The following is a 57671-nucleotide window of genomic DNA, read 5'->3' on the forward strand; positions in this document are numbered from 1 at the left end:
AACCTTTAGTTAATTAAATAATCTTCATTCTGATTACGTTTTGTAGTTTAAATGAAGATTATTTTTGATAATAAATTAAGGCTTGCACTGTATGCTGTCCTATAATATTGATTAGAAAACTGGCTAAGTTTTATTAAATCGTTTTAATTGCTTTTTTTATTGCAGGGCGGTATTATTTTATATGTGTCGATATCGTGACTTAGTGTGCGCTCGAGAGGAGGAAATCGTTTTTGGCAAAGGCAATTCCAGAAGATCTTATTGATCAAATTCGAACCTCTGTGAACATTGTTGATGTGATTGGTCAATATGTTCAATTAAAAAAACAAGGAAAGAACTTTTTTGGACTTTGTCCATTTCATGAAGAAAAGACAGCGTCATTTTCGGTTTCGGAATCGAAACAAATTTTTCACTGCTTTAGTTGTGGTCGAGGAGGAAATGTGTTTAAGTTCTTAATGGAACTTAATCACATTGAGTTTCCAGCGGCCGTTAAACAAATTGCAGATTTTGCGAGCATCAAAATTCCAACTGAGTACACGGCGACAACTAATAATGCCGCTCAAAATAGTGAGCAAAACCAGCTGATTAGTTTATATGATCAAACTGCAAAGCTGTATACACATGTCTTATTGAATACTGAAATGGGGCAACCAGCATTAGATTATTTGCATGGGCGAGGTTTAACTGATGAAGTCATCACTAAATTTCAACTGGGTTTTGCGCCTGGTGAGCAACTATTAAAAGAATTCTTTGATGAAAAAAAGATTGATTATCAGTTATTGCGTCAATCTGGTTTATTTATTGAAGATCAACAAGGAAATTTACGTGATCGTTTCAGGGGAAGAGTGATGTATGCCATCAAAAATCCTCAAGGTCACGTCATTGCTTTTTCTGGGAGAATTTTAAACAAAGCGGATTCTCAGGCTAAGTACATTAACAGCCCAGAAACTAAAATTTTTAGTAAAGGTAATGTCCTTTATAATTTTGATATTGCTAGATCGGCTATTCGTCAAGAAAAGCGAGCAATTTTATTTGAAGGTTTTATGGATGTTATTGCGGCTTATCAATCAGGAGTAACGAATGGCATTGCTTCCATGGGAACAAGCTTTACCAATGACCAAATTTATTTGCTTCAGCGAACAACGCCACAACTTGACATTTGTTATGATGGCGATGATCCTGGACAAGCGGCGATTAATCGTGCTCTTGATGCTTTTGGCCAAAATAGCAGACTAAAACTGAGTGTCATTGAAATTCCCGATAAACTGGACCCAGATGAGTACGTTCGTCAACATGGATTTGAGCAGTTTAAAGAAATTGTCCATTCGGCTCGTTTAACACCAACCGCTTTCAAGCTGGTCTATTTAAAACGAGATTTTAATTTAAATAATGAAGCTGATCAATTAACTTACATTGAGCGAGCGCTAAAGGAAATCAGTCAATTAGGTTCTACAGTAGAACAAGATTTATATCTCAACCAATTAGCTAAAGATTTCGGGGTTCAGGCGCAAGATCTGACGCATCAATTGCGACAAATGCGATCACAGCAAAGTGTCAATAATCATCAGCAGCAAGTTACTCAAACTCCGGCACCACCCATCAGTCGAGAATATCATCGACAACAAGTAAAGCTAGGAAAAGTTGAGATTGCGGAAGAACGATTACTGAACTATTTACTTTATGATCATAACGTTTGGCTGAAGCTTTCTGGATTGCCAGATTTTCATTTTGTGCATGAAAAATATCAAACTATCTATATGTTGGCAACCGGCTACTTCGAGAATCATGATTCTTACGATTCGGCTGCTTTCATGGACTTTGTGCACGACAATGAGCTTCAAAATGTGATTGCAGAATTAGATTTACAAGATTTGGATGTTGAAAACATTGATCAAGCTGTTAACGACTATGTTAAAGTAATCATGGCAGAGGCACCACTTAGTCAACAAATCACCTCCAAGAAAAAATCACTCGATGAAGCAAAGAAAATGGGTAACACGGAACTACAACAAAAACTAGCAATTGAGCTAATTGATTTATATCGCCAGCGCCAAGATGCTTAACACGTTCATGGGAGGACTTAACTATGGCAAAAAAAGTTACAAGCAAAACAACAACTGAAAAAAAGGCAACCACCACTAAAAAGACTGCACCAAAGAAAGCAGTTACAAAGAAAACGACAAGAAAAACAGCAGCTAAGAAATCAGTATCTGCCAAAAGTCCGGATAATGTATTTAATACTAAGGCCTACAAAAAAGAAGTTAATGCGCTGATTAAGGCAAATAAAGCTGGTAAGCAGCTTAAGTATGACGAACTCTCTGATAAAATTGCAATTCCTTTTAAATTAGATGCACGTCAAATTGATGATCTCATTCAAAAGGTTGAAGATGCTGGTATTAGCGTTGTAGACGAGAATGGTGATCCCAGTACACGTGCCTTAAAAGCTCAAAAAATTACAAAAAAAGAATTAGATGATACTAAAGCTCCAGCTGGCGTTAAGATCAATGATCCAGTTCGGATGTACCTCAAAGAAATCGGTCGCGTACCTTTGTTGACGGCTAAGCAAGAAGTTGAACTTGCTTTAAGAATCGAAAAAGGTGAAGAGAGTGCTAAACAGGAACTAGCAGAAGCAAACTTACGACTTGTTGTGTCAATCGCAAAACGCTATGTCGGTCGTGGTATGCAGTTTTTGGACTTAATCCAAGAAGGTAACATGGGCCTGATGAAGGCGGTCGAAAAGTTTGATTATCGTAAGGGATTCAAGTTTTCCACTTACGCGACTTGGTGGATTCGTCAGGCAATTACGCGTGCCATTGCTGACCAGGCACGAACAATTCGAATTCCAGTTCACATGGTTGAAACCATTAATAAGTTAATTCGAATTCAACGACAGTTACTTCAAGATCTTGGTCGGGAACCCACACCTGAAGAAATTGGTGCTGAAATGGATATGCCTACTGAAAAGGTTCGCGAAATTCTAAAGATTGCTCAAGAACCAGTTTCATTGGAAACACCAATTGGTGAAGAAGATGATTCTCATTTAGGCGACTTCATCGAAGATCAGGATGCAACTAGTCCTGCCGATCATGCGGCTTATGAATTGTTAAAAGAACAACTAGAAGGCGTTTTGGATACTTTGACTGATCGAGAAGAAAATGTCTTGCGACTGCGCTTTGGGTTAGACGATGGTCGGACGCGAACACTTGAAGAAGTTGGTAAAGTGTTTGGTGTTACGCGTGAACGTATTCGTCAGATTGAAGCAAAGGCTTTAAGAAAATTACGTCATCCTTCAAGATCAAAACAGTTGAAAGATTTCTTGGAATAATATTTATTTGGCTTATTAATTTTAGAATCCAAAGTAAAAGTACGCTTTTTACTTTGGATTTTTTTTTTAGGACAATTATTTAGGCGTGATATAATAATTAAAAAAAGAAAAAGGGTACTTTTTATGAATGCAGATAAACTTTCAAATCGTCTTCAAACCGTTGCCAATTTTATCGAGTCCGGCTCTCGAATTGCAGATATTGGTTCTGATCATGCCTATTTGCCAGTATTTTTAGCTAAAAATAAGCAAATTGAGTTTGCAATTGCGGGTGAAGTTGTCAAAGGGCCGCATGAAAATGCGACCAATGAAATTAACGAACAAGGTGTGCAAGGGGTAGTTAATTCTAGGCTTGGTGATGGATTAGAAGTCGTTTCTCCTGAAGACCACATTGACACCATTGTTATCGCTGGAATGGGTGGCACTTTAATTGCTCAAATTCTAGAAGCTGGCAAAGAAAAGCTTCAAGGGGTGACAACTTTAGTTTTGCAACCAAATGTAGGGGAGAATCGAGTTCGTAATTGGCTAATGATTCATCAGTACGAAATTACAAAAGAGCAAATTTTAAAAGAAGATCATCATATTTATGAAGTTATTGTCGCAAAAAAAACAACGGAACGTATTACTTATTCGGCAGAACAGCTTTTGTTTGGACCAAAACTGTTGCAAATTTTACCCAATCAAATTTTCCGAGAAAAATGGGAAGCGGAACTTGCTAGAGAACGGACAGCCGTACAACAAATGGAACATGCAAAAAAAGTTCCGCAAGATCGCATCGACAAGCTAAATCACAAAACGGAAATGATTAAGAAGGTACTGAAACTTGAAAATTAGAGATTTTATTGCACAACTCGAAAAATTTGCACCCAAAGAACTTGCTGAATCTGGTGATCCAATTGGCTTGCAAATTGGTAATCTAGATAATGAATTCACAAAAGTTCTTGTCACGTTAGATGTCCGTCCGGAAGTGGTTGAAGAGGCTATTGCCAAACATTGTGACTTGATTATTGCCCACCATCCGGTCATGTTTCGACCGGCACATAATTTGGACCTGGCTAATCCACAAAATAAGATGTATGCCAATATCATCAAACATAATATTACAGTTTATGCGGCGCATTCAAATTTAGACGCTGCAGAAAATGGGATGAATGACTGGTTAGCTGAGAAATTGAACTTAAACAACGTCAACCGTTTGCTTAATGGTTATACAGATAATCAAGGCAACCGATTTGGTATGGGCAGAGTCGGCGATTTATCTAAAAAAATGTCGGTATTAGAATTTGCAACAAAGATTAAACAAGTTTTTGACTTACAAGGTTTACGAATTGTATCCCAAAATCCGGGCCAGATGATTTCACGAGTTGCCGTTCTTGGCGGTGATGGTGGCAAATTTTATCCACAAGCTTTGAGCAAAAAAGCTGAAGTCTTTGTAACTGGTGACATATACTACCATACGGGTCATGATATGTTGGCCACAGGGTTAAATGCTATTGATCCAGGCCATAACATTGAAAAAATTTGCATTCCCCAGTTAGCAAGCTTATTTCGTTCGTGGAACAGTGTAAAAACTAATGGTATTGAAATTGTTGAATCCAGAGTAAATACAAACCCGTTTATTTTTATTTAAACAATTAGAATGGAGGAATTAAATTTGAATCCAGATAATCTGACCAATGCAGTTCAAGAAGCACTTGCAGAGGCACAAAAAGTCGCCGTTAATCGAAAACACCAAACAATTGGGATTCCGGAACTTTTTAAGTTTTTGGCTCAGCCAGATCAAATGGCAGGGACCTTATTTGGTGAACTTGGGTTAGCCAATCAAGATTTGCAAGCTGAAATTGACCGAGAATTAGATGCCACGTCTGTAGTCGAAGGAGAAAATGTTCAGTATGGACAAACATTGAGTAGTAGCCTATTTAAACTCTTTCAAGAAGCTGAACGTTTAAGCAAAAAATTGGGTGATGAATACATTTCCTCTGAAATCGTTGTGCAGGCCTTACTACAAATAGATGATCCACTGTCCATTTTTCTTAAGAAAAACGGCGTTAAACCTAAAGAGTTAGCAAAAGAAATTAAAAAAATGAGAGGAGGAGATCACGTGACATCCAAAGATCAAGAAACACAGTACAAGGCGTTAGAAAAATATGGGGTCGATATGGTAAAACTTGTTCATGCCGGACATCAAGACCCCATCATTGGTCGGGATGAAGAAATTATGGATGTTATCCGTATCTTATCACGTAAAACTAAGAATAATCCGGTTCTAATTGGTGAGCCGGGAGTTGGAAAAACGGCCATTGTTGAAGGATTAGCGCAACGAATTGCACGGAAAGATGTGCCAGACAATTTAAAGGATAAAATTATTTTTTCGTTAGATATGGGGTCTTTGATTGCGGGGGCTAAATATCGTGGTGAGTTTGAAGAACGTTTGAAGGCTGTTTTAAAGGCCGTTAAGAAATCGGATGGTAAAATCATCCTATTTATTGATGAAATTCATAATATTGTTGGCGCTGGTAAAACAGAAGGTAGTATGGATGCCGGAAATTTATTAAAACCCATGTTAGCTCGTGGTGAATTGCATCTCATCGGGGCAACTACACTTGATGAATACCGTGAATATATGGAAAAAGATAAAGCGCTAGAACGACGCTTCCAACGTGTTTTAGTGAAAGAGCCTTCTATCGAAGACACAATCAGTATCCTCCGTGGATTGAAAGAAAGCTTTGAAATTCATCATGGCGTTAAAATTCATGATAATGCAATTGTGGCTGCTGCAAATCTGTCAAATCGTTACATTACTGACCGTTATTTGCCAGATAAAGCTATTGATCTAATTGATGAGGCATCGGCAACCATTCGGGTAGAGATGAATTCAAGCCCAACCGAACTTGATCAAACTAATCGTCAATTAATGCGGATGGAAGTTGAAGAAACGGCGCTTAAAAATGAAACTGATGAGGCTTCTAAAAAACGTTTAGGGGAATTAAATTCAGAATTAGCTAACACACGAGAAAAGAAAAACAGTCTTCAAAAACAGTGGGAATCAGAAAAAAAAGCTATTCAGACCGTTAGTAATAAACGAACCGAATTGGACGAAGCCAAACATAAACTTGAAGAAGCCGAAAATAGTTATGATTTGGAACAGGCTGCCAAACTTCAACACGGGGTTATCCCAAAATTACAAGCTGAACTTACTAGTTTACAAAACAAAGAACAAAAAGATTCTGACCATTGGTTGGTTGAACAATCTGTCACAGAAAATGAAATTGCCACTGTTGTTAGCAAAATGACCGGGATTCCAGTCAACAAATTGGTAAAAGGGGAACGTGAAAAACTACTGCATTTGGCAGATAGTTTACATGAACGCGTCATTGGTCAAAATGAAGCAGTTGATGCTGTTGCGGATGCCGTTTTACGTTCACGGGCTGGACTTCAAGATCCTAACCGACCGTTGGGATCCTTTATGTTTTTAGGGCCCACAGGAGTAGGAAAAACGGAACTCGCAAAAGCACTTGCAGAAAACCTTTTTGATTCCGAACAGCATATGGTTCGAATTGATATGTCAGAATATATGGAAAAAGAATCAGTCTCTCGTTTAGTGGGTGCTGCTCCTGGATATGTTGGTTATGAAGAGGGCGGCCAACTAACGGAAGCGGTTCGCCGTAATCCGTATACCATTGTTTTGTTTGATGAAATTGAGAAAGCTCATCCAGACGTGTTTAATATTTTGCTTCAAGTTTTGGATGATGGTCGTTTAACTGATGGGCAAGGGAGAACCGTTGATTTTAAGAATACGATTTTAATTTTGACATCAAACTTAGGTTCCGACATTCTCTTGCATGGAGTTGATGAAAACGGAGATATTTCTGAATCTGCTAAACAAGCCGTTCAGCAACTCACCCAAACTAAATTTAAGCCAGAGTTTTTAAACCGAATTGATGATATTATTATGTTTGCCCCACTAAATATAAAGGATATTGAAAAAATTGTTGGTAAGCTGATTAACCAACTATCAACAAGATTAGCAGATCAGGCTATTCAGTTGGAAATTTCTACGGCTGCTGAGGAATGGATTGCTAAACAGGGTTACGATCCGGCTTACGGGGCGCGGCCGTTACGGCGCTACATTTCAACAGAGGTAGAAACACCACTGGCCAAAGAGATTATTTCACAACGAATTAAACCTCACACCAAGGTTGAAATTGATTTGGATTCTGATCATTTAGTTTTCAAAAATAATACATTAGAAGAAAAATAAGGACAAAAAAACGAAGATGATAGGTCATCTTCGTTTTTCTTTAAAAAGATTTATTTAACTGAATCACTTTTAGATAATAAGCTAATACCATTGGAAGTAATCAAAGCTGCAACGGCAGCAATAATACCAATAGTCAAAGGTTTATACGTCATGACTTCAAGGGCACCCCCGACAGCTCCAATAACTTCACCAAAAATAAATGACCAGAAAATAACGACAATTTGTTTCATTACAGGACACCTCGCAATCAGAAATAGTTTAGCACAATTTCAACAAAAATCAACCGATTTAAAGCGTTGCTAGTTCATTATTGATGATATTTTTGTATAATGAAAGTAATGAAACTTATTGGGAAGAGAGGTGACATTATGGCTTTTGTGCCGTTACAAGTCACAAGCAGTTATAGTTTATTACAAAGTACAACACGAATTAGTGAATTAGCAAAAGCGGCTAAGCAAAGGGGATTTTCTTCACTTGCTCTTACGGATACGAATATTATGTATGGGCTGGTTGATTTCTATAATGCATGCCGAAAAGAAGGCATTAAGCCTATTCTTGGATTAAAACTGGAGTTATTTGGCGCACTCGACGCAACCAATCGTTTTCCGGTGATTCTTTTAGCTAAGGACCAAATTGGTTATCAGCACCTCATGAAAATTAGTACTCTTAAGAATACACAAACTAGTGAATCAGATCTTTTTTACAAACAAATTACGGACCTACTATCACATCTTTACATCATTTTTCCTGCCAACAGCTCTGAACTAGTGACATTAGTTGAACGTGGTGATACGCAGGCTGCACAAAATTTGCTGGAACAAATTCAAACTTTTGCTGATGAGCAAAGTGTTTTAATCGGGGTAAATGTTCAGCAGTCTGCAGTGCTTCAAAATACGCTTCAACAAATGGCAAAGTTGACGCAAACTGCCACTGTCGCACTTCCAGAAGTTAACTATCTTAATTCCACGGATCACTTTGCTACCCAAGTCTTGCGTGACATTGATAAGGGCGAAGTTATTCGAAATCCGGAACAATTTGAAAACTATCAAGGAAATAACTGGTTACACCCAGAAAAAGATTATGAGGTAATTTATCAAGAAAATCAATTAACGGCAGCCATGGAATTAACGGCTACAATTGCCGAAAATTGTAATGTGACCTTGAAATTTAAGAAACCAGAACTTCCTGAATTTACAGTTCCTGAGGGGCTAGATTCAAAAACTTATTTGCAACAATTAACACAAAGAGGATTAACAGAGCGCCTTCAAGGAAAAAAACTAGATTCAGATGCTTATCAACAGCGGTTAAGCCACGAGCTGAACGTGATCGATCAAATGGGGTTTGATGATTATTTCTTAATCGTGTGGGATGTCATGAATTTTGCGCATCATAATGATATTACAACAGGACCAGGACGAGGATCTGCAGCTGGTTCTTTAGTGGCCTACTGCTTGCAAATCACCGATGTTGACCCCTTAGAGTATGATCTTTTGTTTGAAAGGTTTTTGAATCCTGAACGCGCACAGATGCCGGATATTGATCTGGATATTCCAGATAATAAACGGGACGAGGTACTAGCATATGTACATGATAAATACGGCCACACTCATGTTTCGCAGATCATCACTTTCGGGACTTTGGCTGCTAAACAGGCCTTAAGGGATGTGGGGCGTGTATTTGGAATGGCTCCTTATGAAATTAACTCACTAAGCAAACTGGTTCCCAGCGTTTTGAAAATTACTTTAGACGATGCGGTTAAACAGTCGCAAAAGCTACAAAATTGGATAGCCGACAGTTCTAAAAATAAGTTATTATTTGAAATTGCCCATCAAATTGAGGGATTACCGCGGCACTATTCAACGCATGCAGCCGGCGTGGTTTTAAGTGCCCAAAACCTGAGTGATGTGGTGCCTTTGCAATCAGGGAGTGATGAACTTTTACTAACCCAATATCCTAAAGATACTGTTGAAGCCCTTGGTTTGTTAAAAATGGATTTTCTAGGTCTTCGGAATCTCAGCATTATGGCAAACGCAATTCGCATCATTACCAAGACAAAAAATCCACAGTTTAAAATTTCAGATGTCCCCCTGGATGACAAAAAAACATTACAACTTTTTCAAACTGCTGATACGACTGGTGTTTTTCAATTTGAATCAGCGGGGATCCGAAATGTTTTACGTCAGTTGCATCCAGAAACATTTGATCTAGTGGCGGCAGTGGATGCCTTGTATCGGCCTGGACCAATGGAAAATATTGAAACCTTTATTAAGCGTAAAAAAGGGCAAGAACCAGTACGATATCCAGATCCAACACTTGAACCAATTTTAAAAAGTACATTTGGTATTCTGGTTTATCAAGAACAAGTTATGCGAGTTGCCTCAGTTATGGGTGGTTTTTCCCTTGGAGAAGCCGATTTATTAAGACGAGCGATGAGTAAGAAAAAACGTTCAGTTATTGATGAAATGAAGGCAAAATTTGTTTCTGGAGCATTAAAAAAAGGTTATTCCAAGCAAACAGCTAAACAAGTTTATGATTATATCGAACGGTTTGCAAATTATGGATTCAATAAATCACATGCTGTGGCATATTCGAAAATGGCTTTTGAATTAGCTTACTTAAAAGCACATTATCCTGCAGCATTCTTTGCAGCCTTGATGAATTCAGTTATTAACAATCCCGGCAAAATTAAGCTTTATCTATCAGAAGCCAAACAACATGACATTCAGGTTTTGGCGCCCAATATTAATATTAGTCAATCGACATTTATTTTAAAAAATGATCACATTGTTTTCGGACTTTCTTGTATTAAAGGTGTCCGTCGTGATTTCGTTTCTGATATCTTGACGGAACGAAAGAAAAATGGCAATTTTCTCGATTTGCAAGCATTTTTACAACGCATACCCGTTAAATGGCTGAAACAAGATCTAATGGAAGCTCTTATTTATGCCGGAACTTTTGATTCATTTGGTTACAATCGGGCAGAACTCTTGAATGTTTTACCGGATCTTTTAAATGGTGTTTCCTTGAGTGGCAGTAGCATGAGCTTATTTGAAAAACTGACTCCAAAGATTTCCAAAATGCCAGATTTAGCTTTAGATATTAAGTTAGAAAAGGAAAACGAATTTTTGGGGGCCTATTTGTCGGGGCATCCTGTTGAACAATTTGATCAATTACGCAAACGATTCAAAATAACAGATGTTTTAAGCTTAAATGTAAATCAATCAGCAATTTGTTTGCTTTATATCAATAAAACACGGGTTATTCGCACCAAACGTGGCGAACAAATGGCCTTTGTAACCGGTAGTGATCTTACTGGTGAAATTGATATAACCGTTTTTCCTGACCAATATAAGATTACTGCGGATCTTTTAGAAAAAGGACATGTAATTTTGGTGCAAGGCAAAGTAGACGAACGCAATGGGCTTCAAATTATTGCCAATCGCATTCAATTGGCCAATCGCATTGAGAAAAACGAAGATTCGCTTAAACAACGGTGGGTATTAAGAATTCAAGAAGAAACACCGCTGATTCGGAAACGCTTGGAACAAATTTTAAGGGATAATCCCGGTTCAATTCCTGTCCTATTGTTCTATCCGAAAACGGATAGAAAAATTTTGTTAGAAAAACAACTTTGGGTAAGCAATTCTGATGAAACAAATTCAGCGCTTACAAACCTGTTAGGTAAAGGAAATGCTGTTTTGCAATCTATGAAAAGTACTGGTATCTAGGGATTTGTAAGTGATGTTTTTCGATAAGAATACAGACATTCAAATGTAAAAGTGTTAAAATTATACTTGAAGTTTGTGAAACTCAATAATTTTTTACTTGAGGTGAAGAAATGAAACGCATTGGTATTTTAACCAGTGGTGGCGATGCACCAGCTATGAACGCTGCAATTCGTGCAGTTGCACGGAAAGCAGTCAGCGCTGGCCTCGAAGCTTACGGAATCAACTATGGTTTTGCCGGCTTGGTTGCTGGAGATATTCATAAGTTTGCTGCTGCTGATTTGGACGACTCAATTGATGAAGGTGGAACATTATTATATTCTGCTCGTTATCCTGAGTTTGCCCAAGTAGAAGGACAGTTAAAAGGTATTGAACAGCTTAAGAAGTTCGGTATCGATGCTTTAGTCGTTATTGGCGGTGATGGTTCTTATCACGGTGCCTTACGACTTACTGAACATGGATATAACACAATTGGTCTTCCGGGAACAATTGATAATGATATTCCATACACTGATTTTACAATTGGTTTTGATACTGCTTTAAACACAGCAGTTGACGCAATTGATAAGATTCGTGATACTGCAAAGAGTCATCAACGAGTTTTTGCAGTTCAGGTAATGGGCCGTGAAGCAGCCGATATCGCACTTTGGGCTGGTGTTGCTACCGGCGCAGATGCAATTGTGGCTCCTGGTCATGATTACGATGTCAAAGAAATTGCTGAAAAGCTTAAGCGTAACCGAGTTGATGGTAAGGATTACGGAATTATTGTTATCGCTGAAGGCGATGCTAATTCTGATGCTGCACCAGAATTCTTAGAAAAGCTTAAACAATATGGTGATTTCGATGCACGTGCCGTTGTTTTGGGTCACGTTCAACGTGGTGGCCGACCAACAGCTCGTGATCGTGTATTGGCTAGCAAAATGGGTGCTTATGCTGTTGAATTGTTGTTACAAGGCAAGGGTGGTTTAGCAGTTGGAATCTTAGATAATAAGGTTCAGGCTCATGACATCACTGATTTGTTCAACGCAAAGCATCAACCTGATTCATCGTTATATGATTTGAATCAAGATTTATCATTTAAGTAAAGATAAGATTTTAAATTCTGGTAAAAACGACATTAAAGTCTTTTTATAAACTAATCAAGGGAGAGATATAGTTATGAAGAAAACCAAGATTGTTTCAACACTTGGTCCTGCAAGTACATCAGTAGATACAATTGTTAAATTAATTGAAGCTGGTGCAAATATTTTCCGTTTCAACTTTTCACATGGTGATCATGCAGAACATTTAGACCGCTATAACAAAGTTATGGAAGCAGAAAAGATTACTGGAAAAACTGTTGGTATCTTATTAGATACAAAGGGTGCAGAAATCCGTACTACAGTTCAAAAAGATGGTAATCAAGAATATCACACTGGTGATAAAGCACGTATCTCAATGGATGACTCATTAGATACAACTAAGGATAAGATTGCTGTTACTTATGCTGGTTTGTATGATGATGTACATGTTGGTGGCCATGTGTTGTTTGATGATGGTTTACTTGACTTTAAGATCGACGAAAAAGATGAAGAAAACAAAGAATTAGTTGTTCATGCTATGAATAATGGTGTTCTTGGCTCTCGTAAGGGAACAAATGCACCTGGTGTTTCAATTAATCTTCCTGGTATTACTGAAAAAGACTCAAGCGATATTCGTTTTGGTTGTGACAACATGAACATTAACTTTATTGCTGCAAGTTTTGTTCGTAAACCTCAAGACGTTTTAGATATTCGTCAACTTTTGGAAGAAAAGAACATGACTGATGTTCAAATCTTCCCTAAGATTGAATCACAAGAAGGTATCGACAACGCTGACGAGATCTTAAAGGTTGCTGATGGAATTATGGTTGCTCGTGGCGACATGGGTGTTGAAATTCCTGCAGAAAATGTACCTTTGGTTCAAAAATCATTAATCAAGAAATGTAATGCACTTGGTATGCCTGTTATTACAGCTACCCAAATGTTGGATTCAATGATTGAAAACCCACGTCCTACACGTGCCGAAGCATCTGATGTTGCTAACGCTGTTTGGGATGGAACTGATGCAACAATGCTTTCAGGTGAAAGTGCTAACGGTGCTTACCCTGTTGAAGCTGTTGCAACTATGGCTAAAATTGATGAAAAAGCTGAAAATGCTATGGCCGAAGATGGTAACTTACAAATCAACAAGTTTGACCAAAGTGATGTTACTGAAACAATTGGTGCCGCTGTTGCACGTGCTGCAAAGAACTTAGGCGTTAAAACAATTGTTGCTGCAACTGAATCTGGTTACACTGCAAAAATGATTTCTAAATACCGTCCAAATGCTGATATTTTAGCTATCACATTTGACGAACGTACTCGTCGTGGTTTAACAGTTGAATGGGGCGTTCACCCAATCGTTACTGAAAAACCATCAACAACAGATGATATGTTTGACTTAGCTGCTAACAAAGCTGTTGATTTAGGCTTTGCTAAAGAAGGCGACTTAATCCTTATCACTGCTGGTGTTCCAGTTGGTGAACGTGGAACAACTAACATGATGAAACTCCAATTAATTGGTTCTAAGTTAGCATCTGGTCAAGGTGTTGGCGATGAAACAGTTATTGGCAAAGCAGTTATTGCATCTTCTGCAAAAGAAGCAAACGATAAAGCAGTTGAAGGCGGAATTCTTGTTACAAAGACAACCGATAAAGACTACTTGCCTGCTATTGAGAAATCTAGCGCTTTAGTTGTTGAAAATGGCGGTTTGACTTCACATGCCGCAGTTGTTGGAATTTCAATGGGAATCCCAGTTATTGTTGGCGTTCAGAATGCAACTTCAATCCTTTCAGATGATGAATTGATTACAGTTGATTCACGTCGTGGTGTTATCTATCACGGTGCTTCAAACGCTATCTAAAGTTAGTTATAAAGTAGTTTATACTACTGGAAAGACCGCTGTTTTTGGACAGCGGTCTTTTTAATACATAGTTGAAGTGAAAGGGTGAAGAATTACATGGGAAGCTGGCTATTTTTAATTGGTATTTTAGCTATTGCCATTTGGGGAAAGAATCAGTCGCTAATTGTCGCGGCAGCCGTAGTTTTGATAATAATGGCAATTCCTAATTCGCAAAGAATATTACAATTGGTTGAAAAACAAGGAATTAACTGGGGTGTTACTATTATTTCTATTGCTATTTTGATTCCCATTGCAACCGGTCGAATTGGTTTTCAAGATCTGATAAATGCTTTTAAATCTCCGGTCGGGTGGATTGCAGTATTTTGTGGTATATTAGTATCAATTCTTTCGGCACGAGGTGTTAGTTTTCTTGCGGTCTCACCAGAGGTGACAGTTGCTTTGGTTTTTGGGACTATTCTTGGTGTTGTCTTTTTAAAGGGCATCGCGGCGGGACCCATTATTGCTTCAGGAATTGCATTCTGCATCCTTCAAATACTTAACGTAAAAATTTAATTTTAAGGAGTTATCATGAACAATTTATTAGGACGAGTCATTGATGTAAAGATGACTGATGAAAACGAAAAATATTACTTTCTTCAAAATGAAGGCGTTGTTTTTCAACTAGATAAAACGGAATCAATCAAACCATTGCATATTGGCGGGCATTTTCAAGGCTTTGCTTATGAAAATGAAGATCATAAACTACAAATCACTTCAAATGTACCCAAAATCCAAGTCGGCAGAATGGGATTTGGAACGGTCGTTCAAAGTCGCCGTGATTTGGGTGTATTTGTGGACATTGGGTTGCCCAACAAGGATATGGTGGTTTCACTTGATGAATTGCCGACCATTAAAAGTCTATGGCCACAACAAGGTGATCATCTGATGATTAGTCTTCGGATTGATCGAAAAAATCGAATGTGGGGAACCTTGGCAGATGAAACAACTTTCCAAGAAATTTCGCAAAAGGCCCCCAAAACATTGAAAAATAAAAATTTGAAAGCAACTGTTTATCGTCTGAAATTAGTGGGCACACTGGTTATCACCAGTGACTACTACTTAGGTTTTATTCATCCTAATGAGCGGGATCAAGAACCACGGTTAGGAGAAGAAGTCTCTGCACGCGTAATTGGTATTCACCCCGACGGGACTTTAAACCTTTCTTTAAAACCGCGTAGCTATGAAGCAATTGGTGATGATGCTGCAATGCTTTTAGCAATGCTCCAACATGATGAAACCCATGCCTTACCTTTTACTGATAAAAGTAGTCCAGCTGAAATCAAAACTGAATTTGGAATCAGTAAGGGACAATTCAAACGAGCCGTTGGCCATTTACTAAAGGCAGGGGCTGTGACACAAGAAGATGGTCAATTAAAATTAAAAGAAGAAGTGCAGTGAGATATTAATGGACAATGAACTTCAAGATTATTTACATGCCCTCCTGGTGGAACAGGGATTAACTAAAAATACCATTATTTCCTACCGTCAGGAATTGACAGAATTTTTTGATTTTTTGAAAATTCAAAAAATTTCAGAATTTAATCAAATTGATCGGTACACTATTTTGAACTACTTAAAATTTTGTGATGATCAAAATAAATCAAGAAATTCAGTGATTCATACTGTGACAAGTTTACGCCAATTCTTTAATTATTTAATGGCTCAAAATAAAATCACAATGGATCCAATGTTAAAAATTGACACACCAAAATCAGCTCATCATTTACCTCAAGTATTGAGTGCTGCCGAAGTTGAATCACTTTTAAAAGTCCCAGACACTCATAAGAAGTTGGGTGTACGTGATCGAACACTGTTAGAAGTTATGTATGCCACCGGTTTACGGGTGAGTGAGGCTGCGAACCTCAAACTAGATGATTTACGTTTAGAAATGGGTCTAATTTCAACAATTGGGAAAGGAAATAAGCAACGAATTATTCCCATTGGCGATGTCGCTATTCAATGGCTAGAAAGTTATTTAACAGATGCACGAATTCAGTTATTACATGGCCGAGAAAGCCCCTATGTTTTTTTGAACAATCACGGTAGACAATTGACCAGACAGGGAATATGGAAAAATCTAAAAGTCATAGTCAAAAAAGCAGGTATCGAAAAAGATGTTACCCCTCATACACTACGCCACTCTTTTGCGACTACTTTACTAGAAAATGGTGCAGATTTAAGAACTGTTCAAGAATTGCTTGGTCACGCTGATATTTCGACTACCCAAATTTATACTCATGTAACAAAAAAACATTTGACCGATGTATACAACAAATACCATCCACGAGCATGAGCAAAATTGTGGGTATCTTTAAAATATGGTAAAGTTATTAGTAACACTTATGTTTTTAATTGAACAGACCCCTAGGAGGCTGAGTTCAACTTGTTAGTAAAATATAGAGAATCTTTCCAAAAAATAGTTATGGGATTGTTGTCGTTCATTCCAGGGCTTAAAGATATTGATCGCATTAACCACGAACTAGAGTGGTATGCCACTAATGATGATCGTAATTTATATCTGCAAAAGAATGAAAGTGGCGATTTTATCGGATTAGTAGGCGTTGAAAAACAAGATCACTATCTGATGATTCATCATTTGGCATTCATTCCTCAACAGCAAACGGAGGCCAACGAAAGTGATATTTTTGATTCGTTAGCTAACTATTATCCAGACCTGCAAATGATGGGAACGATTGAAACAACGCCTGCATTAGCAAGGTGGGAAAAAGCAAAAAATGAAAAACAAGAACACTGATCATTTAGAGACTTTACCAAACGTAAAGATTAATGATTTTGAAGGCCCACTTGATTTGTTATTGCATTTGATTAAACAGGCAAAAATGGATATTTATGATATCCAAATTTCTGAAATCACTTCACAATATTTGGCCTATCTGCATCGTAATCAACAGTTGCAGTTGGACATTGCAGGTGAATACTTAATCATGGCGGCAACTTTGATGAAAATCAAAAGTAAACTACTTTTACCGACTGAGTTCAATTCAGAAGATGATTCTGAGGAAAATTCTGATCCTCGTTTGGATTTAGTAACTCAGTTAGTGGAGTATCAAAAATATCAGCAAGCAGCAAAAGAACTTCAGGATCAAGAAAGAAAACGTGATCAATATTATACAAGGGAAGAATCAGCAGTTCCCCAAGGTATGAAATTAGCTCATTTGGCACCTGGCCTCACGTTAAAAGTGCTGCAACAAGCATTTCAAAAGGTTTTAATCAGACAAGAAAATGCGCAACCTATTCATCGAACTGTTGCAGAGGATTCAATTTCCATTGTTGAAAGGACACATTATATTAAAAGGTCGTTACAAGGCCATCCAGATGGAATTATATTTGACTCTCTTTTTGAAACCAGTGTGAGTGTGTCAGGTGTTGTAGTGACGTTCATGGCGATGCTAGAAATGGTCAAAAAACGGCAATTAACTTTCCAACAAGATGATCAATTGGGAACCATTAAATTATTTAATTTGGGTGAAGTAGAAGATGGTAAGTAATTTACAAAAAGTAGAAGCCCTTTTATTTGTCAGTGGTGAAGATGGGCTAAGCGTTGCTGATCTTTCAGAAATGACTGGTTTTATGAAGCCAGCTGTAACAGCAATGTTAGATAAATTAGCCAAAAAGTACCAAAAAGATCCAGACTCTGCTTTAACTGTTTTGAATTTTGGCAAAGTTTATCGACTAGCAACTAAGGCTGAAATGTCCTCAGTAATTAAAAATTATTTTGATGCACCGCAGCTAACAAAATTATCACCAGCCTCTCTTGAGGTGCTTGCGATAATTGCTTATAAACAGCCCATTACGAGACTTGAAATTGATGATATTCGTGGCGTTCAAAGTGGATCGATGCTCCAGAAGTTGACGATTCGTAATTTAATTAATGAGGCTGGTAGACTAGATGAACCTGGCAGACCCATTCTTTATCAAACAACAGATTATTTTCTGGATTATTTTGGATTAGATAATCTGCAGAATTTACCAAAGTTACCAGACATTCAGCCAGATAATCTGGATGATAACGGTGATCTGTATTTAAAACAGTTTAACGAAAAATTACATGAAAATGAGGCAAAATAGATGGCAAGTGAAAGATTACAAAAAGTAATGGCAGAAGCGGGGGTCGCCTCTCGACGGAAGTCAGAGACCTTGATTACGACAGGTCATGTGAAGGTTAACGGTCAGACAACTAAAGTATTAGGAACTAAAGTTGACGATGACGATCACATTGAAGTTGATGGGGTTCCTTTGCAACGTGAAAAACTTGTTTATCTTCTTTTTTACAAGCCACGTGGTGTGATTTCCAGCGTTAAAGATGAGAAAAATCGTAAAACGGTTATGAGTTATTTTCCAGATGTCCGACAAAGAATTTATCCAGTAGGTCGTTTGGATTATGATACTTCAGGTATTTTATTGATGACCAATGATGGCAATTTAGCAAACAAACTAACTCATCCAAAATATAAGTTTGAAAAAACATATGTTGCCAAAGTCGAAGGTATTCCAACTAATGATCAATTAGAGAAGCTTAGACACGGTGTGCGCATCGATAAAAAGGTGACAGCTCCTGCAAAAACCAAAATCATGAGTTCAGATTTGGACAAAAAAACGGCCATTGTTGAAATCACGATTCATGAAGGGCGTAATCATCAGGTGAAAAAAATGTTCGAAAAAATTGGTCATCCTGTTACCAAGTTAAAACGTGAGAAGTATGGCTTCTTAACATTAGATGGATTGCAATCGGGCGAATGGCGTTCTTTAAAACCTGACGAAGTTAATCGATTAACACGACGGTAGGTAATCATGAAAAAGGATTTAACATTTTCAGATTTTTTATTACAGTTTTTGAGTACTGAAGAATGGCGGCGGCCCAAGGTACTCTTGAATAATCTAATTGGGAGAAGAACCGTGTCCAACCTTTTTTGGGGAGCACAATATGGTCTTCTGCCTTTTTTTAATTTGTTTTCCAAGTTATCTGCTGACGATTTTGAGTTGGCACTTAAAAGGCTACACAAAAGAGGTCTAATTGAAAGTCAGCAGGATGGTAAAGTTTTACTCACAAAGACTGGAAAACAAGAACAAAAATCGGTTATAGATTATATTTCTCAATTTCACTTCCGTGGAATTGGCTTACATACAAATCTCAATAATATTCAGCAATGTTTAAATTTAGTTATTCAAATCACATCTGAATTTTCTTATCAAAATAACCGTTATTATCCGTTACAATATTCTGGACAGACCATGGCTCGAGCTAAACAGTGGTTTGTTAAAAACAAATCAATAGAACTGCCTAGAAAGTTGCACGCCGAATTGACAGATTTTTTGTTGACAATTCCTGCTGATGAAGCGAATGCTTTTACCAATAGCATGATTGGTCATGACGATTTCGGCTTAACGGATCAGCAAATTGAAACAGCGTTAAACGTAACGCCATTTAACTGGAAATTACGGAGTCTTTCGCTCGTTGCTGCATTTGTGAAGTGGGCTTCTGCAGACTCAGATACCCATTTTTTATGCCAACAAATAGTGTCCCCATGGCTCACAACATCTGCACTTTCAACTAGTAGTGCATTGTCTTATCAACTTTATTTAAAAAACACTAATCTTCAAGCAGTTGCAAATTGTCGGCGGGTGAAGCTAAATACAATCAAGGAGCATTTACTAGAAGCTGCCATTCTAACACCGAGTTTTCCCTTTCAGTTGATTCTTCCAAATAAGTTTTCTTCAGATTTAGAAACTTATTTGGGTGCGCGTACTATCAATCAGTGGCAATTTGACGAAGTTTCAAAATTAGACTCGCAGTTTTCTTTTTTTGAATTTCGTTTACTTCAGATTGAAAGAGGGCACATTCAATATGCAAATTGATGATAAACAGTTATACAAAATATTACAGAGCAAATTTGGTTTTTCCGAGTTTAAACCGGGCCAACTTGATATAATACATCGGCTTTGCTTGAAAGAAAATGTTTTAGCTGTCCTTCCAACAGGAACCGGAAAATCTTTAGTTTATCAACTTTTGGGGTATCTATTGAGACAACCCATTCTTGTCATTTCTCCACTAATTTCATTAATTGACGATCAGGTTGCCCGGCTCAACCGTCTTGGTGAAAAACATGTTATTGGCTTAACCTCCAAGTTGGATCATAATCAACGCCAGTTTGCACTCAATCATCTTCAAGATTATCGATTTATTTATCTTTCTCCCGAAATGGCAAACCAACCGGAAGTTTTGAACGCTTTACGACGATTGACTTTTGGGTTGTTTGTTATTGATGAGGCCCACTGTCTTTCCCAATGGGGGCCGGATTTTCGCCCGGATTATTTAAAACTAAAGGATCTTCGTAAACAACTAGGGACGCCTACGACTTTAATGTTAACCGCAACAGCTACTGAAGCAGTACGCCAAGATATTATCCAAAAAATGGCGCTTGCAAGTGATCAAGTTGAACAGGTTGTTTATTCAGTTGATCGTCCGAACATCTATTTGGAAGTTGAACATTGTCAAACATCAGCTGAGAAAAAAGAAAAATTAATAAAATTATTACAAACACTTGGTGGATCTGGTATCGTTTACTTTTCAAGTAAGAAAATTGCCAATCAAATGACGGAACTAATCGGCCAGCAAAGTGGTCGATCAGTTGCTGCTTATCACGCAGATATTGACTTACAAGATCGTTATCGTATCCAGCAACAATTTATGCAAGGTAAATTAGACGTGATTTGTGCCACTAGTGCATTTGGAATGGGGATTGATAAAAATAATATTCGCTTCGTGATTCATTATCACATGCCCGGAAATTTAGAAGATTATCTTCAAGAAATTGGTCGGGCAGGTCGAGATCAGCAGGAAAGTATTGCAATTTTACTGTACACTGCTGGCGATGAATATATTCCCAGTACGCTCAACATGGCCAGTTTCCCGAGTGCAACAAATGTCCAAACGTTCTTTATGAAACCAGAAAGTCGCGCATCATTTGAACCTGACCAAAAACAATTATTGGATTATTATCGTAATCAGAATAAATCAGCACAAGAGGTCAGCAAAATTTTTGAGAATCGTCAGTTAGCTAAACAAACTAATTTGATGAAAATGTTGGCTTTTGTAAACGAAAATGGTTGTTTACGTCAAAATTTATTGGCACATTTTGATGAGGAAGAGCCTAAGCATGATGAACAATGTTGTGGGATCGATTGTGCATTAGATGCAATTTCAACACTTCATTTAGATACTAAGGATATCCCTGGGGGAAAAATAGCCTATGGATCATCTTTAATTCCGTGGCAAACACGTTTGAACCAATTATTTTCACAGAAAAATTAAACACGAAAATTAGTCGATATGTTACAATTGTTCTGGTAGTTTTTTCTAGGAGGAATGAAAATGAGTCAAAATAAAAATACCAATTCTGATGATAAGCAAACGGAAAAACAACGATCTAGCACTGATAATCCTATGGGTTCGCCTTCAAGAAGGGCAAATCGTAAATCATACCGCTACACTAAATTAATTGTCACGGTAGTCGGAATTTTGGTGGTTTTATTATTCATTTCACCAATTGTGTTTTATAAGTATAATCAAAACAATTTTAATCGACCACAAACAAATGCTCAAATTGCTTCGTCAAAAAGAAAGGCTAGCGCTTCCAGTAAAGCAATTGCTGATAAGGCTGCTGCAAAATCTTCTAAGAAGTTAGCTAGTTCTGAAAGCAAAAGCAAATCTAAAGCAGAAAAGGCATCGAGTGAGAAAGCTAAAAGCAGCTCTTTAGCTGTGTCAAGTTCCAAAGCTGCGGCTATCTCTGCTTCAAAAGCATCTAGCAGTTCCAGTTCGTCTAGTTCAAGTTCTAGTAGTAGTTCTAGCTCTAGCTCTAGCTCTAGTTCATCAAGTAGCACAACCAAAAAATATGTGACTGTTCCTGCTGGAGAAGGACTATATAGAATTGCTGTAAATAATGGTATTTCACAACAAAAATTAATGGAGCTTAATGGTTTAACAAGTAGCTCTGAGTTAAAGCCTGGACAACGTTTACGGGTTAAATAATTAAATTAGGGGTTGTTTATTCATGGAAAATCAGAAGATACAGGTTGCAATTGACGGACCAGCATCTGCTGGAAAAAGCACAGTTGCCAAATTAGTAGCAAAAAAATTTGGCTATATTTATTGTGACACGGGTGCGATGTATCGGGCTGTCACATTAAAAGCCATTCAAAGCCAAATCGAATTGACAGATGAGTCTGCAGTTGTGGCCATGTTAAAGCAGACACAGATCTCTTTTCAACCAGGTGATCCAGTTCAGCATGTGTTCATTGACGGTAATGAAATAACAGAGGCTATTCGCCAGCCAAAAATTACGAATTCTGTTTCAACAATTGCTAGTTTAGGTGGTGTTCGGGCAGAGCTAGTTAATCGTCAAAGAGATATCGCTAAACAAAGCAGCATTGTAATGGACGGCCGTGACATTGGTACAGCTGTTTTACCAAACGCACCAGTCAAAATATTTCTGATTGCCAGTGTCTCTGAGCGTGCTGAACGGCGTTACAAAGAAAATATGGGTAAGGGAATTGAGACGCCTTTAGAGCAATTAAAAAAGGAAATTGAAATTCGGGATCATAAAGATTCAACCCGAAAAGTGTCGCCGCTAACCAAGGCAAGTGATGCAATCGAAGTTGATACAACCTCAATGAGCGTTGAACAAGTTGTTGATGAGATTACAAAAATCATTAATGAAAAAATAAAATAAGATTTCTGATTTATTTAACTAGCTTTTATCAGCAAATTCAGCTATGATAGAATAGTATAGTGTTGTTAAGGAGGAAATTCGTAATGAGCGAAAACGAATCAGGTCAAAATAATGATTTATTAAACGCACTTAATAGTGTGGAAGAAGTAAAAATCGGTGATGTCGTAAAAGGTGAAGTTTTGGACATTGACGATGACAAACAAGTTATTGTGGGTATTGAAGGTACCGGTGTTGAAGGCGTAATTCCATTACGTGAGCTCTCAACTGCTCACATTGATGATATCAACGACGCCGTTAAAGTTGGTGACAAGTTGGATCTTGTTGTTGTTTCAAAAATTGGGAATGACAAAGAGGGCGGCAGTTACTTACTTTCTCATCGTCGTATTGAAGCCCGCAAAGTTTGGGACGAAATTCAGAAAAAGGCTGACGGTGGTGTTGAAATTGAAGCACCTGTTACCCAAGTTGTTAAGGGCGGTTTAGTTGTTGATGCTGGTGTTCGTGGATTTATTCCAGCTTCGATGATTGAAGATCGTTATGTTGAAGATCTTAATGTATACAAAGATCAAACATTGAAGTTAAAGATTATTGAAGTTAATCCAGCTGACAACCGTTTGATCTTGTCTCATAAGGCAATTGTTCAAGAAGAGAATGCTGCTAAACGTGAAGAATTAATGTCACATCTTCAAGCTGGCGACATTGTTGAAGGAACTGTAGCTCGTTTAACAAACTTTGGTGCTTTCGTAGACCTTGGTGGTGTTGATGGATTAGTCCATGTTTCTGAAATTGCTTATGAGCATGTTAATAAACCTTCAGATAAATTAAAAGTTGGTCAAAAAATCAATGTGAAGGTTCTTGCAATTGATGAAGACCGTGGCCGTATTTCATTGTCATTGAAACAGACATTGCCTGGACCTTGGGATGATATCGAAGAAAAGGCAGCTGCTGGTTCTGTTTTGAATGGTACTGTTAAACGTTTGACTGATTTCGGTGCTTTTGTTGAAGTATTCCCTGGTGTTGAAGGATTAGTTCACATTTCACAAATCTCTCACAAACACATTGATAGTCCTAGTGATGTCTTAAAGACTGGTGACAAGATCAAGGTTAAGGTTTTGGAAGTTCATCCAGATGCTCATCGATTGGCACTCTCAATCAAAGCTTTGGAAGAAGCACCTAAGTCAGAACCTAAACAACGTAATTCTCGCAGCAGCCGTCCTGCAGCTAATAACTACAAGAACGATGCACCTGAGGAAAGTACTGGATTTACATTAGGCGATTTAATTGGTAATGAACTTAAAGGTAGCCAGGATAATGACGAAAAGTAATTTAAAATAACAATTACTGGGGCTGTGATTATTTCACAGCCTTTTTTATAAACTAGAAAGTGAGGTTCTACTATGGCAAATCCTATTGTTGCCATTGTTGGCCGTCCCAATGTGGGAAAATCAACAATTTTTAACCGGGTAGTGGGAGATCGTATTTCGATCGTTGAAGACACTCCTGGTGTAACTCGTGACCGTATTTACGCACATAGTGAATGGGTCGGACATGAATTCAGTGTGATTGATACTGGTGGTATCGATATTAGCGATGAACCATTTGTGAATCAAATTCAAGACCAAGCAGAGATTGCAATCGATGAGGCTGATGTCATCGTTTTTCTTGTAAGCGTTAAAGAGGGCATTACTGATGCTGACGAAAAAGTAGCTCGTATTTTATATAAAGCCGATAAACCTGTTATTCTAGCTGTTAATAAAGTGGATAATGCGGAGTTACGTCAAGAAATTTATGACTTCTATAGTCTAGGATTTGGTGATCCCTATCCAATTTCTGGGAGTCATGGTCTTGGTTTAGGTGACTTATTGGATGCTATCGTTAAAGAATTTCCTGATTCAGATACTGATGAAAAAGATGACTCCATCCGTTTTAGTTTAATTGGCCGTCCTAATGTGGGGAAATCGTCTATTGTCAATGCATTGTTAGGGGAAGACCGGGTCATCGTATCTGATATTGCAGGCACGACTCGTGACGCAATTGATACGAAGTTTACAACGCCTGAAGGAAACGACTTTACCATGGTTGACACCGCTGGTATGCGAAAAAAGGGTAAAGTTTACGAAAATACTGAAAGATATAGTGTCATGCGTGCAATGAAAGCTATTGATAACAGTAATGTGGTGTTAGTAGTTCTAAATGCTGAAGAAGGAATTCGCGAACAAGACAAACGAATTGCCGGTTATGCGCATGAGGCCGGTCGGGGAATCATCATCGTTGTTAACAAATGGGATACTTTAAAAAAGGATAATCATACGCTTCATGAATTTGAAGCTGGAATTCGTGATCAATTTGCTTACTTAAGCTACGCACCAATTATCTTCGTTTCTGCCGTTACTAAACAACGACTAGGTCAGTTACCAGAATTAATTAAACGAGTTGATGAGAACCATCGGCGCCGTGTGCAATCATCAACACTTAATGATGTGCTTATGGATGCGATTGCTATTAATCCAACACCAAGTGATAATGGCAAACGGCTTCGTGTCTATTACGGCACACAGGTAAGTACAGAGCCGCCGACCTTTGTCATCTTTGTGAATGACCCAGATATGATGCACTTTTCATACGAAAGATTTTTGGAAAATCGGATTCGGGAAGTGTTTGATTTTTCTGGAACACCAATTCACTTAATTGAGCGTCATCGTAAGTAATTGTCAATGATGTGCTTGTTTTTTAAAGAAAACGCTTATTTTTTTGATAATTAAGATGAAAAGCCTTGTCATAACAGTCTTCCTGTGATATCTTTGAAATTGAAATAATACCGTTCAGGGTTATTGTTTCGTCAATCTTGGACCACTCAAGATTGATAAAGTTGATGATTAAGTCATCAACTCAATTTTTCCTAGGAGGTGAATCACATGGCAAACAAAGCTCAATTAGTAGATGATGTTGCATCAAAAACTGGTTTAACTAAAAAGGATGCTGCCGCAGCTGTAGATGCTGTATTTGGCTCAGTTCAATCCACTTTAGCAAAAGGTGAGAAGGTTCAATTGATCGGTTTCGGTAACTTTGAAGTACGTCAACGTGCTGCACGTAAGGGACGTAACCCTCAAACTGGTAAGGAAATTCAAATTCCGGCTAGCAAGGTACCTGCATTTAAACCAGGAAAAGCATTGAAGGATGCAGTTAAATAGTCTTTCAAATTTTCCATTTGAGATCCAGCATAACAACTGTTATGCTGGATTTTTAAATTCAAAACACTTAGTATAGAGATACTATTTTTTGATGAAAGGTGGACAACATGAGTTATTCAGAACAAGCGTTACAAAAAATTGAAGACGGTGACATTAAGGAAGCCAACCGGTTATATGCTTGGGCCCTTCGAAAAGATGATGATGACACTCTGAACAGTTTTGCTGAAGAACTTTATGGGCTTGGCTTTGATAACAAGGCCAAACGAATATATGAAAAACTCTTAGAAAAATATCCTGATGAAGACTCTTTGCAAGTTAATCTGGCGGACATTGAAATTGGCCAAGGTCACACAGATGAAGCTTTACAACATTTGGCCACCGTCAAGCCTGACTCTGATGCTTATCTTCAATCCTTGCTCGTAGCAGCCGATCTCTATCAAACTGAGGAATTATACGAAGTAAGTGAACAAAAGCTGTTAGAGGCCGAAAGAATTGCACCTGATGAACAAGTAGTGTTATTTGCACTAGGTGAATTTTATAATATGATGCAAAATTATAAAAAAGCGGCCGATTATTATTTAACTTTAATTAAGCGGGGCATTTTAACCCTTTCTTCTGTCGATTTGGTGGCACGCTTAGCGACTGCCTATGCCGGGATGGGAAAATTCGAAACTAGTATGGCTTACTTTGAACAAATTAAAACTGTAAATAAAACACCCGATATTTTATTCCAGCAAGGATTTGTTTACTTGCAACTAAAGGATTACACAAATGCAATCGATTTATTAACCCAACTGCGGGAAACGAATCCAGACTACGTGTCCTTATATTCAATTTTAGCAACGGCTCAAGAAAAAAATGGTGATATTGAAGCGGCTTATAAAACAGCGCAAGAGGGAATTGGTTTTGATGAATTTAACGAAGATTTATTCTCACAAGCGGCGGAACTGGCTAATCAACTCCAAAAATACGATGATGTTGAAAGTTATTTAAAAAAGGCCTTGAAAATTAATCCCGAACAAATGCGGACAGTTGTGCAATTAAGTAACCTGTATATTTCTCAGCAGCGCTATCAGGATAACTATGATTTATTGCAACCATACATTGAAGAAAATGATTTGGATCCACAAATATACTGGAATATTGCTGTTTCTGATGAAAAACTCGAACACATTCCTGAAGCTAAAGAAGCCTATCAAAATGCATTTCCGTTTTTCACAAATAATGCAGATTTCTTACATGCGGCCGTTTATTTCTTTAGACAAATTGGGAACACTGATTGGGCGATAAAAAGTTTGAAAGCCTATTTGAACCTAGTTCCTGACGATTCAGAATTTAGTCTGATGTTAGAAGATTACGAAACTAACGGATTTTGAGATTCTTAATCATTTTGTGATAAGATAGAATTCGTGTTTAAATTTTATAAAAGTCAAGATCGAGGAAAAGTAATGAGTGCTGAACAATACAAAATTAAAAGTTATTCGCCAAAATTTGCAAAAAAAACAGTTACGGTTATGCGAAAAGTCAATCAAAGAATTTTCGGGAGTCTTGATAACGCCAGTTTTGATGACCAGGTTGAGCATTTTAAAAATGTGCTAGCCAAAAAATACGATATGCGAATTGTGACAAGTTTTAACGAGCGCACTATCTATGGTGTTGTCATATTTGATCAAAATCAGATTCTAGATCTTCTAATTGATCCTACCCAAAAGGGACTTGGTATTTCTGACACATTAATAACTATTGTGAAAAAGCTAAGCAAAGGTTCTTTGCAATGTGATACGAAAAGTCGCCAATTATCAACAATTTTAATGCAAAATGGTTTTAAGAACGTGTCAACTAATCATTTTGTTTGGAATCAAAACAATTGAGAACAGGAGAATTTTAAATGAGTAATCAAATTTATCTTGCCGCACCATTTTTTAGTCCTAAGCAAAAGGAACATGTTCGGACCGTGCAAAATTTATTGGCTAAGAATCCTACCTTAGATGCCAAGAATATTTTCATTCCAATGGAACACCAAATGGAAAGTGAAGAATTTGGTTCTTTTCGTTGGCAAACGGGAGTTTTTAATAGTGATATGCGCCAGGTTCATCGCGCAACTGCTGTGGTTGCCATTTTAGATTACAAACTGGATACAGATGGCATTAACCAACCGGATAGCGGGACAATTTTTGAAATTGGCGCTGCGTTTGATGCTAATATTCCTGTTATTATGGTTCAGTTTGCGCATGATCAAGAATTAAATCTTATGCTTTCTAGAAGTTACACAGCTTTCTTTAATGGCGAAAATGAGATTAAGCAACTTGAAACCTATAATTTTAATGATTTACCCACAATTTTTAGTGATGTTAAAGTATTTTAGAACAATCAAAAATGTCACATGTTTATCATTCAAACGATGATAAACATGTGACATTTTATTTTTTAACAAAATTAGTTAACTTTTTGGCCAGTTGGCGAATCATAAGTAAAGCCCTCACCAATAACTTCATGAACATCAATAACTGAAATAAAAGCGTGTGGATCAATTTTATCAACAATTCGTTTGGCTTCACTCAATTCATTTGGTGAGAGGACACAAAAAACCATCTTTTTCTCATCTTTTGAATAAGCACCCTGAACATGAACAAAACTTGCACCCCGCTGCAGTTCAATCATTAATTGATCAGCGATCAGTTGGTAACTTTCGCTAATGACCAAAATTCCCCGCGCTGCATATGAACCAACTTGCGTGAAGGTCACAATTCGAGAGAATACAAATGCTGCCAACAGAGTATACATCATTTGACGGATATCAATGTAGCAAAGTGAAATCGTTAAAACCACCGCATCTAATGCAAATAAGGTTTGTCCCATTGGAATTCCACGTTTTTGCTCGATAATACGAGCAATTACGTCTGTTCCTCCAGTTGTACCACCAAACCGATAGACAAGTCCACTCCCAAAGCCACCAGCAAGCCCGGCAAGAATTCCAGCAATAAACATGTCATGGCTAATATCAATGTTTATGGGGACCCTTTGCCAAATCCACAACCACATAGATAACATTAAAGTCCCGAAAATTGTGTAGTACAGAGCACGTTTGCCTAAAAAACGATAACCAATAACGAGAAGCGGAATATTAATTAAAATCGTTGTATACGCCGGATCAATATGAAAAAGGGCACGAAAAATCAAAGTGATTCCAGTAGCGCCACCTTCAGCTAAATGGTTGGGAATGTTAACCGCTGCTAAACCTAAACCATATAGACAGCATCCTAACATAATCATGAATAAATCCTTAAATCGAATGGGTTCTTTTTTTATCATGTTTTTCACCTACTTCACTTCAATATCATAACATATTCGTCAGACGAACCGGCCGTATCCATTTTAAAAAAACCTGGTTTCTGTTAAGATTAAATCTGATAACATTATCTCGAAATATTTAAACTTAGGTTGGCGAACTTTGTATGCAAATAAAAAAATTACCGATTGAATTTCTTACTGCACGTCCCATTTTGCAAACAATTGAAAATGCTGGATATGAAGCCTACTTTGTGGGTGGCAGTGTGCGCGACACAATTTTGAACGATGAAATTCATGATGTGGATATCGCGACTAGTGCTTATCCATCAGAAGTTAAAGCATTGTTTCCCCGGACAGTTGATACAGGAATTAAGCATGGAACAGTCATGATTTTAAGTGGATCCAATCAGTATGAGGTAACCACTTTTCGAACCGAAAGTGGTTATCAGGATTTTCGAAGACCTGATAAAGTTACTTTTGTGCGCTCTTTAACAGAGGATCTGAAACGACGGGATTTCACTGTCAATGCTTTAGCACTTAAGGAAGACGGAACGGTCGTGGACCTTTTTAATGGTTTGCAAGATCTTCAAGACCACATTCTTCGAGCAGTAGGCAAACCGGAAGAACGATTTCATGAAGATGCTTTACGCATGATGCGCGCGATTCGTTTTGCTAGCAAACTGGATTTTGCCATTGAAGCTACAACAGAAACTGCGATTAAACATCATGCAGAATTGTTAGAAAAAATTGCGGTGGAACGGATTCTGGTTGAGTTTGAAAAAATGATGATGGGCCAAAATCCGGTGAAGGGCATTCACTATTTCATTGACACCGGCTTATATGCGTATTGTCCACAATTGCAGGGTCAATCAAAGGCACTATCTGAATTATTGAACTTACACCCCGATGTGCGACTAATCAACGAAACTCAAGTTTGGTTACTTCTGTGTCGGTCCTTAAAACTATCGGCGGTCAAAAGTCACAGTTTTTTAAAGGCTTGGAAAACCTCTAACGAATTAATTGCGGCAGTCAATAATGGCTTAAAATTATTTGAAGCTATTGATCAAGGAACAGTTTCAGAAAAAATTCTTTTTCAAACTGGTAAAACGGTTTTAACGGATGCTATGGCAGTATTAAATGCCATTTCAGCTCCCGTCAATACGAGCGAACTTTTGGCTCGGTATGAGGCCTTACCTATTAAGGATAGCCATGAATTACGGCTCAATGGAGGGGATCTCCTTCAGAGAAGAATTACCACGCCTGGCCCCAAATTAGGAAAGATTCTGGCCAAATTATTAAATGACGTGTTAACAGGCAAGGTTAAAAACAGCAAATCAGAATTACTTTTAGAAGCAAAGCGAATTGCTTCTAAAAACTAGAAAGATGACAAATTATGCAAACTTTAAAAGCAGAAGATTTAACTGAAACGTATGGCACAAAAACTCTTTTTAATAAAATAAATTTTTTGATTAACGAACAAGACCGGATCGGTTTAATCGGAACGAATGGAACAGGAAAAACTAGTCTTTTAAACGTCCTTGCCAATATTGATCCACAAGACTCTGGTCAAATTGAAACACCCAAAAATTATACAATCGGTTATTTACGCCAAACACCCGCGTTAGATGAAAGCCTGACAATTATCGATGCTGTTTTTGCGGGTTCACAGACCGTTTTTAAAACGATTCGTTTTTATGAACAAGCTTTGGCTAAATATTCCCAAGATCCCGAAGATGCTGAAAACCAACGGCAATTTGAATCTGCCGAACAGCGCATGAACCAAGAGGATGCGTGGACTGCTGAAAGTGACGTTAAAACTATTCTAACCCAGCTTCACATCATGGATCTTAATCAAAAAATTGGTACATTATCTGGAGGTCAACAAAAAAGAGTTGATTTGGCTCAAACCTTAATTCAAGCACCTGACCTCCTCATGCTGGACGAACCAACGAATCATTTGGATTTCGATTCTATCGCCTGGCTAGAACAATACCTGACATCTTATAAGGGTGCACTATTAATTGTGACGCATGATCGTTATTTTCTGGATCGAGTTGCTAATCAAATTTGGGAGCTTTCTTTTGGAAATCTCCGTCAGTATCCGGGCAACTATCAAGCTTACGTTGCTAAAAAAGCTGAACAAGAAGAACAAGAAGCTGTTCAATCACAAAAAGAAAGACGGCTTTATAAACAGGAATTGGCTTGGATGCGACGGGGACCGCAAGCTCGCGGTACTAAGCAACAAGCGCGAATTAACCGGTTTGAAACCCTTAGCAGTTCCGTAAATGCACCCGAGCAATCAGCGGATAATATTGCCGTTCAACTGGGACAACAACGTTTGGGTAAAAAGGTAATCGAGTTTAAACATGCGTCTCTAAATTTAGGTTCTCACATCATATTAAAGGATTTTTCTGAACTCATTCAAGCAGATGAGCGCGTCGGAATTACTGGTAATAACGGAACTGGAAAGTCCACATTATTAAATGTTATTGCGCAGTTACAACCGATAGACGATGGCATTATTGATATTGGCGAAACAGTTAAACTAGGATACTACACGCAAAAGATTGAACCAATCCCAGAAGATAAACGTATCATTAGCTATCTTAGTGATGTTGGTTCAGGTGTTTTGAATGCGAACGGTGAACATATTAGTGTTACCAACTTATTAGAACAGTTTCTGTTTCCAAGATCTACGCATGGGACTTTGATTAGAAAGTTATCGGGTGGTGAAAAACGGCGCTTATACTTATTGAAAATTTTAATGCAGCAGCCAAATGTCTTATTGTTAGACGAACCTACAAATGATTTAGATATTGGTACGTTAACCGTATTGGAAGATTACTTAACGCATTTTCGAGGCACTGTCATTACAGTTTCTCATGATCGTTACTTTTTGAATAAGGTAGCCGAACATTTATTAATATTTGAAGGTCAAGGAAAAATCAATCGCTTTACCGGACGCTTTACTGATTATCTACAACAACAGGATCAACCAGAAACACCGACTGTTACTGACGGAAAAAAGGTTGAATCAAAGGCCGAGCCAACTGATCACCAGAAAAAAATAAAATTAACCTATGCCGAACAGTTAGAGTGGCAAACAATTGAGTCTGACATTGATGGTTTGGAAAATAAGAAGGCGGACCTTCAAAACCAGATGAATGATAATTCTGACGACTATGGAAAACTAGCCGATCTTCAAAAAAAGATTGATGAATTAGATGTAAAAATTGATAAAAAGATGAATCGCTGGGAATATTTAAGTCAATATGTAGATGATTGATCACAAGGAGGTTTCAAAATGTTAGAACAAGCTTATTTAGACTTAGCAGCCTATGTTTTGAAAAATGGTAATTACAAAAATGACCGGACCGGAACTGGCACCTACAGTACATTTGGCTATCAAATGCGCTTTAATTTAGCAGAAGGATTTCCTTTGTTAACCACAAAAAAAGTACCTTTTGGATTGATTAAAAGCGAATTAATGTGGTTTTTACGTGGCGATACTAATATTCGGTATCTCCTCCAGCATCACAATCATATTTGGGATGAATGGGCCTTTAAAAAGTGGGTACAAAGTGACGTTTATACTGGTCCAGATATGACAGATTTTGGTCGCCGGTCATTGAAGGATGCAGATTTTGCAAAAACTTATCAGGAACAGAAAAAGATTTTTGACAATAAAATCTTAACGGATGATGCTTTTTCAGCTCGATTTGGTGATCTGGGTAACGTTTACGGAAGTCAGTGGCGTGCTTGGAAAACTTCTACCGGTGACAGTATCGACCAAATTAGTGACGTCATTCAAACGATTAAAACTAATCCAGATTCACGACGCATGATCGTTTCGGCTTGGAATCCTGAAGATATTCCTTCAATGGCATTGCCACCTTGCCATACTATGTTTCAGTTTTATGTTTCTGAAGGCAAGTTAAGTTGTCAACTTTATCAACGAAGCGGTGATATCTTTCTTGGTGTGCCGTTTAACATTGCGAGTTATGCCTTATTAACCTGTTTGATTGCCAAAGAAACGGGCTTACAGCCAGGGGAGTTTATTCATACTTTAGGTGATGCTCATATTTACAGTAACCATGTTGAACAAGTCAAAACTCAACTTTCTAGAACACCAAGGCCAGCCCCAAAACTGATTATTGATAGTCAGGCAAAAAGTATCTTTGACTACAATGTGAAGGATATTCGCCTAGAAGGCTATGATCCTTATCCTGCAATTAAGGCGCCTGTCGCTGTATAAACAAGGGAGTTGATTAAATGTTAGCATTTATTTGGGCCGAGTCTCAAAATGGCGTTATTGGCAAACAAAATAAACTTCCTTGGCGCATCCCGGATGATACTCAGTATTTTAAGAAAATAACGACAGGGCATACAGTAATCATGGGGCGCAAAACGTTTGAGTCTTTTGGAGCAAAACCACTACCGCATCGTTTAAATGTTGTATTAACACGCAAAACCACTCTAGAAGAGACGGAAGAACTAAAAGTGTCTCATTCAATTACTGATTTATTAAAAACCTATAATTCTAATGATGAGTTGGTTTTTGTGATCGGTGGAAAAGAGATTTATCAGCAACTATATCCATACGTTCAAATGCTCTACCGCACCCGGATTGAACAGGACTTTGAAGGTGATACACAGATGATTCCAATTGATTATTCTCAGTGGCAACTTATGCAATCTATTCCTGGCCAGGGTCCCCAAACGATGCCAATTCCGCATGTTTTTGAAATTTATAAGCGAATTGAACCTAATGGTACCAACGAATAATGAAAATATGAGAATTCTCTGTTATAATCAATTCATAACTATATCTGTGTAGAAAGAGTGAACTTTAATGTCAAAAATCAAAATTGTGACCGATTCATCATGTGGTGTAACTGATCAAGAGGTTGCCGATTACAACATCACAATTGTACCCTTGACCGTTATGATTGATGATACAATCTATGTTGAACGCGAAACGATTACAAACGAAGAATTCTTAAACAAAATGCAAACTTCAAAAGCACTACCTAAAACTAGCCAACCACCAATTGGTAAGTTTGTGGAAGTCTTTGATAAGTTGGGCGAAGATGGTAGCCAAATTATTTGTTTCAATATGTTAGAAGCTATCAGCGGTACGGTCCATGCAGCTGAACAAGCGGCACAACTTTCTAAAGCAGATGTCACGGTAGTGGATAGTCAAACAACCGATCGAGCACTTGCTTTTCAAGTAATCGAGGCTGCTAAGCTAGCTCAACAAGGAAAAAGTCGCGATGAAATTTTAAAAGCTGCTGAGGATATTCGAGATCATACTAAATTATTTATGGGTGTCATGACACTTGATAATTTGGTTAAGGGTGGTCGAATTAACCGAATGACCGGGATGATTAGTGGTCTGTTAAACATAAAGATTGTGTTACAGGTAACTGGTGGTGAACTCAAAGTTGTGGCTAAAGGCCGTGGTATGAAAACAATCAGTCATTTCTTCGATGATGTTTATGAAAAAATGGCGAAATCACCAAACATTAAATCAATTGGTATTTCTCATGTTGGCGCTTTAAAAACAATTGCACCAATCAAAGCAAAAATTCATGAAATGTTTCCTGATATCAATATTTTGGTTCGGGAAACCGTTCCAATTATTGCAACTCATGGTGGTCCAGGCGCCTTTGCTTTAATGTATTATACTGGTGATTAGGTGTTATCAAAATTAGCGGGACAACTGGTAGAAATTTAAAAAACTACCATTTGTCCCGTGTTTATATAAGTCAAGAATTTTAGGAATCAGGGAGTAAATTTAATGAAAAAATTCATCGACTGGGTAATTATGCTTATCGTTTTTGCGGTGATCGTGGCGATGGTTGTGCTTGGATTAAATTATTATTTTCCAAAAAATTCTACAAATAACCAATCTTCAACCCCTACTAGAACAGTCCACAAAGTCACAAAAGTTCAAAAAAAACATGTTAACATAACCGCAGTTGGTGACTCGCTCACTTATGGTGTTGGAGATACCAAAAATGAGGGTGGGTATACCAAACGTTTGAAAAAAGATCTTAAGTCAACCTATCATTTGAAAGCCTCTGTTTCAAACTATGGGATTTCGGGTGAACGGAGCGATCAAATTTTAAAACGGGTTAAGCAAAACACAAAATTGCAGAAATCACTTAAAAATTCAGATGCAATTACGGTAACTGTCGGCGGAAATGATCTGTTTCAAGCTCTACAAAAATACTCAACTGCCTCCGAAGGCAAGTTCACGCTTTCGTTGGAGCGCCTTAATATCAAATATGCAACGCAAGTCCAGGATCTGTTAAAACAAATTAGGCGTTATAATCATTCTGCACCAATTTATGTTTTTGGAATTTATAATCCGTTTTTTGTTTATTTTCCTAACATCACACAGATTAATCGCGCAGTGACTAATTTTGATGAAACCACTAAAGCTGCGGTTTCACAATCAAATTCTGCATACTTTATTTCGGTAAACAAATTGTTATCGCAAGGACAGTATCAAAGCACCAAGGCACTTTCAGAATTGAAACAAAGTTCAACTGCAAAATCAATTAACGAAATGCAAATTAGTAAAATTGAAAAAAATCTTGAAAATACAAAAGAAAAGAATATTTACCTTTCCAGTAGCGATCATTTCCATCCTAATCCTAAAGGTTACGACCAAATGACCAGACTATTATTAAGAAGTATGAAAACTCATGAGCAATGGCTCTATAAGGACTGAAAAAAATGCAAAAACCTAATCAACTTACAAAAAAACGTCCCAATTTATGGAAATGGGCATTTATTATTTTATTGGCTTGCCTAGTTGCCTTTGGAATCTTTTTTAGGACGAGAATTGCCAATACTCCTGTCCCAGAAACCAAAAATACAGCAACTCAGACAGCAGCAGCTTCATTTGATGTTAATCTCAACAAAAAACAATTGAATGCGTTGATGGCGGCGTATTTAAAGCCATACCAAACGAATAAAAGTTTCACCTATCAATTGAAAGTCAATAAACAAGTCCTTTTAATTGGCAAAGTAAAAGTATTAGGGAGCGACGTAAACTATGCTTTATCATTAACACCTCAAGTTACCAATGCAGGAAACATAGTTTTAACAGCTAAACACTTGTCAGTTGGTGCTTTAAGTATCTCCCCAAAAATGGTTCTTGCGTATATTGGTTCAAATTATAAACTCCCAAAGTGGATTACGATGAGCGGGACAAAGATCACTTTAAATTTACAGAAGATTAAGACAACCAATGGTGTTTATTTTAAAGCTAAAAAATTAGACATTCAGAACAATAAATTTGTATTTTCAGTAAATATCCCTAAACAATCAAATTAGAGGCTTAATTATGAGTAAAACATTTTATCAATTTTTAATGACTCAGAGGAATCCAGAAAGTTACGAACCAATCGCCGAGTTTGCTAATAATGCATTTTTTGATCAATCATTTCCAAAACAATCAACAAACTTTAACGAAATTTCAAAATATTTAGAGCTAAATGGGAATTATTTACCTTCCATGACCGTTTTTGATGATGCCTGGCAAAAATATTTAGACCTAAATAATCATTAATAGACGGGAAGCTTTCAAATGAATAAAAAACAATCCAAAACAGTGAAACGATCTACTCTAGTTTGGTCCATTTTAGTTGCCTTAGTCGTTGGTGGCGCCCTCGCTTATGGGGTTGCATACTTTCAGACTAGAACCTTAGTTTCTCAGGCGCAAACAACCACTGCGTCAATGCAAAAAATTCAAGCAGTTTATGAAACTATAGAAGGTAATTATTATAAATCTGTGAGTGCAAAGAAGGTCACAAATGGTGCTATAAAAGGGATGATTTCGTCACTTGATGATCCATTCTCCGAGTATATGGATAAAACGGAAGCATCCAGTCTAAACGATCAGATTTCGTCAAGTTTTTCAGGAATTGGCGCAGAAGTGCAGAAGTCAGATCAGTATATAAAAATTATTTCACCAATCAAAGGAACGCCAGCTAAAAAGGTCGGTTTACAACCAGGCGATTTAATTACAGCGGTTAATGGTAAATCACTTGCCGGAAAATCAGTCACGGATGCCGTGAAACTGATGCGTGGCAAGATTGGGACTAAAGTTACACTGACAATTAAACGGGCTGGGAAGAGTTTTAAACAAACGCTGACAAGGGCAAAAATTCCAGTAAGTACGGTCAATTCAAAGGTTATTAATAAAAAAATTGGGTACATTCAGATCACCTCCGTGTCAGAGCGCACTGCGGCCGAGCTAAAGAAGGCGTTGAAGCGACTAGATAAGAAGGGTGTCACTTCATATGTATTGGACGTGAGGGACAATCCCGGCGGTTTAATGGACCAAGCTTTAAAGATGTCATCCATGTTTCTAAAAAATGGCAAAATTATCATGCGCGTACAGACCAAAAATGGTCAGCAACAAGTTTATAAAGCTGGGAAGAAATATGATGGTGGCTACAAGGTGACTAAACCAGTCGCTGTCCTAATGAATGGCGGAAGTGCTAGTGCCGCGGAAATATTTGCCGGCGCACTTCACCAATCAGCAGATGCACCTCTAATTGGGACACAATCGTATGGAAAGGGAACCGTTCAAACAGTTAGCGACTTCAAAGACAAGAGTGAAATGAAGATTACAATTGCCAAATGGTTAACACCAAATGGGGATTGGATTAATAAAAAGGGATTAACGCCAACTTATAAGGCAGATTATCCAAAATACGCTTACCTTCAGTTGATCAATACAAAGAAAACTTATAAAAACGGAGACGTTTCTAGTGAAATCAAGACATTACAAAAAGAATTAAAAGCGCTTGGTTACTTTAATGGTAAAGTTAATGGATACTTTGGTTCATCAACGGAAAATGCTGTTCAGGCATATCAAAAGAAGGAAAACTTAAAAGTAACTGGAACAGCCAATGAAAAAACTGTTTTAAGTATTGAAACCAAAGTTCAAAGTAAAGTTGCTAAGAATGATAATGCCTTAAAAAAGGCTGAAAGTATTTTAGACAAGTAAAGAAATAACGGAGAATATAATGGCAAACATACAATGGTTTCCAGGCCATATGGCCAAAGCAATTCGAGAAATTCAGGAAAAATTACATCTGGTTGATATTATTTTTGAATTGGTTGATGCCCGACTTCCTGAATCTTCAAGAAATCCAAAGGTTAAAGAAATTATTCAACAAAAACCTCATTTATTGATTTTGACTAAAAGTGATTTGGCTGATCCTCTAGTGACTAAGCAATGGTTAGACTACTATCATGAACAAGGACAGCAGGCAATTGCAGTGGATTCACGGGTGCGAACAATTGAAAGAAATATTCAAAAACCCGCGCAAGAGATCTTAGCACGACAATTAAAGAATCAAACCGATCGTGGTTTACAACAACAGACAATTCGGGCTGTTTGCGTGGGCATTCCTAACGTAGGAAAGTCAACCTTACTCAACCATTTGGTGAATAAAAAAATTGCTAAAACTGCCGATCGCCCTGGAGTAACCAAGAATCAACAGTGGCTTAAATCAAAAAATGGATTGGCACTTTTAGATACACCAGGAATTTTATGGCCTAAGTTTGAGGATCAAAGTGTAGGCAAGCGCTTGGCATTCACAGGAGCAATTAAGGAAAGTCTTTATGCCAGCGATGATGTCGCTTTATTTGGCCTTGAAGTTTTTAAAACTTATTATGCCAAAATGTTGAAAGATCGTTATAAACTCACTGATCAAGATTTGGAGCTAGCTACTCCTGATTTGTTACTTAAAATCACAAAGTTTCTTGGAATGGGCGAAGATTATGACCGGGCAAGTAACCGCATCATGCTAGATGCGCGTAAAGGAAAATTAGGCCGTTTTACTTTAGAACGGGTTGAGGACCTCACAAATGGAAAAACAACTAACAATTAAAGGCATTAAAAGTCAATTGGCTGCAATCAGTCAAGAAAATGATCCCCTGCTTATTCTTTACAAAGATGATCGTCGAGTTGGTGTTCAAAAATTATTAAAACAGACTTACAAGAAAATTCAACAACATCAACTTTTAGTTGCCAAATTTCAACAACGGTTAGCCCTTGAAAAAGTGGCTTGGAGTCACGGATTGAATTTTGTTGCTGGTATAGACGAAGTTGGCCGGGGATGCCTTGCTGGACCGGTTATTACTGCCGCCGTGATTTTGCCACACAATTTTTCAGTAATTGAAGTAAATGATTCCAAACAATTATCTCGACATACTAGGGAACGGCTTTACCCACAAATTATTGAACAAGCACTCGCCGTCTCGATTGGCGTTTCTTCACCAAGTGTCATTGACCAAATTAATATTTTACAAGCTACTCGGCAAGCAATGAAAAAAGCTGTGTTGGGCTTATCCATCTCCCCGGATAAACTTTTAGTAGATGCAGTTGATGTTCCGGTTGATATTCCTAAACAACGAATGTTTAAAGGAGATGCCAAAAGTGCTACCATTGCGGCAGCAAGTATTGTAGCTAAAGTCTATCGAGATCATTTGATGGCTATTTATGACCACCTTTATCCAGGATATGATTTTGCCGATAATATGGGTTATGGGACTGCCAAACATCTTCAGGGACTGCAAGCTTTCGGGACGACACCTATTCACCGATTAACTTTTGCACCAGTGAATCAATTCATAAAAAACTAATTTATTTGCGTATCTTTTTCTGTGAGGTGAAAAATATGCAAATTAAGCATTTTTTATTAAAGTTACATTTATGTAAAGGGATTGGCTGTCATGGGGAAACAAAGTTTTGGAATTGGTGGCATTTATATCATAAAAATGACCAAAATTGTGAATTATCGGCTACCGATAGCACAGCACTAGGATTTGTTAGTAAGCAAAACCACATGCAATTTATGAACGATTTTAATTCAAATCGTTTGCAAGATTCTATAAATCGGCATCTTACTGAAACCAAGATATTGGCAATTTGCGACGATAATTATCCCATTCAATTAAAAGAATCTTATATGGCTCCAGTGATTCTCTTCTACCAGGGAACATTGGAGCTTTTGCGCTTCCCATTATTAGGTGTCGTGGGGGCTCGATTGGCTGATCATTATGGTGTGGAAAGTTTAAACATCCTTTTGCCAGATGTCATCAAACAAAATATTGCCGTTATCAGCGGTTTGGCTGATGGTATTGATGCTTTGTCACACAAAGAAGCTCTTCGCCAGCACGGTTACACAATTGGTGTTATTGGGACGGGTTTAAATCGTTATTACCCCAGGAAAAATATAAAACTTCAAAAATATATGGCCAATAATCAATTAATTTTATCTGAGTATCCACTAGACTCTGGTCCGCAAAGACACCACTTTGTGGAACGCAATCGAATTATCGCTGGCCTTTGCGAAACATTATGCGTTATTCAAGCCAAACAGCGAAGTGGTAGCTTGATTACGGCTAACCTGGCCTTGCAGAACAATCGAAATGTACTCGCGGTTCCAGGCAAAATTGATGATGTTCTTTCGGTAGGTTGTAATGAATTAATCGTTGCTGGAGCAAAACCTGTTCTAAATTCTGGGCATATAATAGAAGAGTTTAATTTGACAGATTACAGAATATGAAATACGATTACTAGGAATTAGCAACGTTTAGAGTTTCAAACTACATCAGGTTAAAGGAGTTTGGTTATGGCTACAAAAACCAAAAAGAAACTCGTCATTGTGGAATCTCCTTCAAAAGCAAAGACGATTGAAAAATATTTAGGTCGAACCTACAAAGTTATCGCAAGTTTAGGCCATATTCGTGATTTACCAAAAAGCAAAATGGGTGTCGATGTTGAAAATGACTTTGAGCCCCATTACATTTCAATTCGCGGAAAAGGCGACGTGATCAAAAATTTGCGTTCAGAAGCAAAAAAAGCAAAAAAAGTTTATTTGGCTTCTGATCCTGACCGTGAAGGAGAGGCAATTGCTTGGCATCTATCCTATTTATTAGGATTGGATACTAAAGATAAGAACCGGGTGGTCTTTAATGAAATTACAAAAGACGCCGTAAAAAACGCATTTAAGGAACCACGATCAATTGACATGAGTTTAGTTGACGCTCAACAAGCTCGTCGTGTTTTAGATCGATTAGTTGGCTATTCCATTAGTCCCTTGCTATGGAAGAAAGTGAAAAAGGGTCTGAGTGCTGGTCGTGTTCAATCGATTGCTTTGAATTTAATCATTCAACGTGAAAATGAAATTAAAGCTTTCAAACCAGAAGAATATTGGACAATTGATAGTGAATTCCAAAAGGGAAAGCAGAAGTTTAAGGCTTCTTTTTATGGTGAAAAAAATAAGAAATTAGCTTTGGCTGACAATGATGCTGTTCAAAAAGTTTTAAAAAAGATTGATAAAAAACAACCATTTGAAATCACTAAAGTAACTAAAAAAGAACGGAAGCGATTCCCAGCACCACCATTTACAACTTCCTCTATGCAACAAGAGGCTAACCGCCGTTTGAATTTTAGAACTCGAAAAACAATGATGGCAGCACAACAACTGTATGAAGGAATCAATATAGGTAAAGAGGGCACAGTGGGACTCATTACCTATATGCGTACTGACTCTACTCGAATTTCTTCAATTGCGAAGCATGAAGCTTCTGTTTTGATTCATGAAAAATATGGGGCTGAGTACGCGGCTACAAAGCCTCGTAAAGGGAAAATGCCAGAAGGGGCCCAAGATGCCCATGAAGCTATTCGTCCTTCGTCAGTTAAGCGCACCCCGGAGGATTTAAAATCTTATCTCTCCAAAGATCAATTCAGACTCTATAGTTTAATTTGGTCCCGATTCATGGCCAGTCAGATGACGCCAGAAATTATGGACACCATGTCCGTTTCTTTAGAACAAAATCAGGTTAATTTTAGAGCTAATGGTTCAAAAACTAAGTTTGCTGGTTTTACCACGATTTATAAAAATGCAACCGATAAAGATAACATTCTTCCTGATTTAGAAGAAGGCGACTCTGTAAAATTAACAAAAACTGATCCTGCTCAACATTTTACGCAACCACCTGCTCGTTACAGTGAAGCCAATTTAATCAAGGCGCTTGAAGAAAACGGTGTTGGTCGTCCTTCAACCTATGCACCAACCTTGGATACAATTCAACGGCGGTATTATGTAAAATTAGTTGCCCGGCGTTTTGAACCAACTGAACTCGGTGAAATTGTTGACAAGATTATTGTTGAATTTTTCCCAGATATCGTAAATATCAAGTTTACTGCAAATTTGGAAAGTGAACTTGATGGTATTGAAGAAGGTAAAGAAAACTGGGTTGAAGTTGTTGATGAATTTTACAAGCCGTTTTCTAAAGAAGTTGCCCATGCTGAAGAAAACATGGAGTCTGTTCAAATCAAAGATGAACCAGCTGGATTTGATTGTGACGTCTGTGGTTCACCAATGGTTGTCAAGATGGGACGTTACGGTAAATTCTTTGCTTGCTCACGATTTCCAGACTGTCGAAATACAAAAGCAATTGTTAAAGAAATCGGTGTTATTTGTCCAAAATGCCACAAGGGACAAATCATTGAACGAAAATCTAAGCGGGGACGCATTTTCTATGGCTGTTCTCGTTATCCGGATTGTGACTTTGTTTCTTGGGATAAACCAATTGGACGCGACTGTCCAAAAGATGGTCATTTCTTAGTTGAAAAGAAAGTAAAGGGCGGTAAGCAGATCGTGTGTCCTAATGGCGACTATGAAGAAGCAGTTCAAAAATAAATATTTAGCAAACTCTAAGTGTTCGGCAGGGTTTGTTATTGAGTTTTCCTCCGTATTTTGCTAAAGTGGCAAGTGTACGGAGGTTTTATTATGGCGCAAGATGACATCAAATTGTTCTTAGAATATTTACGTGTTGAACGCCAATATTCACAGGACACAATCAAGGCATATCACAGTGATTTGGAAGAATTCTGCTCGTTTTTAGAACACAATGGCGGTATGAAACCATTCAAAGAAATTGATCATCTAGATGTAAATGTTTTTATGACTGATTTATTTGATCGTAAGTACAGTCGCACAACCATTTCACGAAAATTATCGAGTTTGCGTTCCTTTTATAATTTCTTGGCTAAAAATGATTTAGTCACTAACAATCCGTTTGCAGGTATTAAGCTAAAAAAGCATCAGGATCAGTTACCCCGTTTCTTCTATCAAAAAGAAATGGATGCTTTATTTAAGGCGGCCAAATCGGAATCACCTTTGGCATTACGAAATAGTGCTTTATTAGAGGTCTTGTATGGGACTGGAATTCGGGTTAGCGAATGTGCCAATCTTAAGTGGAAAAATGTCGATTTTGTTTTAAAAATGATGTTAATTCGTGGTAAAGGTGATAAAGAACGCTACGTCCCGTTTGGTCAGTACTGTTTTAATGCGCTCAAGGCCTATCAAGAAAACTGTCGTCAACCGCTTATGGTCAAGTATCACAAGCAACATGATTTTGTTTTCGTGAATCATTATGGCGATCCCATTACTTCAACTGGAATCGAATATGTTTTAAATCAAATCATTAAACAAAGCAGTTTAACCAGTCATATTCATCCCCATATGTTGCGGCATACATTTGCCACGCAGCTGTTAAATAACGGGGCAGATTTACGTACGGTTCAAGAACTTTTGGGTCATAGTAGTTTATCAACGACTCAAATCTACACACATGTGACACCGGATAATTTACAAAGTAATTACCGTAAATACTTTCCCCGAGCAACACATGAATAGTGAAAGGAAGAAAAACAATGCCAGTAAAATTTGAAGCAACAACAATTATTGCTGTTCATAATAATGGAACGAATGCTATGGCCGGTGATGGTCAGGTCACAATGGGTGAAAAATACATTATGAAAGGTACTGCTAAAAAGATTCGGCGCATTTTCAACAATGAGGTTGTTGTTGGTTTTGCCGGCAGTGTGGCAGATGCTTTTAACCTAGAAGATAAATTTGAAAAAAAGCTTTCAGAATATTCTGGAAACTTGCAACGTGCTTCTGTGGAACTTGCTCAAGCTTGGCGCAGTGACCAAAACCTTCAAAAACTGGAAGCAATGCTGATTGTCATGAACAAAGACGAAATGTACCTTGTTTCGGGAAGTGGCGAAGTTATTGAACCAGATGAAGGAATTCTGGCCATCGGTTCTGGTGGTAATTTTGCTCTCGCTTCTGCCAAAGCACTCAAAAAGCATGCAAGTCAGTTATCAGCACGTGAAATTGCAGAAACCTCAATTAATGTGGCTGGTGATATTGATATTTTCACTAACCATCATGTTATTTCTGAATCATTTTAGGAGGACTTAAAAATGGCCGAAATTGATAAAACACCGAAACAAATTGTCAGTCAACTTAACGAGTATGTCATTGGTCAAAACGCAGCAAAAAAGGCTGTTTCGATTGCACTACGTAATCGATATCGCCGATTACAGCTTTCTCCGGAAATGCAAACAGATATTACGCCGAAAAACTTATTAATGATTGGACCAACTGGTGTCGGAAAAACAGAAATTGCGCGACGTTTAGCAAAGATTGTTGATGCCCCATTTGTAAAAGTTGAGGCTTCAAAGTTCACAGAAGTGGGCTATGTTGGCCGTGATGTGGAGTCAATGATCCGAGATCTAGTAGACGTTTCTGTTCGCATGGAACGAAAAAGCCAGTTTAAAGACGTGCGCGTCGAAGCTGAAAAACAAGCTGACAATCGCCTTGTCAAACTTTTGGTTCCTGCTGTAAAACAAAACACAAATCAAAAGCAAAATGGCGTTGATTTTCAAAATTTGATGAGTATGGTCGAAAAAATGCAGCGTGGTGAAACTCCTGAAGATTTAACTTCTCAACCAGAAGAAATATCTGATGAAGTACGTGACCAGCGTCTTTCTGTTTCTGAACAGCTAAAACGTGGGTTGCTTGAAAATAAGGAAGTCACCATTGCAATGGATGATCCTCAACAAACCCCTGGCATGAATAACATGATGGGACAAATGGGTATTGATCTTGGTGAATCATTGGGTCAGATGTTGCCTAAGAAACGCATTCAGCGAACCATGCCAGTCTCTGAAGCACGGGAAATTTTAGTTCAAGAAGAATCTGACAAGTTAGTGAACCATGGTGACCTTAATCATGATGCAATTAAACGAGCAGAGAATACAGGAATTGTCTTTATTGACGAAATTGATAAAATTATCGCGAAATCTCAACAAAATTCTGGAGAAGTTTCTCGGGAGGGCGTTCAAAGAGATATTTTACCAATTGTTGAAGGTTCACAAATTAACACAAAGTATGGGGTTATCAACACAGATCATATTTTGTTTATTGGTTCAGGAGCTTTTCAAGATTCCAAGCCAAGTGATTTAATTGCCGAACTCCAAGGACGTTTTCCAATTCGAGTGGAATTAAATGATTTAACTAAAGAAGATTTTGTTAAAATCTTGACCGAACCCAATAATGCCTTAGTCAAACAGTATATTGCTTTAATCGGAACTGACAACATCAAATTGACGTTTACCATTGAGGCCATTAACAAAATTGCCGAAATCGCTTATAATGTTAACCATGAAACCGAAAACATCGGTGCTCGCCGTCTGCATACAATTTTGGAAAAATTGTTGGAAGATATCTTGTATGAGGGTGCTGACATGGAAATGGGTGATATCACCATCACTGAACATTATGTTGAAGAAAAAATTGGTGATATTGCTGGTAATAAGGATCTTAGTCAATATATTTTATAAAGTAAACGGGGTTTGAATATATGGTTACATTGAAGAATGAGTATTTACAGGTGGAAATTAATGAACTAGGCGCTGAGTTAACCAGTGTCAGATCTTTAGAAAATGATTTGGAGTACATTTGGCGCGCTGATAAAAAAATTTGGGGGAGACATGCACCAATTCTGTTTCCAATCGTTGGTCGCTTAAAGGACGATCACTACGAATATAAGGGCACAAGCTATGAAATGCATCAGCATGGATTCGCTCGTGATTCTGTGTTTGAGGTGGTTGACAGTAGTGACACACATGCTACGTTAAAGCTTATTGATAATGATAAAACGCATAAAATGTATCCATTTGAATTTGAGTTAGTTGTTAGCTTTGATTTGAAGGATCATGAATTGCATGAAACTTACCGAGTTTACAATCCGGATGCCGAAAATCATCTGCTGTTCTCAGTTGGCGGTCATCCAGGCTTTAATACTAATCTTGGTGCAGACCAAACTTTCGAAGATGTGAAATTAAGTGTGGCACCTAAACAAAGTTATTCGCAAATCCCATTAAAAGCACCTTTAAATGATGCCGATAATGCATTTCCAATTGATTTTACGAAGTCACTACCATTAACGCATGAAACCTTCAAAGAAGATGCGATTATTCTTGAACTCCATGATCCAGAAACAACAGTTATGCTTGATAACACTAAGAATGACCATGGCGTCGCGTTAACGGTCGAGAATGCGCCTTATGTGGGGGTGTGGTCTCCTTATCCTGCAGAAGGCAGTTTTGTCTGTATCGAGCCTTGGTGGGGCATTGCTGACAGTGTTAACAGTACCGGAAAGTTAGAAGAAAAAATGGGAATGAATGATCTAAAACCACAAAGTGAAGCTTCACAAAGTTTTGAAATTTCTTTCTTTTAGATGAGTCAAAAGAAAGAGGGTGTCACAAATGTGACACCCTCTTTCCGTTCTATGAATTTTTCTTTTTAGTATAGTTGTACCAAAACCCAAATGGGATTAAACTTTCAGTTCCGTTTTTTAACCGTTGAATATTTTCTCGATGCCGATAAAATATAAAGAAGGTTAGGGCAACGGCCACACATGTTAATATAATATCGTGATAAACTAATGACCAAAAACTAATGATAATCATGGCCGTCATGCTTGCAACACTCACCCTACTAGTTAAGTAGACGAGGCTGGCAAAAACTACGCAAGCAATAATAAAAAATTGAGGATTATAAGCTAATAAAATTCCTGCACTTGTGGCAACGGCTTTACCACCCTTGAAACGATCAAAAATCGAAAATGTATGACCAACAATTGCTGCCAGCCCAATTAGAAGCGGATTTACATGTGGGGTCTGGAAAATATAAGGTTGACTAGCCGCCAAAGTTCCTTTTAAAATGTCCATCAACAGGACAACAGTCCCTGCTTTAGGACCAAGTACCCGAAAGGTATTAGTTGTACCAATGTTGCCGCTACCCGATTGGCGAATATCAACATTGAAAAACTTTTTCCCAATCATCACACCGGAAGGAATCGATCCAAGCAGGTAGGCGATGATTAACATTGCAATAATTTTAAGCAAGAATTTGCCCTCTTTTCAATTGAGAATCAAGTATAATTTTAGCATGTTTGAAATTCAATTCCAACGTTTGTTTTAGCGTATGTTATATTAAGTAAGTTAGTATTTTCAGATTTTTTTAAATAAGGTATGATAATAGGGACTATAAGCAGAAAGGGTATTTGAGATGAGTAAACGTAGTTCAGCAGAATACAATGATTCCTCAATTCAAGTTCTACATGGGTTAGAAGCCGTGCGGAAGCGTCCTGGTATGTATATCGGTTCAACCGATTCAAGGGGATTGCACCATCTAGTCTATGAAATCGTTGATAACGCCGTAGATGAGGCGCTTGCTGGTTTTGGAAAAGAAATCAATGTCACAATTCATAAAGATAATAGTTTAACTGTTACAGATAATGGCCGAGGAATGCCAGTTGGTATGCATTCTTCCGGTATCCCTACCGTTGAAGTTATCTTCACAGTACTTCATGCCGGTGGTAAATTTGGACAAGGCGGTTATAAAACCTCTGGTGGTCTCCATGGTGTGGGTGCCAGTGTTGTAAATGCCTTATCCGAATATCTCACTGTCGAAATTGTACGTGAAGGCAAAAAATACCGTGAAGAATTTAAAAATGGTGGTCATCCGGTTGGCTCTTTAAAGAAAATTGGTAAAACCAAACAGGCTAACGGAACTGTTGTGACTTTTAAGCCTGACAAACAAATTTTTACAACTACCGTGTTTAATTTCAACACGTTATCTGAACGCTTGCGGGAATCTGCTTTTCTATTAAAAGGCGTCAAAATTACTTTAACAGATGAGCGTGAAAATCAAGAACAAACCCAAACGTTCTTATATGAAGAGGGGATCAAAGAATTTGTAACTTATCTAAATGAAGATAAGGATACCTTAGGCGATGTTCTTTATTTTGACGGTTCCAAAGAAGGCGTAGAAGTTGAAATTGCAGCCCAATATAACGATGGTTATTCAGAAAACGTGTTGTCATTCGTTAATAATGTGCGAACTAAAGATGGTGGTACTCACGAAGTTGGTATGCGCTCTGGGTGGACCAAAGCTTTCAACGAATATGCTCGAAAAGTTGGTCTTTTGAAAGAAAAAGACAAAAATCTCGAGGGTAGTGATGTTCGTGAAGGATTGTCTGCGGTCATTTCACTTAGAATTCCTGAAAAAATTCTCGAATTTGAAGGTCAGACAAAAGAAAAATTAGGAACCCCCGAAGCGCGAACCATCGTGGACAATGTGGTGAATGAACAGTTACTTTTTTACTTAATGGAAAACGGCGAATTTGCACAAATGTTAGTTCGTAAATCTTTAAAAGCTCGTGAAGCAAGAGAGGCCGCCCGAAAAGCACGTGATGCGACGCGTAGTGGCAAGAAACGTAAAAAGACTGATCGATTACTATCAGGTAAATTAACTCCCGCACAGTCAAAAAATGCAGCCCGTAACGAGCTTTTCTTGGTGGAAGGTGATTCTGCCGGTGGTAGTGCCAAACAGGGCCGAGATCGTAAATTTCAAGCGATTCTACCGCTTCGTGGAAAAGTTTTGAATACAGAAAAAGCTAAATTAGACGATGTGATGAAAAATGAGGAAATCAGTACCATGATATACACAATTGGTGCTGGGGTTGGAGCTGAGTTTAATATTAAAGATCGTAACTATGACAAAATCATTATTATGACTGATGCTGATACTGATGGTGCCCACATCCAAATCTTATTATTGACTTTCTTCTATAAATATATGCGTCCTATGATTGATCAGGGTCATATTTATATTGCTTTACCCCCTCTTTATCGCTTACAAAAGGGAAAGGGGAAAAAGCTCCAAACTGTCTATGCTTGGACTGATGAAGAACTAGATAAGGCCTCCAAAGAAATTGGTCGTGGTTTTGCTTTGCAACGGTACAAGGGACTTGGTGAAATGAATGCCGATCAACTTTGGGAAACAACTATGAATCCTGAAACTAGGACTCTGGTCCGCGTTAGAATTGATGACGCTGCCTTAGCTGAGCGTCGTGTGACAACTTTGATGGGTGATAAGGTTGAGCCGCGAAGAAATTGGATTGAAAAAAATGTTGAGTTCTCACTTGAAGAAGAAGGAAGCATTTTAGACAATGAGGCCGTTAATGTCGCTCATGAAGGTGAATTTGATGAAGACGATGAAAAATAATGAAAGGAGGGGACAATGTGCCTAACTCAAAGAATGAAAACACCAATAAAATTCAAGAACTTACTTTAGAAGATGTCATGGGTGATCGATTTGGTCGTTATTCCAAGTACATCATTCAAGAACGGGCGTTGCCTGACGTGCGAGATGGTCTAAAACCCGTTCAACGTCGAATTTTATATGCCATGAATCAAGATGGCAATACTTATGATAAGGGTTTCCGAAAATCGGCAAAATCAGTTGGTAATGTCATGGGTAATTTTCATCCCCATGGAGACAGTTCTATCTATGAAGCCTTAGTCCGAATGAGTCAAAATTGGAAACTCCGCGCTCCATTAATTGAAATGCACGGAAATAACGGTTCAATTGATAATGATCCGCCAGCCGCTATGCGATATACAGAAGCACGTTTAAGTAAGATTTCAAGTGAAATGTTGAAGGATATTGACAAAGAAACCGTTGATTTTGTATTGAATTTTGATGATACTGAATATGAACCAACTGTTTTACCAAGCCGTTTCCCTAATTTGCTTGTTAATGGGGCTACAGGGATTTCTGCAGGTTATGCAACTGATATTCCCCCGCACAATTTAAACGAAGTCATCGACGCCTTATTGTATCTATTAAAGCATCCTGATGCCTCACTCGAAAAATTAATGGACTTTGTAAAGGGCCCTGATTTTCCAACTGCTGGTATTATTCAAGGATTGGATGGCATAAAAAAAGCTTATCAGACTGGTAAGGGACGGATTGTCGTTCGTTCTAGGGCCCAAATCAAACCACTTCGAGGCGGTAAATCTCAAATTGAAGTGTCTGAGATTCCTTATGAGGTTAATAAAGCTCAGTTAGTTAAAAAAATTGATGAAATTCGAATTTTAAAAAGAGTAGATGGCATTGTTGAAGTTCGTGATGAGTCCGATCGAAAGGGATTATCAATTGCAATCGAACTCAAACGAGAGGCTGACGCAAACGGAATTTTAAATTACCTTTTTAAAAATACAGATTTGCAAATTTCTTACAACTTTAACATGGTTGCAATTAACCATAAACGTCCAGAAAGACTTGGGTTAAAAGCATTTTTACAGGCTTACCTAAGTTTTCAAAAAGAAGTTATTACCAAACGCACGCGGTTTAGTTTGAATAAAGCTCAAAAACGGCAACATATTGTTGCTGGCCTGATCAAAGCTCTTTCCATTCTTGATAAAGTTATTGCCACAATTCGTGGTAGTAAAGATAAGAAAGACGCCAAGAATAACTTAGTTCAAAAATATCGTTTTACTGATGAACAAGCAGAGGCAATTGTTTCCTTACAACTTTACCGATTAACAAATACAGATGTGACCGCTTTGGAGGCCGAATCAGCCGATCTGGATAACCATATTGCCGAATACAATGAAATTCTGAATAGTGATGCCGCATTGGCTAAAGTTTTGCGCTCTGAATTAACCAGTGTAAAAAAAGAATATGGGTCACCACGCCTAACTGAAATTCAGAATGAAATTGAGGAAATTAAAATTGATCGTAAGGTCGTTGTGCCCGAAGAACAAGTTATGGTCCTTGTTAGTCATGATGGATATTTAAAGCGAAGTTCACTGCGTTCCTACAACGCTTCTGGTGACGATAATGGTCTCAAAGATGAAGATTATCCAATCTTCTTAAAGCAATTAAGCACTTTAGATCATCTAATGATGTTTACAAATAAAGGAAATCTGATTTCTCGTCCCGTACATGAATTAACCGATTCGAAGTGGAAGGATACTGGTGAACATATTTCACAAACCATTGGCCTGGGTGATGACGAACGGATCATTAAAACTTTTGCGTTCCATTCACTTAAAGAAACTGGTGAATTTCTTATTGCGACCAGTGACGGCTACATTAAACGCACAGAGTTTTCTGACCTGACGCCAGGTCGAAATTATAAAAAACATGCGGCAGCTTTCATTAAATTAAAACAACCAGAAACAATTGTGATCAATATTTCCTTTATTCCAAAAGCCATCGAGCAAACTGTTATGCTGATTTCTAAAAAAGGTTACGGTCTACGTTATGATTTAGCCGAAATTCCAAGCATTGGTGCACGAGCGGCCGGTGTAAAATCAATGGATCTGCGTGATGATGAAGTTACCAATGTGCAACTTGTGTCAGACGTCGATCAAGTTGGCTTGATCACGCAGCGCGGAGCATTCAAAAGAATGGCTGTTAAAGAGATTCCAGTTACTAGTCGGGCCCGGCGTGGCGTTTTGGTTCTCCGAGAGCTGAAAAACAATCCACATCGTGTGGTTGATTTTATAAAACTAAATGAGAGTGCTGTACTGGAAATTTTGACAACCCGTGGCACGATTCACGATATTATTGCAGCCGAACATCCGCTCAGTGCCCGGTATTCCAATGGTTCCTTCGTTATTGACACTGAATCAGAGGGCGAACCCGTTTCCATGAACCTTAAACAATTGCCGGTTGTAACATCAACATCCGAACATTAAATATTAATTTACACTTAACTTACCAGTTTTAGACGACAAAATTCTTGAAAAAATCACGTTTAACCATTAGAATAATTATAGTTATTATTGAAAGTTGATTATAATCATAAAAACTAAAGGAGAAACGGAATGAAATCAAAACAAGAAACTATTTTTTCATCTAAGACTTTAACTTATTTCCTTCAGCTGGCCGATACTATGAACTACACGCAGGCTGCTCGAATTTTAGGGATTACGCAACCTGCTTTAACACAACAAATTAAGAAGTTGGAACACACGGTTGGAGCACCATTATTTTACTCAGTTGGTAAAAAATTGCGTTTATCCGATGCAGGCTACACAATGCTAAAGGCCACTCATAATATCAATGAAGTTTTGAATCAGGCAACTGATGAAATTCAACAATCTACTTCACCGACAAAAGGTGAAATTAATATTGGAATGATGGCTTCAATCGAATCCCGTGTTTTTGAAGACTTCATCACTAAATATTATGAAAAACAACCAGATGTTATGATTACTTTTTATACGTTAACCCGAAAAGAAATTTGGGAACGTTTGGAAAACAACCGAATTGATTTGGCGATTATGTATTTGCCGGATGATAGCATTAAGAATTGGAAACCTTACGAATCGCGTAAAATTCTTAACGAAGATTTACTGTTCATCCATCATGATGAAAAATTGGCAAAACAAAAGAAAATCAAGTTAAGAGATACTTTGAACGCTAATTGGGTTACTTATCCCGATGGTTACTATTTAGATGGTGTTTTACGTGAATCCTATAAGAATCAGTTAGTGGACGTGCCTACGAGTGTTGCTCGTTTCACAACGCCGGATCAGATTCGACGCTTTGCTGAAACTACAGGGGTTAACAAAGCATTGCCAGCGTCATACGTCATTTCTCATCCAGTATCAGATAATACTTGGATGGCAAGATTTGATCCGGCAATCAATTTTGACTTAAGCTTTGTATTTAGAAAAGATAAAGATGAAATTCCCCGAATCAGTTCATTTTTGGCCGCATTTGACGACTATTTAAATGAAGAAAGTTACACGGAACGTTTACGTAAAATGATTGGTAATCAAAATTAAACAAAAAATTTAAAGGAGTTCTTTTTAATCATGAGTAAAGAATTAGTTTTTGGTCATAAAAATCCAGATACAGACGCCATCAGTTGTGCCATCGAATATGCTTACCTTGCCAACAAGTTAGGTGATGAAGTCGAAGCTGTTGCTCTCGGCAAAACAAACAACGAAACCAACTTTGTTTTGAATCGCTTTAACGTCAAAGCACCACGTGTGATTACTAAAGCTAAACCAGAAGTTGATTCAGTTGTCCTTGTTGACCATAATGAGGCAATTCAAAGTGTTGACGATTTGGCAGATGTAACGGTAACAAGTGTTATTGACCACCACAAAATTAATTTCTCATCTGCACAACCATTATTTTACCGAGCAGAACCAATTGGTTGTTGCAGTACAATCATTTACAAAATGTATTTAGAAAATAATGTCGAAATTCCTAGCAACATCGCGGGTTTAATGCTTTCTTCAATTATTTCTGATACATTACTCTTGAAGTCACCAACAACAACGGACGACGAACGGAATGCTGTTCCTGCACTAGCAAAAATTGCTGGTGTTGATGACTATGAAGCTTATGGTATCGAAATGCTAAAAGCTGGTAGTGACGTTAACGATCGTAGCGCAGCTGATATTCTTGAAGGTGATGCTAAATCTTTTGACATGGGTGGAAAAACTGTTCGTATTGGCCAGGTAAATGCCGTTGATTTAAACGATGTTTTCAAGCGTCAAGCTGAATTAGAGACAACCATGACTGATTTAATGGCTGACAAATCTTACGATCTCTTCTTACTTCTTGCAACAAACGTGCTTACTAGTGACTCTGAACTTTTAGCATTAGGTGAGGGCACGGACGTCGTTGAAAAAGCATTTGATACTAAATTTAGTAATCATCGTATGAGCCTACCTGGGGTTGTTTCTCGTAAAAAGCAAGTTGTACCACCATTAACTAAAGCTTTTGATTAATTAAACTTATCCTTTGTAAGATCCGCTCGCAGCTAGCAATAGCTTGAGCAGATCTTATTTTTGCACATATAATACATGCCATTAACTATTTTGCGAGTCTTCTCAGTTGCCTTGTGACAAAATTTAAACTATACTAATTTAGCTCAATTAACTTACGTTCAAGGAGGAACACACATGACTGAAAAGGATTTGAAGCAGTTATCCAAGGAAGCATACGAAGTGACACAGCACGCCGCCACAGAAGCACCATTTAGTGGAAAATACGATAATTTTTACAAAGAAGGCATTTATGTTGATATCGTGAGTGGCGAACCCTTATTTTCATCAACGGATAAATATGATGCTGGTTGTGGTTGGCCGTCATTTACGAAACCGATAGATAAATCTGTGACTAAAGAACATCGAGATTCATCGTTTGGTATGGAACGTACAGAAGTTAAAAGTGCAAAAGCTAGTTCACATTTGGGCCATGTTTTTACTGATGGTCCACAGGACAAAGGTGGCTTAAGATATTGTATTAATTCAGCCGCACTTAAATTCATTCCAAAAGATCAAATGAAAGATAATGGCTATGGTGAATATATAAAATTACTTTCTTAGTTTGAAATAGATCAAAGAATAGTTTTGAGACTACTTTGAATAATATATATTATGTAAACTAGAACGTAAAATTAAAAATAAACTGATTTTCACCCGCAACCTCCTCTATCCCACTTCTTAAATTTAATTACACAAAAAATGGATCTTCCAAAAGGAAGATCCATTTTTATTACACGATGCTTATCGATTGCTTGAACTAGATGTCTTACTACTTGCAGAAGATGATTTGCTGGCACTAGTTGTTGAACTACTATGTGAAGAAGCAGAACTATTAGTTGAGCTTGCCTTTGAACTACTATTGTAACTACTGCTGTTACCATTAGATGAACTGCTATAACTAGAATACGAACTACTACTTTCAGGATAACTACTACTGTAGCTACTATAACTATAGCTACTGTAACTTGATGAGCTAACTGCAGCAGCTGAAGATGCTATTGACGCTGCAGCACTAGCTTGTTTCTTTTTATAAGTTTTAACAGCTTTTTCAACTCTAGTTAAATCTTTATTTGCTAATTCAAAGTTGGGATACTTATTTAACTTGTCTAACAGATTATTCAACTTAGTATTTGTGACCGAAGCCGCTAAGGAACCACTTTTACCATTTTTGAATAAATTATTGGTCTGTTTATGCAACTTACTAACAGCCTTAGCCTTTGTTTCGAGTGCACTTAACTTCTTATTATACTCACTATAGAACCCAGAAAAATCTGATTCAAAACTAGATGATTTCAAATCCTGTAATAAGTTGCTAACCTTGGTTCCTGTTGTAGAAGTTTTATACGTATTACCACTCTTCAAGTTTTCAACTCTCTGGCGAAAAGCAACTGCACTTTTCCCAAGACTTGCCAATTGGCTATACTGGTTAGCCTCTGTATTATTACGTACCTGCTTAGCATCAGCTGCCAATTCAACCATTTGAGCTCGCGTAGCAGTATCCGTAATATTATCACGATCACTATTAAAGCTTTGTTGAACGATCTTTTCAGCGTTAGCTTGAGCCTGATTCCCACTAGATCTTCTGACGAAGAAAACAATTGCTCCTATTAATACAATCAAAATACCAACTATCCAAAGCCATTTTTTTGACTTTCCGGACTTGTTTTTAAGTTTTTTTGGTTTATTAGGTTGCGGTCCACGTGGTGGTTTGGGGGCACGTTTTTTTTGTTTTTTTTCTTCTTTTTGTTGTTCTTTTGCTTTTAAACGGTCCATTCTTGAGGTTGGAACAGACCAATCATTATTATTGTTGTTATTAATCGTCATCATCTTCCTAACTTAATAAATTAAATATGCAGTTAAACTTATAGTTTCAATTTAACATTTTTTGAATTGAACAACCAGTATGAACCTCAATTATTCATAAAAAATACAATTAATCGGTTCAAACAAAAAACCTCCAAATGCTGAGTAAGTTTATTGCTCAAATCTGAAGATTTGTTTGCCGGCGCATAATGGCAAGGGTCTGTTACACACATATTATTCAAAAATTAGCATTGGCACAATCATTGGGCTTCGTTCAGTCTTTTGATATAAGAACTCCTGAAGATCATCAATAATGTTTGTGCTAAAGTCTTTTTCTGTTGGATGCGCTTTTTCCTTCATTGTATTTAGTAAAGAACGGAAAGCTGCCTTATTTGTATCGTGAATCAATTCGTTTGATTCGCGCATGTAAATAAATCCACGAGATATTGTATCTGGACCTGCAGTTATACGATGTTTTTTGATATTAATTGTGGCAACTGCAGTGACAACCCCTTCACTAGCTAAAATGGTCCGATCACTCAAAATTTGGGAACTAACATTATCATTAATATCAGCATCATTCAAGTAAACGTCACCAGCACTGAAATGATCCGCAATTCTGGCGCTATCACGGGTTAAAGCCAAAACATCACCATTTTTCATAATGAAACAATTTTCTTCTGGAATACCAGTCTGTTCCGCAAGCTTCGTATGAATCATTTGCATTCTATATTCTCCATGACAAGGCATAAAGAACTTGGGCTTAATCAAGCGTAACATCAACTTCTGATCTTCTTGACCACCATGTCCAGAAGTATGAATATTATTAACTTTACCATGAATGACGGTAACGCCCGCCTCGTCTAATTTATTGATTAAATTATTGACGCTAACGGTATTTCCTGGAATTGGATTACTAGAAAAGACAACTGTATCATCTGGTTGCAAACTAATTTGACGATGAGTTCCATTGGCAATTCGACTCAAAGCAGCCATTGGTTCTCCTTGGGATCCGGTACATAAAATCATTAATTTATTTGCCGGTAAATTATTTAATTCTTGTGCATCTACTAATGATTCCTCTGGAATATTCAAATAACCCAGTTTTTGACCGGCCTCAATCGCATTTTCCATACTACGTCCAAAGATAGCAATTTTACGTCCCTGAGCCAAAGCAGCCTCGCAAGCTTCTCGAACCCGATAAACATTAGAAGCAAACGTTGCAAAAATAATTCGACCTTGAATTTCAGTAAAAATACGTTTAATACTTTGTTCTACAAAACGCTCAGATTTAGTGAAAGTTGGTCGTTCTGCATTAGTACTATCTGACATTA

Annotated in this window: 52 protein-coding genes (1 of these 52 running past the window's edge); 47 read left to right on the forward strand and 5 right to left on the reverse strand. The window is 37.7% G+C overall.

Features of this window, described 5'->3' with window-relative positions; all coding sequences use genetic code 11:
• Nucleotides 1-230 precede the first annotated feature (230 nt).
• From dnaG to clpB, 5 genes are all read left to right on the forward strand, one after another.
• Nucleotides 231-2060: a DNA primase gene (gene dnaG, locus PPA04_RS00005; protein WP_057782253.1), complete on the forward strand. Its 1830-nt coding sequence runs from the start codon at nt 231-233 to the stop codon at nt 2058-2060.
• 23 nt (nt 2061-2083) lie between these two features.
• Nucleotides 2084-3322, forward strand: a complete 1239-nt coding sequence (gene rpoD, locus PPA04_RS00010) for an RNA polymerase sigma factor RpoD (protein ID WP_084254215.1) — start codon at nt 2084-2086, stop codon at nt 3320-3322.
• A gap of 123 nt (nt 3323-3445) precedes the next feature.
• Nucleotides 3446-4153, forward strand: a complete 708-nt coding sequence (locus PPA04_RS00015; protein WP_057782255.1) for a tRNA (adenine(22)-N(1))-methyltransferase — start codon at nt 3446-3448, stop codon at nt 4151-4153.
• Nucleotides 4143-4949 (forward strand): Nif3-like dinuclear metal center hexameric protein, encoded by an 807-nt coding sequence (locus PPA04_RS00020; protein ID WP_057782257.1) that lies wholly within the window; start codon nt 4143-4145, stop codon nt 4947-4949. Before PPA04_RS00015 ends, PPA04_RS00020 begins: the two co-directional genes overlap by 11 nt.
• Nucleotides 4950-4973: 24 nt before the next feature.
• Entirely contained in the window at nt 4974-7580 is a 2607-nt protein-coding gene (clpB, locus tag PPA04_RS00025) for an ATP-dependent chaperone ClpB (protein ID WP_057782259.1), read from the forward strand.
• Nucleotides 7581-7630: 50 nt separating this feature from the next.
• On the opposite strand, the gene PPA04_RS00030 is transcribed toward clpB, so the two are convergent.
• Complete coding sequence (locus PPA04_RS00030; RefSeq protein WP_057782261.1) at nt 7631-7810, reverse strand: YjzD family protein; 180 nt, start codon at nt 7808-7810, stop codon at nt 7631-7633.
• A 138-nt stretch (nt 7811-7948) separates the two neighbouring features.
• On the opposite strand from PPA04_RS00030, the gene dnaE reads away from it, so the two are divergent.
• The 20 genes from dnaE to PPA04_RS00130 all read left to right on the forward strand — a co-directional run bounded on the left by dnaE (nt 7949) and on the right by PPA04_RS00130 (nt 28569).
• Nucleotides 7949-11308, forward strand: a complete 3360-nt coding sequence (dnaE, locus tag PPA04_RS00035) for a DNA polymerase III subunit alpha (protein WP_057782263.1) — start codon at nt 7949-7951, stop codon at nt 11306-11308.
• A 110-nt stretch (nt 11309-11418) separates the two neighbouring features.
• Complete coding sequence (gene pfkA, locus PPA04_RS00040; RefSeq protein WP_057782265.1) at nt 11419-12390, forward strand: 6-phosphofructokinase; 972 nt, start codon at nt 11419-11421, stop codon at nt 12388-12390.
• 73 nt (nt 12391-12463) lie between these two features.
• Nucleotides 12464-14227, forward strand: coding sequence for a pyruvate kinase (pyk, locus tag PPA04_RS00045; RefSeq protein ID WP_057782267.1), 1764 nt, complete (start codon nt 12464-12466; stop codon nt 14225-14227).
• A gap of 96 nt (nt 14228-14323) precedes the next feature.
• A complete protein-coding gene (locus tag PPA04_RS00050; protein ID WP_057782269.1) occupies nt 14324-14779 on the forward strand; it encodes a DUF441 domain-containing protein in 456 nt (151 codons plus the stop codon).
• 15 nt (nt 14780-14794) lie between these two features.
• Nucleotides 14795-15664: a CvfB family protein gene (locus PPA04_RS00055; protein WP_057782271.1), complete on the forward strand. Its 870-nt coding sequence runs from the start codon at nt 14795-14797 to the stop codon at nt 15662-15664.
• 7 nt (nt 15665-15671) lie between these two features.
• Nucleotides 15672-16559: a site-specific tyrosine recombinase XerD gene (xerD, locus tag PPA04_RS00060; RefSeq protein WP_057782273.1), complete on the forward strand. Its 888-nt coding sequence runs from the start codon at nt 15672-15674 to the stop codon at nt 16557-16559.
• A 90-nt stretch (nt 16560-16649) separates the two neighbouring features.
• The gene (locus tag PPA04_RS00065) at nt 16650-17021 is read left to right on the forward strand and encodes a hypothetical protein (protein ID WP_057782275.1); all 372 of its coding nucleotides are present in this window, start codon (nt 16650-16652) and stop codon (nt 17019-17021) included.
• Nucleotides 17002-17775: a segregation and condensation protein A gene (locus PPA04_RS00070; protein WP_057782276.1), complete on the forward strand. Its 774-nt coding sequence runs from the start codon at nt 17002-17004 to the stop codon at nt 17773-17775. The genes PPA04_RS00065 and PPA04_RS00070 overlap by 20 nt, the downstream gene beginning before the upstream one ends.
• Nucleotides 17765-18355, forward strand: coding sequence for an SMC-Scp complex subunit ScpB (scpB, locus tag PPA04_RS00075; protein ID WP_057782277.1), 591 nt, complete (start codon nt 17765-17767; stop codon nt 18353-18355). Before PPA04_RS00070 ends, scpB begins: the two co-directional genes overlap by 11 nt.
• A complete protein-coding gene (locus tag PPA04_RS00080) occupies nt 18356-19072 on the forward strand; it encodes a pseudouridine synthase (protein ID WP_057782279.1) in 717 nt (238 codons plus the stop codon).
• Between the two features lie 6 nt (nt 19073-19078).
• The gene (locus tag PPA04_RS00085; RefSeq protein WP_057782281.1) at nt 19079-20143 is read left to right on the forward strand and encodes a helix-turn-helix domain-containing protein; all 1065 of its coding nucleotides are present in this window, start codon (nt 19079-19081) and stop codon (nt 20141-20143) included.
• The gene (locus PPA04_RS00090) at nt 20133-21599 is read left to right on the forward strand and encodes a RecQ family ATP-dependent DNA helicase (protein WP_057782283.1); all 1467 of its coding nucleotides are present in this window, start codon (nt 20133-20135) and stop codon (nt 21597-21599) included. The genes PPA04_RS00085 and PPA04_RS00090 overlap by 11 nt, the downstream gene beginning before the upstream one ends.
• A gap of 60 nt (nt 21600-21659) precedes the next feature.
• Nucleotides 21660-22316 (forward strand): LysM peptidoglycan-binding domain-containing protein, encoded by a 657-nt coding sequence (locus tag PPA04_RS00095; RefSeq protein ID WP_057782286.1) that lies wholly within the window; start codon nt 21660-21662, stop codon nt 22314-22316.
• 22 nt (nt 22317-22338) lie between these two features.
• The gene (gene cmk, locus PPA04_RS00100; RefSeq protein WP_057782287.1) at nt 22339-23016 is read left to right on the forward strand and encodes a (d)CMP kinase; all 678 of its coding nucleotides are present in this window, start codon (nt 22339-22341) and stop codon (nt 23014-23016) included.
• Nucleotides 23017-23099: 83 nt separating this feature from the next.
• On the forward strand, nt 23100-24338 hold the full coding sequence (gene rpsA / locus PPA04_RS00105; RefSeq protein WP_057782289.1) for a 30S ribosomal protein S1: 1239 nt from the start codon (nt 23100-23102) through the stop codon (nt 24336-24338).
• A 72-nt stretch (nt 24339-24410) separates the two neighbouring features.
• Nucleotides 24411-25721: a ribosome biogenesis GTPase Der gene (gene der / locus PPA04_RS00110; protein ID WP_057782291.1), complete on the forward strand. Its 1311-nt coding sequence runs from the start codon at nt 24411-24413 to the stop codon at nt 25719-25721.
• 207 nt (nt 25722-25928) lie between these two features.
• On the forward strand, nt 25929-26204 hold the full coding sequence (gene hbs, locus PPA04_RS00115; protein WP_046871107.1) for a non-specific DNA-binding protein Hbs: 276 nt from the start codon (nt 25929-25931) through the stop codon (nt 26202-26204).
• A 107-nt stretch (nt 26205-26311) separates the two neighbouring features.
• On the forward strand, nt 26312-27580 hold the full coding sequence (locus PPA04_RS00120) for a tetratricopeptide repeat protein (protein WP_057782293.1): 1269 nt from the start codon (nt 26312-26314) through the stop codon (nt 27578-27580).
• Between the two features lie 72 nt (nt 27581-27652).
• The gene (locus PPA04_RS00125; RefSeq protein WP_057782295.1) at nt 27653-28075 is read left to right on the forward strand and encodes a hypothetical protein; all 423 of its coding nucleotides are present in this window, start codon (nt 27653-27655) and stop codon (nt 28073-28075) included.
• 17 nt (nt 28076-28092) lie between these two features.
• Nucleotides 28093-28569 carry a nucleoside 2-deoxyribosyltransferase gene (locus PPA04_RS00130; protein WP_057782297.1) on the forward strand — a complete coding sequence of 159 codons (477 nt, stop codon included), beginning with the start codon at nt 28093-28095 and terminating at the stop codon, nt 28567-28569.
• 71 nt (nt 28570-28640) lie between these two features.
• On the opposite strand, the gene PPA04_RS00135 is transcribed toward PPA04_RS00130, so the two are convergent.
• Nucleotides 28641-29516, reverse strand: a complete 876-nt coding sequence (locus tag PPA04_RS00135) for a YitT family protein (protein ID WP_057782299.1) — start codon at nt 29514-29516, stop codon at nt 28641-28643.
• 143 nt (nt 29517-29659) lie between these two features.
• Here PPA04_RS00135 and PPA04_RS00140 point away from each other — a divergent pair, with 143 nt between their 5' ends.
• From PPA04_RS00140 to PPA04_RS00220, 17 genes are all read left to right on the forward strand, one after another.
• Complete coding sequence (locus PPA04_RS00140; RefSeq protein WP_057782301.1) at nt 29660-30874, forward strand: CCA tRNA nucleotidyltransferase; 1215 nt, start codon at nt 29660-29662, stop codon at nt 30872-30874.
• A gap of 14 nt (nt 30875-30888) precedes the next feature.
• Nucleotides 30889-32781 carry an ABC-F family ATP-binding cassette domain-containing protein gene (locus PPA04_RS00145; RefSeq protein ID WP_057782303.1) on the forward strand — a complete coding sequence of 631 codons (1893 nt, stop codon included), beginning with the start codon at nt 30889-30891 and terminating at the stop codon, nt 32779-32781.
• Nucleotides 32782-32799: 18 nt separating this feature from the next.
• Nucleotides 32800-33750: a thymidylate synthase gene (locus PPA04_RS00150; protein ID WP_057782305.1), complete on the forward strand. Its 951-nt coding sequence runs from the start codon at nt 32800-32802 to the stop codon at nt 33748-33750.
• Between the two features lie 17 nt (nt 33751-33767).
• Nucleotides 33768-34280, forward strand: a complete 513-nt coding sequence (locus tag PPA04_RS00155; protein ID WP_057782307.1) for a dihydrofolate reductase — start codon at nt 33768-33770, stop codon at nt 34278-34280.
• A 67-nt stretch (nt 34281-34347) separates the two neighbouring features.
• Nucleotides 34348-35193, forward strand: coding sequence for a DegV family protein (gene fakB / locus PPA04_RS00160; RefSeq protein ID WP_057782309.1), 846 nt, complete (start codon nt 34348-34350; stop codon nt 35191-35193).
• Between the two features lie 102 nt (nt 35194-35295).
• Nucleotides 35296-36234 carry an SGNH/GDSL hydrolase family protein gene (locus tag PPA04_RS00165; RefSeq protein WP_057782311.1) on the forward strand — a complete coding sequence of 313 codons (939 nt, stop codon included), beginning with the start codon at nt 35296-35298 and terminating at the stop codon, nt 36232-36234.
• 5 nt (nt 36235-36239) lie between these two features.
• On the forward strand, nt 36240-36842 hold the full coding sequence (locus PPA04_RS00170; RefSeq protein WP_057782312.1) for a YpmS family protein: 603 nt from the start codon (nt 36240-36242) through the stop codon (nt 36840-36842).
• A gap of 10 nt (nt 36843-36852) precedes the next feature.
• Nucleotides 36853-37077 (forward strand): YozE family protein, encoded by a 225-nt coding sequence (locus PPA04_RS00175; RefSeq protein ID WP_057782314.1) that lies wholly within the window; start codon nt 36853-36855, stop codon nt 37075-37077.
• 18 nt (nt 37078-37095) lie between these two features.
• Entirely contained in the window at nt 37096-38523 is a 1428-nt protein-coding gene (locus tag PPA04_RS00180; protein ID WP_057782315.1) for a S41 family peptidase, read from the forward strand.
• Between the two features lie 19 nt (nt 38524-38542).
• Complete coding sequence (ylqF, locus tag PPA04_RS00185) at nt 38543-39412, forward strand: ribosome biogenesis GTPase YlqF (RefSeq protein WP_057782317.1); 870 nt, start codon at nt 38543-38545, stop codon at nt 39410-39412.
• Nucleotides 39390-40166 carry a ribonuclease HII gene (rnhB, locus tag PPA04_RS00190; protein WP_057782319.1) on the forward strand — a complete coding sequence of 259 codons (777 nt, stop codon included), beginning with the start codon at nt 39390-39392 and terminating at the stop codon, nt 40164-40166. Before ylqF ends, rnhB begins: the two co-directional genes overlap by 23 nt.
• Nucleotides 40167-40201: 35 nt before the next feature.
• Complete coding sequence (gene dprA, locus PPA04_RS00195; protein WP_057782320.1) at nt 40202-41092, forward strand: DNA-processing protein DprA; 891 nt, start codon at nt 40202-40204, stop codon at nt 41090-41092.
• 66 nt (nt 41093-41158) lie between these two features.
• On the forward strand, nt 41159-43234 hold the full coding sequence (topA, locus tag PPA04_RS00200; protein ID WP_057782322.1) for a type I DNA topoisomerase: 2076 nt from the start codon (nt 41159-41161) through the stop codon (nt 43232-43234).
• Nucleotides 43235-43324: 90 nt separating this feature from the next.
• Nucleotides 43325-44233 (forward strand): tyrosine recombinase XerC, encoded by a 909-nt coding sequence (gene xerC, locus PPA04_RS00205; protein WP_057782324.1) that lies wholly within the window; start codon nt 43325-43327, stop codon nt 44231-44233.
• A gap of 17 nt (nt 44234-44250) precedes the next feature.
• Nucleotides 44251-44793, forward strand: coding sequence for an ATP-dependent protease subunit HslV (hslV, locus tag PPA04_RS00210; RefSeq protein WP_057782326.1), 543 nt, complete (start codon nt 44251-44253; stop codon nt 44791-44793).
• Nucleotides 44794-44805: 12 nt separating this feature from the next.
• Complete coding sequence (hslU, locus tag PPA04_RS00215) at nt 44806-46227, forward strand: ATP-dependent protease ATPase subunit HslU (protein ID WP_057782328.1); 1422 nt, start codon at nt 44806-44808, stop codon at nt 46225-46227.
• Nucleotides 46228-46247: 20 nt separating this feature from the next.
• Nucleotides 46248-47126, forward strand: coding sequence for an aldose 1-epimerase family protein (locus tag PPA04_RS00220; RefSeq protein WP_057782331.1), 879 nt, complete (start codon nt 46248-46250; stop codon nt 47124-47126).
• 49 nt (nt 47127-47175) lie between these two features.
• On the opposite strand, the gene plsY is transcribed toward PPA04_RS00220, so the two are convergent.
• Nucleotides 47176-47778, reverse strand: coding sequence for a glycerol-3-phosphate 1-O-acyltransferase PlsY (gene plsY, locus PPA04_RS00225; protein WP_057782425.1), 603 nt, complete (start codon nt 47776-47778; stop codon nt 47176-47178).
• A gap of 181 nt (nt 47779-47959) precedes the next feature.
• Between plsY and parE the strand changes: the two genes are divergently transcribed.
• The 5 genes from parE to msrB all read left to right on the forward strand — a co-directional run bounded on the left by parE (nt 47960) and on the right by msrB (nt 55095).
• A complete protein-coding gene (gene parE / locus PPA04_RS00230) occupies nt 47960-49960 on the forward strand; it encodes a DNA topoisomerase IV subunit B (RefSeq protein WP_057782333.1) in 2001 nt (666 codons plus the stop codon).
• 77 nt (nt 49961-50037) lie between these two features.
• Nucleotides 50038-52443 (forward strand): DNA topoisomerase IV subunit A, encoded by a 2406-nt coding sequence (parC, locus tag PPA04_RS00235; RefSeq protein ID WP_229923035.1) that lies wholly within the window; start codon nt 50038-50040, stop codon nt 52441-52443.
• A gap of 129 nt (nt 52444-52572) precedes the next feature.
• The gene (locus PPA04_RS00240) at nt 52573-53538 is read left to right on the forward strand and encodes a LysR family transcriptional regulator (protein ID WP_057782338.1); all 966 of its coding nucleotides are present in this window, start codon (nt 52573-52575) and stop codon (nt 53536-53538) included.
• Nucleotides 53539-53568: 30 nt separating this feature from the next.
• Nucleotides 53569-54495 (forward strand): manganese-dependent inorganic pyrophosphatase, encoded by a 927-nt coding sequence (locus PPA04_RS00245; protein WP_057782340.1) that lies wholly within the window; start codon nt 53569-53571, stop codon nt 54493-54495.
• Nucleotides 54496-54669: 174 nt separating this feature from the next.
• Nucleotides 54670-55095, forward strand: a complete 426-nt coding sequence (msrB, locus tag PPA04_RS00250) for a peptide-methionine (R)-S-oxide reductase MsrB (protein ID WP_057782342.1) — start codon at nt 54670-54672, stop codon at nt 55093-55095.
• A 180-nt stretch (nt 55096-55275) separates the two neighbouring features.
• Here msrB and PPA04_RS00255 read toward each other — a convergent pair whose 3' ends face one another.
• Complete coding sequence (locus PPA04_RS00255) at nt 55276-56361, reverse strand: hypothetical protein (RefSeq protein ID WP_147206648.1); 1086 nt, start codon at nt 56359-56361, stop codon at nt 55276-55278.
• 210 nt (nt 56362-56571) lie between these two features.
• Nucleotides 56572-57671: the 3' portion of a ribonuclease J1 gene (gene rnjA, locus PPA04_RS00260; RefSeq protein WP_057782346.1), read on the reverse strand. 586 nt of this gene lie beyond the right edge of the window; the window shows 1100 of its 1686 coding nt (coding positions 587-1686); its start codon lies off the right edge, out of view; it ends in the stop codon at nt 56572-56574.

It is taken from the genome of Pediococcus parvulus, assembly GCF_007990205.1.
GTDB lineage: Bacteria > Bacillota > Bacilli > Lactobacillales > Lactobacillaceae > Pediococcus > Pediococcus parvulus.

What these genes read in the sequence shown, in the direction of transcription:
- rpoD (WP_084254215.1), top strand. Translation starts at nt 2,084, where the DNA reads ATGGCAAAAAAAGTTACAAGCAAAACAACAACTGAAAAAAAGGCAACC.
- PPA04_RS00015 (WP_057782255.1), top strand. Translation starts at nt 3,446, where the DNA reads ATGAATGCAGATAAACTTTCAAATCGTCTTCAAACCGTTGCCAATTTT.
- PPA04_RS00030 (WP_057782261.1), bottom strand. Translation starts at nt 7,810, where the DNA reads ATGAAACAAATTGTCGTTATTTTCTGGTCATTTATTTTTGGTGAAGTT.
- dnaE (WP_057782263.1), top strand. Translation starts at nt 7,949, where the DNA reads ATGGCTTTTGTGCCGTTACAAGTCACAAGCAGTTATAGTTTATTACAA.
- pfkA (WP_057782265.1), top strand. Translation starts at nt 11,419, where the DNA reads ATGAAACGCATTGGTATTTTAACCAGTGGTGGCGATGCACCAGCTATG.
- pyk (WP_057782267.1), top strand. Translation starts at nt 12,464, where the DNA reads ATGAAGAAAACCAAGATTGTTTCAACACTTGGTCCTGCAAGTACATCA.
- PPA04_RS00050 (WP_057782269.1), top strand. Translation starts at nt 14,324, where the DNA reads ATGGGAAGCTGGCTATTTTTAATTGGTATTTTAGCTATTGCCATTTGG.
- PPA04_RS00055 (WP_057782271.1), top strand. Translation starts at nt 14,795, where the DNA reads ATGAACAATTTATTAGGACGAGTCATTGATGTAAAGATGACTGATGAA.
- xerD (WP_057782273.1), top strand. Translation starts at nt 15,672, where the DNA reads ATGGACAATGAACTTCAAGATTATTTACATGCCCTCCTGGTGGAACAG.
- PPA04_RS00070 (WP_057782276.1), top strand. Translation starts at nt 17,002, where the DNA reads ATGAAAAACAAGAACACTGATCATTTAGAGACTTTACCAAACGTAAAG.
- scpB (WP_057782277.1), top strand. Translation starts at nt 17,765, where the DNA reads ATGGTAAGTAATTTACAAAAAGTAGAAGCCCTTTTATTTGTCAGTGGT.
- PPA04_RS00080 (WP_057782279.1), top strand. Translation starts at nt 18,356, where the DNA reads ATGGCAAGTGAAAGATTACAAAAAGTAATGGCAGAAGCGGGGGTCGCC.
- PPA04_RS00085 (WP_057782281.1), top strand. Translation starts at nt 19,079, where the DNA reads ATGAAAAAGGATTTAACATTTTCAGATTTTTTATTACAGTTTTTGAGT.
- PPA04_RS00090 (WP_057782283.1), top strand. Translation starts at nt 20,133, where the DNA reads ATGCAAATTGATGATAAACAGTTATACAAAATATTACAGAGCAAATTT.
- PPA04_RS00095 (WP_057782286.1), top strand. Translation starts at nt 21,660, where the DNA reads ATGAGTCAAAATAAAAATACCAATTCTGATGATAAGCAAACGGAAAAA.
- cmk (WP_057782287.1), top strand. Translation starts at nt 22,339, where the DNA reads ATGGAAAATCAGAAGATACAGGTTGCAATTGACGGACCAGCATCTGCT.
- rpsA (WP_057782289.1), top strand. Translation starts at nt 23,100, where the DNA reads ATGAGCGAAAACGAATCAGGTCAAAATAATGATTTATTAAACGCACTT.
- der (WP_057782291.1), top strand. Translation starts at nt 24,411, where the DNA reads ATGGCAAATCCTATTGTTGCCATTGTTGGCCGTCCCAATGTGGGAAAA.
- hbs (WP_046871107.1), top strand. Translation starts at nt 25,929, where the DNA reads ATGGCAAACAAAGCTCAATTAGTAGATGATGTTGCATCAAAAACTGGT.
- PPA04_RS00120 (WP_057782293.1), top strand. Translation starts at nt 26,312, where the DNA reads ATGAGTTATTCAGAACAAGCGTTACAAAAAATTGAAGACGGTGACATT.
- PPA04_RS00125 (WP_057782295.1), top strand. Translation starts at nt 27,653, where the DNA reads ATGAGTGCTGAACAATACAAAATTAAAAGTTATTCGCCAAAATTTGCA.
- PPA04_RS00130 (WP_057782297.1), top strand. Translation starts at nt 28,093, where the DNA reads ATGAGTAATCAAATTTATCTTGCCGCACCATTTTTTAGTCCTAAGCAA.
- PPA04_RS00135 (WP_057782299.1), bottom strand. Translation starts at nt 29,516, where the DNA reads ATGATAAAAAAAGAACCCATTCGATTTAAGGATTTATTCATGATTATG.
- PPA04_RS00140 (WP_057782301.1), top strand. Translation starts at nt 29,660, where the DNA reads ATGCAAATAAAAAAATTACCGATTGAATTTCTTACTGCACGTCCCATT.
- PPA04_RS00145 (WP_057782303.1), top strand. Translation starts at nt 30,889, where the DNA reads ATGCAAACTTTAAAAGCAGAAGATTTAACTGAAACGTATGGCACAAAA.
- PPA04_RS00150 (WP_057782305.1), top strand. Translation starts at nt 32,800, where the DNA reads ATGTTAGAACAAGCTTATTTAGACTTAGCAGCCTATGTTTTGAAAAAT.
- PPA04_RS00155 (WP_057782307.1), top strand. Translation starts at nt 33,768, where the DNA reads ATGTTAGCATTTATTTGGGCCGAGTCTCAAAATGGCGTTATTGGCAAA.
- fakB (WP_057782309.1), top strand. Translation starts at nt 34,348, where the DNA reads ATGTCAAAAATCAAAATTGTGACCGATTCATCATGTGGTGTAACTGAT.
- PPA04_RS00165 (WP_057782311.1), top strand. Translation starts at nt 35,296, where the DNA reads ATGAAAAAATTCATCGACTGGGTAATTATGCTTATCGTTTTTGCGGTG.
- PPA04_RS00170 (WP_057782312.1), top strand. Translation starts at nt 36,240, where the DNA reads ATGCAAAAACCTAATCAACTTACAAAAAAACGTCCCAATTTATGGAAA.
- PPA04_RS00175 (WP_057782314.1), top strand. Translation starts at nt 36,853, where the DNA reads ATGAGTAAAACATTTTATCAATTTTTAATGACTCAGAGGAATCCAGAA.
- PPA04_RS00180 (WP_057782315.1), top strand. Translation starts at nt 37,096, where the DNA reads ATGAATAAAAAACAATCCAAAACAGTGAAACGATCTACTCTAGTTTGG.
- ylqF (WP_057782317.1), top strand. Translation starts at nt 38,543, where the DNA reads ATGGCAAACATACAATGGTTTCCAGGCCATATGGCCAAAGCAATTCGA.
- rnhB (WP_057782319.1), top strand. Translation starts at nt 39,390, where the DNA reads ATGGAAAAACAACTAACAATTAAAGGCATTAAAAGTCAATTGGCTGCA.
- dprA (WP_057782320.1), top strand. Translation starts at nt 40,202, where the DNA reads ATGCAAATTAAGCATTTTTTATTAAAGTTACATTTATGTAAAGGGATT.
- topA (WP_057782322.1), top strand. Translation starts at nt 41,159, where the DNA reads ATGGCTACAAAAACCAAAAAGAAACTCGTCATTGTGGAATCTCCTTCA.
- xerC (WP_057782324.1), top strand. Translation starts at nt 43,325, where the DNA reads ATGGCGCAAGATGACATCAAATTGTTCTTAGAATATTTACGTGTTGAA.
- hslV (WP_057782326.1), top strand. Translation starts at nt 44,251, where the DNA reads ATGCCAGTAAAATTTGAAGCAACAACAATTATTGCTGTTCATAATAAT.
- hslU (WP_057782328.1), top strand. Translation starts at nt 44,806, where the DNA reads ATGGCCGAAATTGATAAAACACCGAAACAAATTGTCAGTCAACTTAAC.
- PPA04_RS00220 (WP_057782331.1), top strand. Translation starts at nt 46,248, where the DNA reads ATGGTTACATTGAAGAATGAGTATTTACAGGTGGAAATTAATGAACTA.
- plsY (WP_057782425.1), bottom strand. Translation starts at nt 47,778, where the DNA reads ATGTTAATCATCGCCTACCTGCTTGGATCGATTCCTTCCGGTGTGATG.
- parE (WP_057782333.1), top strand. Translation starts at nt 47,960, where the DNA reads ATGAGTAAACGTAGTTCAGCAGAATACAATGATTCCTCAATTCAAGTT.
- parC (WP_229923035.1), top strand. Translation starts at nt 50,038, where the DNA reads ATGGGTGATCGATTTGGTCGTTATTCCAAGTACATCATTCAAGAACGG.
- PPA04_RS00240 (WP_057782338.1), top strand. Translation starts at nt 52,573, where the DNA reads ATGAAATCAAAACAAGAAACTATTTTTTCATCTAAGACTTTAACTTAT.
- PPA04_RS00245 (WP_057782340.1), top strand. Translation starts at nt 53,569, where the DNA reads ATGAGTAAAGAATTAGTTTTTGGTCATAAAAATCCAGATACAGACGCC.
- msrB (WP_057782342.1), top strand. Translation starts at nt 54,670, where the DNA reads ATGACTGAAAAGGATTTGAAGCAGTTATCCAAGGAAGCATACGAAGTG.
- PPA04_RS00255 (WP_147206648.1), bottom strand. Translation starts at nt 56,361, where the DNA reads ATGATGACGATTAATAACAACAATAATAATGATTGGTCTGTTCCAACC.